The organism is Pseudomonas sp. Larv2_ips (assembly GCF_963879675.1).
In the GTDB taxonomy this organism is placed as follows: domain Bacteria; phylum Pseudomonadota; class Gammaproteobacteria; order Pseudomonadales; family Pseudomonadaceae; genus Aquipseudomonas.
On the sequence record NZ_CAWOAW010000027.1, the window covers coordinates 723898 to 768106 of the forward strand.

Annotated in this window: 33 protein-coding genes and 1 riboswitch; of the genes, 14 read left to right on the forward strand and 19 right to left on the reverse strand. The window is 61.3% G+C overall.

From position 1 onward, the window contains the following. Window positions 1–266 precede the first annotated feature (266 nt). The 7 genes from AACV02_RS20420 to gloB all read right to left on the reverse strand — a co-directional run bounded on the left by AACV02_RS20420 (window position 267) and on the right by gloB (window position 10151). Window positions 267–1880 carry an ABC transporter ATP-binding protein gene (locus tag AACV02_RS20420; protein WP_119741590.1) on the reverse strand — a complete coding sequence of 538 codons (1614 nt, stop codon included), beginning with the start codon at window positions 1878–1880 and terminating at the stop codon, window positions 267–269. A 1-nt stretch (window position 1881) separates the two neighbouring features. Then, window positions 1882–2901, reverse strand: coding sequence for an ABC transporter permease (locus AACV02_RS20425; protein ID WP_106578708.1), 1020 nt, complete (start codon window positions 2899–2901; stop codon window positions 1882–1884). Between the two features lies 1 nt (window position 2902). Further along, window positions 2903–3976 (reverse strand): microcin C ABC transporter permease YejB, encoded by a 1074-nt coding sequence (locus AACV02_RS20430; RefSeq protein WP_119741592.1) that lies wholly within the window; start codon window positions 3974–3976, stop codon window positions 2903–2905. Continuing rightward, the gene (locus tag AACV02_RS20435; protein ID WP_119741594.1) at window positions 3977–5809 is read right to left on the reverse strand and encodes an extracellular solute-binding protein; all 1833 of its coding nucleotides are present in this window, start codon (window positions 5807–5809) and stop codon (window positions 3977–3979) included. It abuts the gene before it with no gap. Beyond that, the gene (locus AACV02_RS20440) at window positions 5806–7635 is read right to left on the reverse strand and encodes an extracellular solute-binding protein (RefSeq protein WP_119741596.1); all 1830 of its coding nucleotides are present in this window, start codon (window positions 7633–7635) and stop codon (window positions 5806–5808) included. Before AACV02_RS20440 ends, AACV02_RS20435 begins: the two co-directional genes overlap by 4 nt. Window positions 7636–7872: 237 nt before the next feature. Continuing rightward, window positions 7873–9285, reverse strand: a complete 1413-nt coding sequence (locus AACV02_RS20445; RefSeq protein WP_119741598.1) for a transglycosylase SLT domain-containing protein — start codon at window positions 9283–9285, stop codon at window positions 7873–7875. Window positions 9286–9383: 98 nt separating this feature from the next. Continuing rightward, window positions 9384–10151: a hydroxyacylglutathione hydrolase gene (gene gloB, locus AACV02_RS20450; RefSeq protein WP_119741600.1), complete on the reverse strand. Its 768-nt coding sequence runs from the start codon at window positions 10149–10151 to the stop codon at window positions 9384–9386. A 65-nt stretch (window positions 10152–10216) separates the two neighbouring features. Between gloB and AACV02_RS20455 the strand changes: the two genes are divergently transcribed. From AACV02_RS20455 to AACV02_RS20475, 5 genes are all read left to right on the forward strand, one after another. Next, a complete protein-coding gene (locus AACV02_RS20455; RefSeq protein WP_106578714.1) occupies window positions 10217–10975 on the forward strand; it encodes a class I SAM-dependent methyltransferase in 759 nt (252 codons plus the stop codon). Window positions 10976–11060: 85 nt separating this feature from the next. Continuing rightward, window positions 11061–11513: a ribonuclease HI gene (gene rnhA, locus AACV02_RS20460; protein ID WP_029291380.1), complete on the forward strand. Its 453-nt coding sequence runs from the start codon at window positions 11061–11063 to the stop codon at window positions 11511–11513. A 79-nt stretch (window positions 11514–11592) separates the two neighbouring features. Beyond that, window positions 11593–12333, forward strand: a complete 741-nt coding sequence (gene dnaQ / locus AACV02_RS20465) for a DNA polymerase III subunit epsilon (protein WP_164487980.1) — start codon at window positions 11593–11595, stop codon at window positions 12331–12333. Between the two features lie 203 nt (window positions 12334–12536). After that, entirely contained in the window at window positions 12537–14792 is a 2256-nt protein-coding gene (locus tag AACV02_RS20470; RefSeq protein WP_119741602.1) for an Orn/Lys/Arg decarboxylase N-terminal domain-containing protein, read from the forward strand. A 9-nt stretch (window positions 14793–14801) separates the two neighbouring features. Next, window positions 14802–15383: a GNAT family N-acetyltransferase gene (locus AACV02_RS20475; RefSeq protein WP_119741603.1), complete on the forward strand. Its 582-nt coding sequence runs from the start codon at window positions 14802–14804 to the stop codon at window positions 15381–15383. Here the strand turns inward: AACV02_RS20475 and AACV02_RS20480 are convergent. Beyond that, the gene (locus AACV02_RS20480; RefSeq protein WP_119741604.1) at window positions 15380–16273 is read right to left on the reverse strand and encodes a LysR substrate-binding domain-containing protein; all 894 of its coding nucleotides are present in this window, start codon (window positions 16271–16273) and stop codon (window positions 15380–15382) included. The genes AACV02_RS20475 and AACV02_RS20480 overlap by 4 nt on opposite strands. A gap of 156 nt (window positions 16274–16429) precedes the next feature. Between AACV02_RS20480 and gspG the strand changes: the two genes are divergently transcribed. Both gspG and AACV02_RS20490 read left to right on the forward strand, forming a co-directional pair. Next, on the forward strand, window positions 16430–16879 hold the full coding sequence (gene gspG, locus AACV02_RS20485; protein WP_119741605.1) for a type II secretion system major pseudopilin GspG: 450 nt from the start codon (window positions 16430–16432) through the stop codon (window positions 16877–16879). Window positions 16880–16964: 85 nt separating this feature from the next. Further along, window positions 16965–17309 carry a hypothetical protein gene (locus tag AACV02_RS20490; RefSeq protein WP_119741606.1) on the forward strand — a complete coding sequence of 115 codons (345 nt, stop codon included), beginning with the start codon at window positions 16965–16967 and terminating at the stop codon, window positions 17307–17309. A gap of 60 nt (window positions 17310–17369) precedes the next feature. Here the strand turns inward: AACV02_RS20490 and AACV02_RS20495 are convergent, their stop codons facing one another. Beyond that, window positions 17370–17606, reverse strand: a complete 237-nt coding sequence (locus AACV02_RS20495) for a hypothetical protein (RefSeq protein ID WP_106578721.1) — start codon at window positions 17604–17606, stop codon at window positions 17370–17372. A gap of 227 nt (window positions 17607–17833) precedes the next feature. Here AACV02_RS20495 and AACV02_RS20500 point away from each other — a divergent pair, with 227 nt between their 5' ends. Then, on the forward strand, window positions 17834–18391 hold the full coding sequence (locus AACV02_RS20500; protein ID WP_119741607.1) for an NADPH-dependent FMN reductase: 558 nt from the start codon (window positions 17834–17836) through the stop codon (window positions 18389–18391). A 106-nt stretch (window positions 18392–18497) separates the two neighbouring features. Here AACV02_RS20500 and AACV02_RS20505 read toward each other — a convergent pair whose 3' ends face one another. Further along, complete coding sequence (locus AACV02_RS20505) at window positions 18498–19127, reverse strand: FMN-dependent NADH-azoreductase (RefSeq protein ID WP_119741608.1); 630 nt, start codon at window positions 19125–19127, stop codon at window positions 18498–18500. 94 nt (window positions 19128–19221) lie between these two features. Here AACV02_RS20505 and AACV02_RS20510 point away from each other — a divergent pair, with 94 nt between their 5' ends. Further along, complete coding sequence (locus AACV02_RS20510; RefSeq protein ID WP_106578742.1) at window positions 19222–20076, forward strand: LysR substrate-binding domain-containing protein; 855 nt, start codon at window positions 19222–19224, stop codon at window positions 20074–20076. A 19-nt stretch (window positions 20077–20095) separates the two neighbouring features. Here the strand turns inward: AACV02_RS20510 and poxB are convergent, their stop codons facing one another. The 3 genes from poxB to AACV02_RS20525 form a co-directional block, all read right to left on the reverse strand. Beyond that, a complete protein-coding gene (gene poxB / locus AACV02_RS20515; RefSeq protein WP_119741609.1) occupies window positions 20096–21820 on the reverse strand; it encodes a ubiquinone-dependent pyruvate dehydrogenase in 1725 nt (574 codons plus the stop codon). 215 nt (window positions 21821–22035) lie between these two features. Further along, window positions 22036–22530: a DUF934 domain-containing protein gene (locus tag AACV02_RS20520; protein WP_106578725.1), complete on the reverse strand. Its 495-nt coding sequence runs from the start codon at window positions 22528–22530 to the stop codon at window positions 22036–22038. Continuing rightward, on the reverse strand, window positions 22514–24172 hold the full coding sequence (locus tag AACV02_RS20525) for a nitrite/sulfite reductase (RefSeq protein WP_119741610.1): 1659 nt from the start codon (window positions 24170–24172) through the stop codon (window positions 22514–22516). The genes AACV02_RS20520 and AACV02_RS20525 overlap by 17 nt, the downstream gene beginning before the upstream one ends. Window positions 24173–24595: 423 nt before the next feature. Here AACV02_RS20525 and AACV02_RS20530 point away from each other — a divergent pair, with 423 nt between their 5' ends. Continuing rightward, a complete protein-coding gene (locus tag AACV02_RS20530; protein ID WP_119741611.1) occupies window positions 24596–25675 on the forward strand; it encodes an ABC transporter substrate-binding protein in 1080 nt (359 codons plus the stop codon). A gap of 6 nt (window positions 25676–25681) precedes the next feature. Here AACV02_RS20530 and AACV02_RS20535 read toward each other — a convergent pair whose 3' ends face one another. Next, entirely contained in the window at window positions 25682–25897 is a 216-nt protein-coding gene (locus tag AACV02_RS20535) for a DUF2970 domain-containing protein (protein WP_106578727.1), read from the reverse strand. Window positions 25898–26038: 141 nt separating this feature from the next. On the opposite strand from AACV02_RS20535, the gene AACV02_RS20540 reads away from it, so the two are divergent. Continuing rightward, on the forward strand, window positions 26039–33025 hold the full coding sequence (locus AACV02_RS20540; protein WP_119741613.1) for an NEL-type E3 ubiquitin ligase domain-containing protein: 6987 nt from the start codon (window positions 26039–26041) through the stop codon (window positions 33023–33025). Between the two features lie 4 nt (window positions 33026–33029). On the opposite strand, the gene metH is transcribed toward AACV02_RS20540, so the two are convergent. Beyond that, a complete protein-coding gene (gene metH / locus AACV02_RS20545; protein ID WP_119741615.1) occupies window positions 33030–36740 on the reverse strand; it encodes a methionine synthase in 3711 nt (1236 codons plus the stop codon). A 165-nt stretch (window positions 36741–36905) separates the two neighbouring features. Here metH and AACV02_RS20550 point away from each other — a divergent pair, with 165 nt between their 5' ends. The 3 genes from AACV02_RS20550 (at window position 36906) to nfuA (ending at window position 40943) form a co-directional block, all read left to right on the forward strand. After that, a complete protein-coding gene (locus AACV02_RS20550; protein ID WP_119741620.1) occupies window positions 36906–39212 on the forward strand; it encodes a fatty acid cis/trans isomerase in 2307 nt (768 codons plus the stop codon). Window positions 39213–39276: 64 nt separating this feature from the next. Continuing rightward, the gene (locus AACV02_RS20555) at window positions 39277–40299 is read left to right on the forward strand and encodes an acyltransferase family protein (protein ID WP_106578732.1); all 1023 of its coding nucleotides are present in this window, start codon (window positions 39277–39279) and stop codon (window positions 40297–40299) included. Between the two features lie 59 nt (window positions 40300–40358). Next, the gene (gene nfuA / locus AACV02_RS20560; protein ID WP_017136914.1) at window positions 40359–40943 is read left to right on the forward strand and encodes a Fe-S biogenesis protein NfuA; all 585 of its coding nucleotides are present in this window, start codon (window positions 40359–40361) and stop codon (window positions 40941–40943) included. A 210-nt stretch (window positions 40944–41153) separates the two neighbouring features. Here the strand turns inward: nfuA and cobM are convergent, their stop codons facing one another. The 4 genes from cobM to AACV02_RS20580 all read right to left on the reverse strand — a co-directional run bounded on the left by cobM (window position 41154) and on the right by AACV02_RS20580 (window position 43266). Beyond that, window positions 41154–41900 carry a precorrin-4 C(11)-methyltransferase gene (gene cobM / locus AACV02_RS20565; RefSeq protein WP_106578733.1) on the reverse strand — a complete coding sequence of 249 codons (747 nt, stop codon included), beginning with the start codon at window positions 41898–41900 and terminating at the stop codon, window positions 41154–41156. A 69-nt stretch (window positions 41901–41969) separates the two neighbouring features. Continuing rightward, window positions 41970–42362 (reverse strand): cobalamin biosynthesis protein, encoded by a 393-nt coding sequence (locus AACV02_RS20570; RefSeq protein ID WP_119741622.1) that lies wholly within the window; start codon window positions 42360–42362, stop codon window positions 41970–41972. Further along, window positions 42359–43066: a CbtA family protein gene (locus tag AACV02_RS20575; protein ID WP_119741624.1), complete on the reverse strand. Its 708-nt coding sequence runs from the start codon at window positions 43064–43066 to the stop codon at window positions 42359–42361. The genes AACV02_RS20570 and AACV02_RS20575 overlap by 4 nt, the downstream gene beginning before the upstream one ends. 11 nt (window positions 43067–43077) lie before the next feature. Further along, complete coding sequence (locus tag AACV02_RS20580) at window positions 43078–43266, reverse strand: CbtB domain-containing protein (RefSeq protein WP_032875937.1); 189 nt, start codon at window positions 43264–43266, stop codon at window positions 43078–43080. A gap of 98 nt (window positions 43267–43364) precedes the next feature. After that, window positions 43365–43571, reverse strand: a riboswitch (cobalamin riboswitch). Window positions 43572–44209 lie beyond the last annotated feature (638 nt).

Consider the following 44209-nt stretch of genomic DNA (forward strand, 5'->3'; position numbering starts at 1 on the left):
CTTAGGCGCCCCGTTAAACCACGCTGGCCGAACGCAGGCTTGAATTCGTGGGTAACCCGGCAGGACGCCGGGTTAGCCGTGTTGGGCCATGGATGGCCCGTCACGGCGGCCCACGGATTCAAGCCTGCGTGAGGGCACACCGAGCCCAGGCGAGGTGCCGAGTGGTGGGGCAAGAGCCCTTTGGTTACTTTGGGGCTTTTCCAAAGTGACCCGCCGTAAGGGCGGAACCCATCTCAGCCATCACCCAATAACGGATATACACCCCGTCACGCCCGTACCCCAGCCGGCACCAAAAACGCCGCCTCCAACAACTGCCGCGTATAAACATGCTGCGGCTCAGCAAAAATCGCCGAAGCCTCCCCCTGTTCCACCACCTGCCCATGCTTGACCACCATCAACTGGTGACTCAACGCCTTCACCACCGCCAAATCATGGCTGATAAACAGGTAAGTGAGGTTGTACTTGGCCTGCAAACTGCGCAACAACTCCACCACCTGCCGCTGCACCGTACGGTCCAGCGCCGACGTCGGCTCATCCAGCAAAATCAGGCGTGGCTTGAGCACCAGCGCGCGGGCGATAGCAATCCGCTGCCGCTGCCCCCCGGAAAACTCATGCGGATAACGATGCCGCGACTCCGGATCCAGCCCAACCTCACGCAGCGCCGCAATAATCGCGGCCTCCTGCTCAACAGCCGTGCCCATCTTGTGAATCCGCAACCCCTCGCCAACAATCTCGCTGACACTCATCCTCGGGCTCAAGCTGCCAAACGGGTCCTGAAACACCACCTGCATTTCTCGCCGCAACGGGCGCACCTGCTGCTGAGTCAGCCGGTCCAGCTGCTGGCCCTCAAAACGAATCCCACCTTTGCTGGCAATCAAACGCAGAATTGCCAGGCCCAAGGTGGATTTGCCCGAACCGCTCTCGCCGACAATGCCCAGGGTTTGCCCTTGGGGCAGGCTGAAATTGATACCGTCCACCGCCTTGACGTAATCCACGGTGTTACGCAAAAAGCCCTTCTTGATCGGAAACCACACCCTCAGGTCATCAACCTCCAGCAAGGGCGGCCCGACGTCATTGGTCGCCGGCCCGCCACTGGGTTCCGCCGCCAGCAACTCCTGGGTGTAAGGGTGCTGGGGCGCCTGGAACAGCGTCTCGCAGTCAGCCTGCTCGACGATGCAACCCTTCTGCATCACGCACACGCGGTGGGCGATGCGCCGCACCAGGTTCAAGTCATGGCTGATCAGCAACAACGCCATGCCAAGGCGCGCCTGCAATTCCTTGAGCAGCTCAAGAATCTTCAACTGCACCGTCACGTCGAGGGCCGTGGTCGGTTCATCCGCGATCAACAACTCCGGTTCGTTGGCCAGGGCCATCGCGATCATCACCCGCTGCCGCTGGCCGCCGGACAGCTCGTGGGGCAAGGCCTTGAGGCGCTTGTGCGGCTCGGGAATGCCCACCAGCTCGAGCAGTTCCAGGGTGCGCCGGGTGGCGACCTTGCCAGTGAGCCCCTTGTGCAGGCCGAGCACTTCGTTGATCTGCTTTTCAATCGAATGCAGCGGGTTCAACGAGGTCATCGGCTCCTGGAAGATCATCGCAATACGGTTGCCGCGAATATGCCGGATGGTTTTTTCTTTGAGCGTCAGCAGGTCCTGCCCGGAATAGGTGATGGTGCCGGCCGGGTGGCGGGCCAGCGGGTAGGGCAGCAGGCGCAGGATCGAGTGGGCAGTGACCGATTTGCCCGAGCCGCTTTCGCCGACCAGGGCGAGGGTCTCGCCGCGTTTGATATCGAAATTGACGTTATTGACCACCCGGTGGTGATGGTCGCCGGTGACGAACTCGACACACAGGTCGCGGACTTCGATCAGATTGTCCTGATTCATCTCATTTCCTCGGGTCGAAGGCATCGCGAGCGGACTCGCCGATAAACACCAGCAAACTCAACATGATCGCCAGCACGGCAAAGGCACTGATGCCCAGCCACGGCGCTTGCAGGTTGGATTTGCCCTGGGCCACCAGTTCGCCCAGCGACGGCGAGCCGGCTGGCAGGCCGAAGCCGAGAAAATCCAGCGCGGTGAGAGTGCCGATGGCGCCGGTGAGGATGAACGGCATGAAGGTCATGGTCGACACCATGGCATTGGGCAGGATGTGCCGGAACATGATCGCGCCGTTCTGCATCCCCAGCGCGCGGGCCGCGCGCACGTATTCGAGGTTGCGCCCGCGCAGGAATTCGGCACGCACCACATCGACCAGGCTCATCCACGAAAACAGCAGCATGATCCCCAGCAGCCACCAGAAGTTGGGCTGCACAAAGCTGGCGAGGATGATCAACAAGTACAGCACCGGCAAGCCGGACCAGATCTCCAGAAAGCGCTGCCCGGCGAGGTCGACCCAGCCACCGTAGAACCCCTGCAAGGCGCCGGCGATCACGCCGATGATCGAGCTGAGCACGGTGAGGGTCAGGGCGAACAGCACCGACACGCGGAACCCGTAGATCACTCGCGCCAAAACATCGCGGCCCTGGTCATCGGTGCCCAGCAGGTTGACCGAAGAGGGCGGGGCGGGGGCCGGCACTTTCAGGTCGTAGTTGATGCTCTGGTAGCTGAACGGGATCGGCGCCCACAGCGTCCAGGCGTCCTTGGCCTTGAGCAGTTCCTGGATGTACGGGCTCTTGTAGTTGGCCTCCAGCGGGAATTCGCCGCCAAAGGCGGTTTCCGGATAGCGCTTGAGTGCCGGGAAGTACCAGTCACCGTCGAAGTGCACGGCCAATGGCTTGTCGTTGGCGATCAACTCCGCGCCCAGGCTCAGTACGAAGAGGATCAGGAACAGCCACAGCGACCACCAGCCACGCTTGTTGGCCTTGAAACGCTCGAACCGACGGCGATTGAGGGGGGACAGGTTCATCTCAATGCTCCCGGCTGGCAAAGTCGATACGCGGATCGACCAGGGTGTAAGTGAGGTCGCCGATCAGTTTCACCACCAGCCCCAGCAAGGTGAAGATAAACAGCGTGCCGAACACCACCGGGTAGTCGCGGTTGATCGCTGCTTCAAAGCTCATCAGGCCCAGGCCGTCGAGGGAGAAGATCACTTCCACCAGCAACGAGCCGGTGAAGAAGATACCGATAAAGGCAGACGGGAAGCCGGCAATCACCAACAGCATCGCGTTGCGAAACACGTGGCCGTAGAGCACGCGGTGGTGGGTCAGGCCCTTGGCCTTGGCGGTGACCACGTACTGTTTGTTGATCTCGTCAAGGAAGCTGTTTTTGGTCAGCAGCGTCATGGTCGCAAAGTTGCCGATCACCAGCGCCGTGACGGGCAGGGCCAAATGCCAGAAGTAATCGAGGATCTTGCCGCTCCAGCTCAGTTCGTCGAAATTGTTCGAGGTGAGCCCGCGCAGGGGGAACCAATCCAGGTAGCTGCCGCCGGCAAACACCACGATCAGCAGGATCGCAAACAGGAACGCCGGGATCGCATAACCGACGATGATTGCCGAACTGGTCCACACGTCGAAGTGACTGCCGTGGCGCGTGGCCTTGGCGATCCCCAGCGGAATCGACACCAGGTACATGATCAGCGTGCTCCATAACCCGAGGGAAATGGACACCGGCATCTTTTCCTTGATCAGGTCGATGACTTTGGCGTCACGAAAGAAGCTGTCGCCGAAATCCAGTCGGGCGTAGTTCTTGACCATGATCCACAACCGTTCCGGCGCCGATTTGTCGAAGCCGTACATCTTCTCGATTTCCTTGATCAGCGCCGGGTCCAGGCCCTGGGCACCGCGGTAGCTGGAACCGGCCACCGACACTTCGGCACCGCCGCCGGCGATGCGGCTGGTGGCGCCTTCAAACCCTTCGAGTTTGGCGATCATCTGTTCCACCGGCCCCCCGGGAGCGGCCTGGATGATGATGAAGTTGATCAGCAAAATCCCGAACAGCGTGGGGATAATCAGCAACAGACGGCGAACAATATAAGCCAGCATTTAATCGCCTCCGCTCGCCGGATCGGCGCTTGTGTCCGGGGTTACGGCTGGTTTTACGTCAGGTTTGGCCCACCAGGTCGCGGTGCCGACGTCGTAGCGTGGCGAGACTTTGGGGTGGCCCAGGTGATCCCAATAGGCCACACGGAAGGTTTTGATGTGCCAGTTGGGGATCACGTAGTAGCCGAACTGCAATACCCGGTCGAGGGCTTTGGCGTGGGCCACCAGGCTTTTACGCGAGTCTGCATCGATCAGCTCTTCGACGAGTTGGTCGATGACCGGGTCCTTGAGGCCCATGTAATTGCGGCTGCCGGGTTTGTCGGCACTGGAAGACGCCCAGAATTCGCGTTGTTCGTTACCCGGTGAGGTCGACTGCGGGAAACTGCCCACCAGCATGTCGAAGTCGCGTGAGCGCAAGCGGTTGATGTACTGCGAGACGTCAACGCGGCGGATCACCAGATTGATGCCCAGGTCCGCCAGGTTGCGTTTGAACGGCAGCAATACGCGTTCGAAGTCGGTCTGGGTCAGCAGAAACTCGATGGTCACCGGTGTGCCGGTGGTGTCGACCATCTTGTCGTCGACAATCTTCCAGCCGGCTTCTTGCAGCAACTGGTAGGCCTCGCGCTGCTGGGTTCGGATCATGCCGCTGCCGTCGGTTTTGGCAGGCGCGAACGCCTGGGTGAAGACTTCGGCGGGGAGCTTGTCGCGAAACGGTTCCAGGATTGCCGTTTCATCCGGCCCGGGCAGGCCGGTGGCGGCCATTTCCGAGTTTTCAAAGTAACTGCGGGTACGCGTGTAGGCGCCGTTGAACAGCTGTTTGTTGCTCCACTCGAAATCCAGCAGCAGGCTGATCGCCTTGCGCACCCGCACATCCTGAAACATCGGCTTGCGTGTGTTGAACACAAAACCCTGCATGCCGGTGGGGTTGCCGTTGGGGATTTCTTCCTTGATCAGCCTTCCTTCGCTGACGGCCGGGATGTTGTAGGCGTTGGCCCAGTTCTTCGCGCTGAATTCCAGCCAGTAGTCGAATTGCCCGGCTTTCAAGGCTTCGAGCGCCACGGTGCTGTCGCGGTAATAGTCAGTGATGCGGTTATCGAAATTGTAAAAACCCTGGGTGACCGGCAGGTCCTTGGCCCAGTAATCCTTGACGCGTTCATAGCGAACCATGCGCCCGGCCTTGACCTGCGCCACCTTGTACGGCCCGCTGCCCAGCGGTATTTCCAGGTTGCCCTTGGCAAAGTCACGGGTGGCCCAAAAATGCTTGGGCAATACCGGCAACTGGCCGAGGATCAGTGGCAACTCACGGTTATTGGTGCGCTTGAACTTGAACAGCACGCGCAGCGGGTCTTCGGCCACCACTTCATCAACGTCGGCGTAGTAGGTGCGGTAGAGCGGCGAGCCGTCCTTGAGCAAGGTCTGGAAGGTGAAGACGACGTCTTCGGCGCGGATCGGGTGCCCATCGTGAAAGCGCGCTTCGGGGCGCAGGTAGAACCGCACCCAGCTGTTGTCCGGGGCCTTTTCGATCTTGCCGGCCACCAGCCCGTATTCAGTCACAGGCTCGTCCAGGCTTTGCATGGCCAGGGTGTCGTAGATCAACGGCAGGTTGTCTGCGGGCACGCCCTTGCTGATGTAGGGGTTGAGGCTGTCGAAGCCGCCCATGCTCGATTCGCGAAAGGTGCCGCCCTTGGGCGCCTCGGGGTTTACGTAGTCGAAGTGCTTGAAGTCGGCGGGGTACTTGGGAGGCTCGTTGTAGAGGGTCAACGCGTGTTGCGGCGCGGCGTTGACCGCGCTGCACAGCAACAGGCTGCTCAGGAATGCGGTGCGCAATTTCATCATTGGGCTTTCTCCGAAGCTTTCAGCCACCACGCGCTCAGGCCCAGGCTGTAAGGCGGCGTGGTGACAAAGGCGAACCGGTTGCGGTACGCCAAGCGATGATAGTTGAGGTACCAGTTGGGAATGCTGTAGTGCTGCCACAGCAGCACCCGGTCAAGGGCGCGGCCGGCGGCCAGTTGTTCTTCGCGGGTCTGCGCCGCCAGGAGTTGTTCCAGCAGGCGGTCGACCACCGGGTTGGCGATGCCGGCGTAGTTCTTGCTGCCCTTGATACTGGCCTGGCTGGAGTGGAAGTACTGCCACTGCTCAAGGCCTGGGCTCAAGGTCTGGTTGAGGGTGATCAGGATCATGTCGAAGTCGAACTGATCCAGGCGCTGTTTGTATTGCGCCCGGTCAACGGTACGCAGGCGTGCGTCGATGCCGATGCTGATGAGGTTCTCGACATACGGCTGCAGGATGCGCTCCAGGTTCGGGTTGACCAACAGAATCTCGAAGCGCAGCGGCTGCCCGTCACTGTTGAGCAGGCGCTGTCCCGACAGCTTCCAGCCGGCTTCACCCAGCAAGGCCAGGGCGCGGCGCATGGTTTGGCGCGGAATGCCGCGACCGTCGGTCTGCGGCAGGCTGAAGGCTTGTGTAAACAGGTTGGGCGGCAACTGGTCGCGGTACGGCGAGAGCATCAGCCACTCATGGCCCACCGGTACGCCAGTCGCGGAAAACTCGCTGTTGGGGTAGTAACTCAGGGTGCGTTTATAGGCGCTGCTGAACAGGGTGCGGTTGGTCCATTCAAAGTCGAACATCAACCCCAGGGCCTCGCGCACCTTGGTCTGGGCGAAGGTCGGCCGCCGTGTGTTCATGAACAGACCCTGGCTCTGGGTCGGGATCTGGTGGGCGATCTGCGCCTTGATCACGTCGCCGCGGTTGACCGCCGGGAAGTTATAGCCGGTGGCCCAGTTCTTGGCCTGGTGCTCGATATAGATATCGAATTCGCCGGCCTTGAAGGCTTCAAAGGCCACGTCGCTGTCGCGGTAGAACTCCACCTCGACGTTATCGTAGTTGTAGAAACCCTGGTTCACCGGCAGGTCTTTGCCCCAGTAATCCTTGACCCGTTCGAACACCAGCTGCCGGCCAGGTGTGACCTTGGTGATGCGGTAGGGCCCGCTGCCCAACGGTGGCTCGAAGGTCGTGGCCTTGAAGTCGCGGTTTTTCCAGTAGTGCTGGGGCAATACCGGCAGTTCGCCCAGGCGCAGGATCAGCAGCGGGTTGCCGGCGCGCTTGAACACAAAACGAATGCGATGACGGTTGAGGATATCGACCCGCGCCACTTCCTGCAGGTTGGTGCGGTATTGCGGGTGGCCTTCGGTCAGCAGGGTGCGATAGGAAAACGCCACGTCATAGGCGGTGATCGGCTTGCCATCGTGGAAACGTGCTTCGGGACGCAGGTTGAACACCACCCAACTGCGGTCCTCGCTGTACTCCACCGACTGGGCGATCAGCCCGTAGCTGGAGGTGGGCTCATCGCCGGACGGCGCGTACTGGCCGGTGCCAACCATCAACGGCTCGTTCAGCTCATTGACGCCGTATTGCAGGAAATTGGGCGTGGAAACCGGGCTGGAGCCCTTGAAGGTGTAGGGGTTGAGCGTATCGAAGGTGCCAAATGCCATGACCCGCAGTGTCCCGCCTTTTGGCGCTGCAGGGTTTACCCAATCGAAGTGGGTGAATTTGGCCGGGTACTTGAGCGTGCCGAACTGCGTATAACCGTGGCTCTCGGTAATTGTCGCGTTCGCCGCAAAGCTCAAGGCCAGACTTATTAGTAGAAGGAGGGGACGCTTCAAGTCAGAGATCCGATCCAGGCGGCTTGGGCTTTATGATCGGTACAGTAACAGCTTGTTCCGGCTGGAAAAAGGCTGTTGGAAAGCCCCCGGTCAGGGGCCGATAAGGGTTTGAACGCTGTGCAGAACAAATGTGGGAGCGGGCTTGCCCGCGATGCCATCAACGCGGTGCAACGGATGCACCGAGGTGTTTGCATCGCAGGCAAGCCAGCTCCCACACAGGCCAGCGCTTACGCAGGTTTACCTTGGTCCGGAAACCACCAGCATCTGGCCTGGCTTGAGTGCCTGGCCCGTGCGCGGGTTCCAACGCTTGAGATGTTGCATCTCAACGTTGAAGCGCTTGGCGACGATGTACAGCGAGTCGCCTTTTTTGACCTTGTACTGCACCGGCTTCTGGCTGTCAGCCTTGGCCACCAGCTTGCGCGTGTCCTGCATCACCAGGGTCTGGCCGACCTTGAGGGCCTGGCCGTTGAGCTTGTTCCAGCGCTGCAGGTCATGCACATCGACCCTGTTCGCCTTGGCGATCAGCGTGAGGTTGTCGCCAGTGCGCACTTTGTAGCTGCGGCTGCGCCCGGCTACGCGCGCGGTCTCGACTTCGTCGAACACCTGCTTTTTCGGGCGCATGGCCAGCAGTTCTTCGGGCTTCATCGTCGAAAGCGTGCTGGTAAGCAGATGCGCCTTGGAACTCGGCACCAGCAAGTGCTGGGGGCCGTCGAGGGTGGTGCGTTGTTTCAGGGCCGGGTTGAGCTGGAACAGTTCGTCTTCATCGATTTCAGCCAGCGCGGCAACCCGTGACAGGTCCATGCTTTGCTTGACTTCAACCACTTCGAAGTACGGGGTGTTGGCGATCGGGTTCAGGTTGACGCCATAGGCCTCGGGGGCCAGCACCACCTGGGACAATGCCAGGAACTTGGGCACGTAGTCCTTGGTTTCCTGGGGCAAGGGCAGGTTCCAGTAGTCGGCCGGCAGGCCGAGCTTTTCGTTACGCTCGATGGCCCGGCTGACCGTGCCTTCACCGGCGTTGTACGCCGCCAGGGCCAGCAACCAGTCGCCGTTGAACATGTCATGCAGGCGTGTCAGGTAGTCCAGGGCGGCGGTGGTGGAGGCGGTGATGTCGCGGCGCCCGTCGTAGGCGCGGGTCTGGCGCAGGTTGAAGTAGCGCCCGGTGGAGGGAATGAACTGCCACAAGCCGACTGCATCGCTGCGCGAGTAGGCCATTGGGTTGTAGGCACTTTCAATCACTGGCAGCAGCGCCAGCTCCAGGGGCATGTTGCGTTCTTCAAGGCGTTCGACGATGTAATGAATGTAGAGGCTGCCGCGTTCTCCGGCGTTCTCCAAAAAGGACGGGTTGCTGGCGAACCACAAACGCTGTTGCTCGATGCGCGGGTTGACGCCCAGGCCGTCCTGCAATTGAAAGCCCCGTCGCATGCGTTCCCAGACATCCTGGGGGACTTCGGGGCTGGGCTTCTCTGAGAGCCAAATGGGTTTTTGCTTGATCTTGGCGGCAAGATTGGGTTTGGGTTGCACGGTGGATTGTGCAGCGAAATGAGTCGATTGGCAGCCCGCCAGAGTAGCGGACACAGCCACCGCCACGGCTTGAGCCAGGCGGGTCAATGCGTCTGAAGAAATGGATTTACGAATAGATGACGACATTGGCTGGAAGTAAGTTCCGGGCAAAAATGTCGGGCGATTCTAGAAAGCGCTTTGGTTCCGGTCAACCATTCAGAAAATCCGTATCAGATTGCATCCGCTTAGAACTTATCTTTCCACGCCCTCAAGCTAGCAAACACCTCGGCCCCAGCGCGGTTATCGCGCCCATTCCGTTCGTCCGCTTTTTGTTTAACGGATGTTTCGGCGGTACGAAGAAAAGGGTTAGTACGTTTTTCCAGGGCGAGATTGGACGGCAGCGTCATCTCGCCGCGGGCCCGCAATTGCTTGACCTGTTCGACCCGTTCGGCGATATCGCCGTTGTCAGGCTCCACCGCCTGGGCAAATTTGAGGTTACTTTGTGTGTATTCGTGGGTGCAGTACACCAGGGTCTCGGCTGGCAGGGCGGCGAGGCGTTCCAGCGAGGTGTACATCTGTTGCGGCGTGCCTTCGAACAGACGGCCGCAACCGGCGGCAAACAGCGTGTCGCCACAAAACAGCAGGCCTTGATGGTAAAAGGCGATATGGCCGAGGGTATGGCCCGGCACGCTATAAACGTCGAAGTCCAGGCCCAGTACGTTGATGCGGTCGTTGTCCTGCAATGCGACGTCCCGCGCCGGGATGTTCTCGTTTGCCGGGCCGTAGACCTTGGCGTTTGTCACACGTTTGAGTTGCTCGACGCCGCCGACATGATCATGGTGATGGTGGGTGATCAGGATGTCGCTGAGGGCCCACTGCGGATTTTGCTTGAGCCAGGCCAGTACCGGCGTGGCATCGCCGGGGTCGACCACGGCGCAGCGCTGGGTGTGCGGGTCTTGTAACAACCAGATGTAGTTGTCGGTGAAGGCGGGTAGGGCACTGATCTGTATCATTCTTCGATTCGCCAAGCTGAACACATTGGTGCATCTTAGAACGTCTAGGCGAGTTGGAGAATGCAATGACTGATAAAGCGTTCGCCCAGGCCGATCCTGAGTGGCTGGCCCTGATCGGCGCAGCCCGTGAATGGCTGTCCGGGCCGATCGGGCAATTTTTGCTGGATGAAGAACGGCGCATGCTCGAAGACGAGCTGGGCCGGTTCTTTGGTGGCTATCTGGTGCATTACGGCCCGTCTGCGCAGACGCCGCCTTCTGCGCCGCAGGTGCAGCGCAATGTGCGCCTCGGTGCGCCGTTGCCGGGTGTGGAGATCGTCTGCGAGGAGCAGGCCTGGCCCTTGAGCGAGCATGCCGCCGACGTCGTGGTGTTGCAGCATGGCCTGGATTTTTGCCTGTCGCCCCATGGTTTGTTGCGCGAAGCCGCGAGCAGTGTGCGCCCTGGGGGCCATTTGCTGATTGTCGGCATCAACCCCTGGAGCAGTTGGGGCCTTCGCCATGTGTTTGCCCATGATGGCCTGCGCCAGGCACGCTGCATCTCGCCGTCGCGGGTGGGCGACTGGCTGAACCTGCTGGGCTTTGCGCTGGAGAAACGCCGCTTCGGGTGCTATCGTCCGCCGCTTGCGTCGGCCAAGTGGCAAGGCCGTCTGGCGGGCTGGGAGCGCCGGGCGGGCGCCTGGCAATTGTCGGGTGGCGGCTTCTATTTATTGGTCGCGCGCAAGATCGTGGTCGGGCTGCGGCCGGTGCGTCAGGTGCTGCGCCAGCCGATGGGCAAGCTGGTGCCGATGCCGATGGCCAAGGTCAATCGCAAGCAAAGCGAACCGTAAACCTCTTTTTGATGACCCGCCGAATTTTTCGGCCTCGGGATACTGTCGGTCGATGATCGCCAGCCCGTTTTGATGGATGCAACCGATGACCGATAGCGTAGAACTCTTCACCGATGGCGCCTGCAAAGGCAACCCCGGCCCCGGCGGCTGGGGCGCCTTGCTGGTGTGCAAGGGCGTGGAGAAGGAATTGTGGGGCGGCGAAGCCAACACCACCAACAACCGCATGGAGCTGATGGGTGCCATTCGTGGCCTGGAAGAGCTCAAGCGCCGTTGCGACGTGCTGTTGGTGACCGACTCGCAGTACGTGATGAAGGGCATCAACGAGTGGATGGTCAACTGGAAAAAGCGCGGCTGGAAAACCGCGGCCAAGGAACCGGTGAAGAATGCCGACCTCTGGCAGTTGCTCGATGAGCAATGCAATCGCCATAACATCACCTGGAAATGGGTGCGTGGGCACATCGGTCACCCCGGCAACGAGCGCGCCGACCAACTGGCCAACCGGGGTGTGGATGAAGTGCGCGGCTACAAACAGAGCTGAGCCGACTGACGTGTTAACATCGCGCCCTTTGACGCACACCACACTGCATACCACCGTTGAGAGCTGAACCCTGATGGCCATCCGATCTGTTGTACTCGATACCGAAACCACCGGCATGCCGGTGACCGATGGTCACCGGATCATCGAAATCGGCTGTGTCGAATTGATAGGTCGCCGTCTTACCGGGCGTCACTTCCACGTCTACCTGCAACCGGACCGTGACAGTGACGAGGGCGCGATCGGCGTCCACGGCATCACCGATGAGTTCCTCAAGGGCAAGCCGCGCTTCGCCGAAGTGGCCGACGAGTTTTTCGAATTCATCAACGGCGCCCAACTGATCATCCACAACGCGGCGTTCGACGTCGGCTTCATCAATAACGAATTTGCCCTGATGGGGCAGACCGAGCGTGCGGATATTTCCCAGCATTGCTCGATCCTCGACACCTTGATGATGGCGCGCGAGCGTCACCCAGGCCAGCGCAACAGCCTGGATGCCTTGTGCAAACGCTACGGCGTCGACAACTCCGGCCGTGAACTCCACGGCGCCTTGCTCGACTCCGAGATTCTGGCCGACGTTTACCTGACCATGACCGGCGGGCAAACCAGCCTGTCCCTGGCCGGTAATGCCTCCGACGGCACAGGCTCGGCAGAAGGTTCGGGTAATCGCCCTTCAGAAATCCGCCGCCTGCCGGCTGATCGCAAGCCGACCACCATCATCCGTGCCAGTGAGCAGGATCTGGCTGAGCACGCGGCGCGTCTGGAAGCGATTGCCAAGTCGGCGGGTGCGCCGGCGTTGTGGTCGCAGCTGACCCAGCAATAAACGCGGTCGAACACGGTTAAAAAATGTGGGAGCTGGCTTGCCTGCGATAGCGGCAGGCCAGCCAACCTATCTGTGACTGATCCATCGCCATCGCAGGCAAGCCAGCTCCCACGGTTGATTTGCAGCGCCTTGGAAATCTTCATTCGCCACATCCGCTCCCAGCTTCTACCCTGAGTACATAGCCCTGGGGACTGCCCGCACTCATGTACAAAGACCTGAAGTTTCCTGTTCTGATTGTGCACCGTGATATCAAGGCCGACACCGTTGCCGGTGACCGGGTTCGAGGTATCGCCCACGAACTGGAACAAGAAGGCTTCAGTATTTTTTCTGCAGTGGATTACGCCGAAGGCCGCCTGGTGGCTTCTACCCATCACGGGCTGGCGTGTATGTTGATCGCCGCTGAAGGTGCCGGGGAAAATACCCACTTGTTGCAAAACATGGTCGAACTGATCCGCCTGGCGCGGGTGCGGGCGCCCAACCTGCCGATCTTTGCCCTGGGCGAGCAAGTCACGCTGGAAAACGCGCCCGCCGATGCCATGAGTGAGCTCAACCAGTTGCGCGGCATTCTTTATCTGTTTGAAGACACCGTGCCGTTTCTGGCCCGACAAGTGGCTCGCGCGGCGCGCGCTTACCTGGATGGCTTGTTGCCGCCTTTCTTCAAAGCCCTGGTGCAACACACCGCCGACTCCAATTACTCCTGGCACACGCCCGGCCATGGCGGCGGCGTGGCGTATCGTAAAAGCCCGGTGGGTCAGGCGTTTCATCAGTTCTTCGGCGAAAACACGCTGCGCTCGGACTTGTCCGTGTCGGTGCCGGAACTCGGCTCGCTGCTCGATCACACCGGGCCGTTGGCCGAAGCCGAGGCCCGTGCCGCGCGTAACTTTGGCGCCGATCATACGTTCTTTGTGATCAACGGCACCTCCACGGCCAACAAGATCGTCTGGCACTCCATGGTCGGCCGGGACGACCTGGTGCTGGTGGACCGCAACTGCCACAAGTCGGTGCTGCACTCGATCATCATGACCGGTGCGATCCCGCTGTACCTGTGCCCGGAACGCAACGAACTGGGGATCATCGGCCCGATCCCCTTGAGCGAGTTCAGCCCCGAGTCGATCCGCGCCAAAATCGCAGCCAGCCCTTTGACGCGTGGCCGGCCACCGAAAGTGAAGATGGCGGTGGTCACCAACTCCACCTATGACGGCCTGTGCTACAACGCCGAGCTGATCAAGCAACAATTGGGCAACAGTGTCGAGGTGTTGCATTTTGACGAGGCCTGGTACGCCTACGCGGCGTTTCACGAGTTCTTTGCCGGGCGTTACGGCATGGGCACTTCACGCACGCCCGACAGCCCTCTGGTATTTACCACGCACTCAACCCATAAGCTGCTGGCGGCCTTCAGCCAGGCCTCGATGATTCATGTGCAGGACGGCGGCGCGCGGCAGCTGGACCGTGACCGTTTCAACGAAGCGTTCATGATGCATATCTCCACCTCGCCGCAGTACAGCATCATCGCATCGCTGGACGTGGCCTCGGCGATGATGGAGGGCCCCGCCGGGCGTTCGCTGCTGCAGGAAATGTTTGATGAGGCGTTGAGTTTTCGGCGCGCCCTGGCCAACCTGCGCCAGCACATCGCTGCCGAGGACTGGTGGTTCTCCATCTGGCAGCCGCCTTCGGTAGCGGGTATCGACCGGGTTGTCACCGCGGACTGGCTGTTGCATCCGCAGGACGACTGGCACGGTTTTGGCGATGTGGCCGAAGATTATGTGCTGCTTGACCCGATCAAAGTGACCCTGGTGATGCCCGGCCTGAACGCCGGCGGCGCCTTGAGCGACTGCGGGATTCCCGCCGCAGTGGTCAGCAAGTTCCTCTGGGAGCGTGGGCTGGTGGTGGAAAAAACCGGCCTGTATTCCTTCCTTGTGCTGTTTTCCATGGGCATCACCAAAGGCAAATGGAGTACCTTGCTCACCGAACTGCTGGAGTTCAAGCGCAATTACGACGCCAATGTCAGCCTGGCCAGTTGCTTGCCCTCGGTGTTTAAGCAAGGGCCGGCGCGCTATCAGAACCTCGGTTTGCGCGACCTGTGTGACCAGCTGCACGGCTGTTATCGCAGCAATGCCACGGCCAAACACCTCAAGCGCATGTACACGGTGTTGCCGGAAATCGCGATGAAACCGGCTGACGCCTACGACCAGTTGGTCAGGGGTGAAGTGGAGGCGGTGTCGATTGACGCCTTGCCAGGTCGCATCGCAGCCGTGATGCTGGTGCCCTATCCGCCGGGCATTCCGTTGATCATGCCGGGTGAGCGCTTTACCGAGTCGACCCGATCGATCATTGACTACCTGGCGTTCGCGAGGACGTTCGATAGCAGTTTTCCCGGTTTTGTCGCCGATGTTCATGGATTGCAACACGAAGACGACGGCAGTGGTCGTTGTTACACCGTCGATTGCATCAAAGGGTAAAGGATGTTTATGCAAGCTGTAATGAACCCGAAGTACCCGGGGCTCAGCGTACGGGTCGCCGACGAAGGTTTTGATGCCTACGTGTGGGGCAATGATTTCAGTTTTGAAGTCAGTGCCTACGGCGTGCCGGAGATGGGCAAACGCGTCGACCAGTGGGCCGTTGAGCGCATCCTGCCGTACCGCAAATGTTATGGCATCGACCCGGAGGAATTCGCCAGTTTTCGCGATGCGCCCGACAGCGCGATCTTCATGGCGTACCTGGATGACCGTGCGGTGGGTCATATCGTGGTCAGCACCAACTGGAACGGCTTTGCCCACGTCGATGAGCTGGCGGTGGCCTTGCCTGCGCGCCGTCATGGGGTGGCCAAGGCCTTGCTGGACGTGGCGCAGTTCTGGAGTCGCAAGAAAAACCTGCCGGGCATGATGCTGGAAACCCAGAACAACAACCTCGGCGCCTGCCGACTGTATGAGCGTTGCGGCTATGTGATGGGCGGGATTGATCAGCTGCGTTATCGCGGTATTGACCCGCAGACGCGTGAAGTGGCGATTTTCTGGTACCGGTTGTTCAAGACTGAACTCGAACAGGTTTAACTCGCCAGCAGGCTATCGGCCTTCTGCGTGACAATGTCCAGCAACGCATTGAGTGCCGGTGACGTCTGGGCGTCCCTGAGAGTCAGTGCGTACAGGCTGACCATGATCGGCGGCGACACCGGGCATGCATCCAGCCCAGCCTCGCGTGCACCGGACGCGGTGAACGGGTCGACAATCGCCAGGCCTTCGCCGGCTTCCACCATGCTGCGCATCATCTGGTAGGTCTGCACCCGCGTCTGTACCACCGGCAGCGGGCGCAGGGCCTGCAGCTTGGCGTCCAGCACGCGGCTCAAGGGGTCATGCCCTTCAAGCCCGATCAGCGATTGCCCGGCCAGGTCCTGCAGGGCGATGTACTTTTGTTTGGGTTTCAGCCAGCCATGGGGCGCGAGCAATTGCAACTTGCCCTCGGCCAACACGCTGCTCTGGATTTGCGGGTGCTGCGGGTCATGCAGGCTCAGGCCCACATCGGCTTCGTGCAGCAGCAGGCTTCTGACAATCTCGCGGGTCGGCTGGCTCGACAGGTTGCATGGCGTGTCCTGGAAGCGCCGGCGCAGTACGGCGATGCTTTGCGGCAGCAACTGATTGGCCAGCGGCGGGGTGCACAGCGCGCGCAAGGCCGGAGCATGGTGGAGTTTCAAGCGGCTGGCCAGGCGTTGCACCGGCTCCAGCGCCTCATAGAGGTGACTGATGTGTGCCTGCAGTTCGAGTGTTTCGCGCGTCGCTTGCAAACGCCCGCGCACACTGGCAAACAGCATGAAGCCCAGTTGCTGCTCGGCATCCTTGAGCGTTGCGTCTACATCGCCCACGGGAAGTTGCAACCACTCGGCGGCCGTGCCGAGGTGTCCGGTCTGCAAGATGGCCTGAATCACTTCGATATGACGTAAACGCATCGCCGGAGTCTAGGGTCAGTGGGGCGTGGATTCAATGGCTGGGAAAAAAACAGCGCGGGCCTTGATGCGCGTCGTCTAACGTTCACCTTGCGTGCGCTGCAACGAGCGGGTCATATAAAGAGCGTATCAACCGAGGTTCAACAGGGAGCCCTTCCAATGCCCGGATACACCGCAGTCACAGGCAAACCGCAACCCCAGCAAGGTTTTACACGCTGGGCGGTGCTGGTGGTACTGGTCATCATTGGCTTGCTGGCCCTGGCGGTGGGGCCGCGCTTGTTTGGTGATGTAACGCTGGCGGAGATCGCGACGGCCAAGGCCCAGGTGGCCGAGTTGGGCAAGGCGGTTGAGCAGTTTCACCAAGACACGGGTCGCTACCCCACCGATGAGGAAGGTCTGGAGGCGCTGACCACGCGACCTGCGCAGGACGCCCAGTGGAAAGGGCCCTATGTCAGTGACGAGTTGTTGACCGACCCGTGGGGCGTTGCCTATCAGTACCACTACCCGGCAACCCAGCCCAACACGGCGTTCGACCTGTTTTCGTTCGGCAAGGACCGTACGCTGGGCGGGGTCGGCGATAACAAGGACATTACCTACGGCGACAACTGATTCATCTGGCATTAGCCATCGAGCTGATTAGAATGGCTGCGCTGATCAATAACGACCAATACAACAAAAACAGGTCTGGTCTCGAATGCCTATTCCCTCACGTTTCTTCGGGGTAACGGCCAAGCAACTCCTGGTGCTGGTGACCGTGGGGTGCGTGGCTGCTTATCTCTTCGATAATCACGATGAACACACACCGGAAAGCCGCGCACTCGAGGCGTTTATCCGTTCCCAGGAACAGGTGGATGCGCAGGTGGGGGCAGTGCTGGAGGTGGTGTTGGTCAGGCAGGTGGTGGCCTATCCCGCTAACGGCGCGCCAGGTTACAAGCGTTCGCTGTATGCGGTTGAAGGCGAGCGGGGGCGTTTGATGGTGACGCTCAAGCAGATGGAGGGCGAGCAGGGCGTGGAAGTGACGCAGGTACGCCGGCCGTGATCACCCAGCCCAGTCAATGCCATCAATGGCCAGGACTGAGCAGGTCGATAAGCCGGGATCTTATGACGCGAGGGTCGTTTGCGATTCGCGGACGATAATGGTCCCCGACTGGATCAATTTGAATTCATCGCCTTCCAGTTTCTCTACACGATCGCCAATGGCCAGCTTGTAGGTAGTGGTAGGCGCCGAGCCAGCCAGGTCGCCTTGCACCGGGTTGGATTCCTGGAACTCATGCACCGAATACACGCGTCCTTCCGCGTCTCTGGCATGGAACTGTCCGACAAGTACTGCAGCCATCTGTTTAGAACCTCTGGAGATAAACACTCGATTTGCGGTTCTGTAGACCGTCATGGAGCGGGGTAGTTTACCTATGGAAAAAAAATACTATTCGTTGATATTTTCAGAGTCTTCCTACGCAAGTCACTGCTTGGCAAACGTCTGCGGATTTATCAAAACCTTCTGGTGAACCTGCCGCGAAGACTTTATAACTGCAAGCTCCTTAGTCAAACGTCGGGAAAACCTCAATGAGCAAGGTCTACACGATTGCCGTCCTGGTTGGCAGCTTGAGAAAAGAGTCGATCAACCGCAAGGTCGCCCTGGCACTGGCCGAACTGGCCCCTGCCACTCTCAAATTGAACATTGTGGAAATTGGCGATTTACCGCTCTACAACGAAGACCTCGAGGGAGCATCGCCGCCCGCAGCCTACAGTAGTTTCCGTCAGCAAGTACGTTCATCCGACGCGGTGTTGTTTGTGACGCCCGAATACAACCGTTCCGTGCCCGCACCGTTGAAGAATGCCATTGACGTAGGGTCTCGTCCTTACGGGCAAAGTGTCTGGGGCGGCAAGCCGGGTGCGGTCATCAGCGTGTCGCCCGGAGCGATTGGCGGCTTTGGTGCCAATCACCACCTGCGCCAGTCGCTGGTGTTCCTTGATGTGCCGTGCATGCAGCAACCGGAAGCGTACCTGGGGGGCGCGGGCAGCGTGTTTGATGACGCAGGAAAACTTTCGGAAAAGACCAGGCCGTTCCTGCAGGCGTTTATCGACGCCTACGGCAAGTGGGTAGAAAAGCTGTCCGCCTGATGCGTCTGCCTGTGTAGGAACCTGCCTGCCGGCGAGTGGCCCTCACGCCTGGCGCTGCTCATCACATCGCCTTCGCCGGCAAGCTGGCGCCTGCCGCGGTCCGTAGTCAAGCGAGGCGGTCCGCCAGCGCGAGGGCCTGCTCGGTGGCTGCCTGGCGAGACGCCTGATCCACCTCTGGCCCCAGGATAGTTTTTTCCACAGACAGCGAGTGCACATCGGTCACGCCGATAAAGCCCAGCCAGGCTTCCATGTACGGCTTCTGAAAGTCCATCGCCTGAGCGTCGGGCGCTGAAAAATCCATGCCCCGCGCGTACACATTGACCGCCGTCTTGTCATGCAGCAACCCGCGCAAACCATGCTCCGGGCTGAACTCGAACAGCACGCCCTTCTGCGAGACTACGTCGATAAAGTGCTTGAGCTTGTAGGGCAGCGCGAAATTCCACAGCGGCACCGAGAACACCAGCAGATCAGCCTGGTGCAGATGGGTCGCCAGCGACCTCAGTGAGTCCCAGGCCGCCGCCTGTTCCTCGGTCAATGCCGTGCCGCTGAGGCCGGCGTATTTGGCCTCCATGATCGGGCCATCAAACTCCGGCAGGTCCAGAGCCCAAAGGTCCAGCGTCACCACGCGGGTGTCCGGGGCGTTGTGCTGATAACGCGCGATAAATTGTCGGGCGATTTCCAGCGACGCAGAGCGCTGTTTGCGCGGCGAGCATTCGATGTGCAGAAGAGTGGTCATGACAGGCCTCAGGAATGATGACCTGAACATTGCAACATAGCGCTCGATGAAATATAAATCGTATTTCCATCGCCTATTGATCACCTATCAGAATATGTTTGATGCCTTGCTACTCAAGACCTTCGTCGCGGTCGTGGACGAAGGCGGCTTCAGTCGCGCCGGTGAGCGCCTGCACCTGACGCAATCGGCCGTCAGCGGGCATTTGCGCCGCCTCGAAGAACAGGTCGGCAAGCCACTGCTGACGCGCACCACGCGTTCCCAACAGTTGACGCCGGACGGTCAGCGATTGATCGCCTACGCGCGCGGCATCCTGGCGCTGCATCGTGATGCCTGGGCAGAACTGACGCGTTCGGCGTTTGAAGGAAGCCTACGTGTAGGCGTGTCGGAGGAGTTCGCAGAGGCGCGTTTGCTGCGCGAGCTACAGGACGTTGCCGCGCAGTACCCTGGCCTGCATATCAGCGTGCAAGTGGGCATTCCCGGTTCGTTGCTGAGTTTGATGAAACAAGGCGAGCTGGATGTGGTGGTGGGTTCGTTGTGCGAGTCCAGCGAACCGGGCCTGGCGTTATGGCGCGAGCCGTTGGTGTGGGCCTGGTCGGCGCAACCGCTGGCGGCATTGCCGACGCCGTTGCCACTGGCCTTGTTCCCCGAGCCCTGTCCGTACCGCGAGGCGGCGCTGTCACGGCTTGCCCAAGCTGGCATTGCTCAGCGTACCGCCATGCAGTGCGCCAGCTATGCGGCGTTGCACGCCGCGGCATCGGCCGGTTTTGCCGTGGCCCCGATGGCGCAAAGCCAAGTGGGCCCAGGCTTGGCGGTCCTCGGCGCCGAGCACGGGTTGCCCGCGTTGCCCGATGCCGAGTTTCGCCTGTTCAGCGCGCCGGATGCCGACCCGCGCATGGTCGAGGTCGTCACCCAGGTGGTGGTCCGCTATGGCGCGGCCCGGCGCCACTGAAACACCTTGCGACGGAAGCTCAGCGCAACCAGTTGGTACGCGCCAGCTCGATCACCTCGTCGCCACGCCCGCTCATCACAGCCTTGAGCATGTACAGGCTGAAACCCTTGGCCTGTTCCAGCTTGATGCTCGGCGGCATGACCAGCTCCTGCGTGGCCGTGACCACGTCCACCAGCACCGGGCCGTCATGGGCCAGGGCGCGACGCAAGGCCGGCTCGAGGTCTTCGGACTGCTCCACGCGGATGCCCAGGATGCCCATGGCGTTGGACATGGCCGCAAAGTCCGGGTTTTTCAGCTCGGTGCCGGTGTCGAGGTAGCCTGCGGCTTTCATTTCCATGGCGACGAAACCCAGTGATGAGTTATCGAACACAATGACTTTGACCGGCAGTTTCAGTTGCGCCAACGAGATGAAATCGCCCATCAGCATGGCGAAGCCGCCGTCGCCGGACATCGAAATCACCTGGCGTCCGGGAAAGGCCGCCTGAGCGCCGATGGCCTGAGGCATCGCATTCGCCATCGAGCCGTGATTGAACGAGCCGATCAAGCGGCGTTTGCCGTTCATCTTCAGGTAGCGCGCGGCCCACACGGTGGGCGAGCCGACGTCGGCCGTGAAGATGGCATCGTCGTCGGCCAATTCACTGAGCAAGCGTGCGACGTACTGTGGGTGGATCGGCCGGTCGGCCTTCGAAGGTTCTGCCAGGTCGTCCAGGCCCTGGCGGGCTTTTTCGTAATGCTTCAGCGAAGTCTCGAGGAAACTGGGGTCGGTCTTGCGCGTCAGGCGGGGCAGCAGCGCGTTGATGGTTTCGCTGACGTCGGCGGCAATGCCCAGGTCCAGCGTGGCCCGACGCCCGAGCGCCTGCGGATTGCGGTCGACCTGGATGATTTTTGCGTCGGTCGGGTAGAACTGGCGGTAGGGGAAGTCGGTGCCGAGCATGATCAGCGTGTCGCAGTTGAGCATGGCGTGGTAACCCGAACTGAACCCGATCAGGCCGGTCATGCCCACGTCAAACGGGTTGTCCCATTCCACGTGCTCTTTGCCGCGCAAGGCGTGCACCACCGGCGCGCCAAGGGCATCGGCCAGGGCCACGACCTGGTCATGGGCACCGGCGCAGCCGCTGCCGCACAGCAGGGTGACTTTCTCGCTGCTTTGCAGGATTTCGCTGAGGCGTTGCAGGTCCTGTTCGGCCGGCAAGGTGCGCGGCGCATGCAGGGCTGGCCACGGCTTGAGGGTGTTTTCCACTTCCAGCAACGACACGTCGCCTGGAATGACGACCACCGCCACGCCACGGTTAAGAATCGCCGAGCGCATGGCGCGGTGCAGCACTTGAGGCATTTGCGCAGGGTTGGTCACCAACTCGATAAAGTGGCTGCACTCCTTGAACAGTTCCTGGGGATGGGTTTCCTGAAAGTAGTTCAAGCCGATTTCGGAGGAGGGGATTTGCGCAGCAATGGCCAGCACTGGCACGTGGTTGCGATGGCAGTCGAACAGGCCATTGATCAAGTGCAGGTTGCCCGGCCCGCAGCTGCCGGCGCACACCGTCAATTCGCCGGTGGCGGCGGCTTCGGCACCGGCAGCAAACGCAGCCACCTCTTCGTGGCGCACGTGCATCCACTCGATGCTGTCCATGGTGCGCAAGGCGTCGGTCAAGCCATTGAGGCTGTCGCCGGTCAGGCCCCAGATGCGCTTGATGCCCGCCTGTTCAAGGGTGGTCGCCAATTGCTGGGCCAGGTTGATTTTCGCCATGAAGAACTCCAATCGTCAGTGAGTTAAAAGCTGCTGATCAGTAGAGGACAGCTCGATCACGGCGGATGTTCACCTGCGAGTGTGAAGATTACGTCATCGGCACTGGCAAAATCCGCCCTGGCGTGGCTCGGCGTCATAGCGGCGGTGCGGGCACCGATCAAACTCAAGCCATAAAAAAAGCCCTGGCAGGCCAGGGCTTTTTCAGTCGCGAAGACTTAACGGCGACGAAACAGCGGCAACGGCTCATCCGTGGCAGCCTGGTACGTCACCGAGAAATCCTTGAGGCTTTCCAGCGCTTCGTACGGGTCTTTGTCGGCACGCAAGGCAAAGGCGTCGAACCCGCAACGGTGCAGATAAAACAGCTGGTCGCGCAGCACGTCGCCAATCGCGCGCAGCTCGCCTTTGAAACCGTAACGGTCACGCAGAAGGCGTGCGTTGGAGTAGTTGCGCCCGTCGGTGAAGGCCGGGAAGTTCAGGGCGATGACCTGGAAGTGCTCCACGTCGTCGCCGATCTCTTCGGCTTCTTCATCGGCGTCCAGCCACACACCCAGGCCGCCGTCGCGGGCCTTGAGGGCATGGCCGTGCTCGCGCCACAGGGCCAGCGGCACGATCAGGTCGTCGCAGTTGGAAATGCCGTCGAAGCTCGCGTCCTTGGGCAGCAGGTGCCAGGTTTCGTCGAGGACTTCGTTGTTCTTAATGATTCGCTGCATAGACGCGCTCCTTGAACAGGTCGATGCCGATGCGCTGGTAGGTGTCGATGAAACGCTCATCTTCGGTGCGCTGTTCGATGTACACATCGATCAGTTTGCCGATCACCTCGGGCATGGCTTCCTGGGCGAAGGACGGGCCGAGGATCTTGCCCAGGCTCGCATCGCGGCTGGCGCTGCCACCCAGGGACACTTGGTAGAATTCTTCGCCTTTCTTGTCCACGCCCAGGATGCCGATGTGGCCGACGTGGTGGTGACCACAGGCGTTCATGCAACCGGAGATGTTCAGGTCCAGCTCGCCGATGTCGAACAGGTAGTCCAGGTCGTCGAAACGGCGCTGGATCGATTCGGCAATCGGGATCGATTTGGCGTTGGCCAGGGAGCAGAAATCGCCGCCCGGGCAGCAGATGATGTCGGTCAGCAAGCCGATGTTCGGCGTGGCGAAACCGCCTTCGCGCAGCTCGCCCCACAGGGTGAACAGTTGGCTTTGCTCGACGTCCGCGAGAATGATGTTTTGCTCGTGGGAGGTGCGCAGTTGGCCAAAGCTGTAACGCTCGGCCAGGTCGGCGACGGCGTCCAGCTGCTTGTCGGTGATGTCACCCGGCGCCACGCCGGTGGGTTTGAGCGACAGGGTCACGGCGACATAGCCCGGCTTTTTATGCGCCAGGGTGTTGCGGGTGCGCCAGCGGGCGAAACCTGGGTGCTGCTGATCGAGTGCAGCCAACTCGGCGTCCTGATTGCTCAGGGCCTTGTACTCCGGATCGACGAAGTGCTTGGCCACGCGGTGTACTTCGGCTTCGGTCAGCGTGGTCTGGCCACCGCGCAGGTGTTCCATTTCGGCGCCGACTTTCTGCGCAAATACCTCAGGGGTCAGCGCCTTGACCAGAATCTTGATCCGGGCCTTGTATTTGTTGTCACGACGGCCGTAGCGGTTGTAGACCCGCAGGATGGCGTCGAGGTAGCTCAACAGGTCTTGCCAGGGCAGGAACTCATTGATGAACGCGCCAACGACCGGCGTACGGCCCAGGCCACCACCGACCAGCACGCGGAAACCCAGCTCGCCGGCCGCGTTGTGCACCGGCTCAAGGCCGATATCGTGCACTTCGATGGCTGCGCGGTCCGAGGTCGAGCCATTGATGGCGATCTTGAACTTGCGCGGCAGGTAGGCGAACTCCGGGTGGAAGGTGGTCCACTGACGGACGATTTCGCACCACGGACGAGGGTCGATCAGCTCATCGGCGGCCACGCCAGCGAATTGGTCAGTGGTCACGTTGCGCAGGCAGTTACCGCTGGTCTGAATGGCGTGCATCTGCACCGTGGCCAGCTCGGCCAGGATGTCCGGCACGTCTTCCAGCGCCGGCCAGTTGAACTGGACGTTCTGGCGGGTACTGATGTGGGCGTAGCCCTTGTCGAAGTCGCGGGCAATCTTGGCCATCATGCGCGTCTGACGGGAAGTCAGTTGGCCATAAGGCACGGCAACCCGCAGCATCGGCGCAAAGCGCTGAACATAAAGGCCATTTTGCAGGCGCAGAGGGCGGAACTCTTCTTCGCTCAGTTCACCTGCTAGGTAGCGTCGGGTCTGATCACGGAACTGCTTGACGCGGTCCTCGATGATGCGCTGATCGTATTCGTCGTATACGTACATATAGGTCCTGTTCTCGGCAAATCTGCGCGCACGGCCGCGCACTCCCAACGGAGCCGGCGCACGATACCAGTTTGCGTTTATGCGCAAAAGTGATGTTTGAGTATATGTAAATAACCAAATTGACTAATGAGAACGGTTATCGCGATACCCACATTTGTCATGCGGGCAATCATCAACTTTACTGTGATCGTGTTTGAGTGCAATCACCTATAAAACCGATAAGAGGCGATGCAATGAGCAATCCGACCAAAGCCCGTAAACCCGACAGTACCGTTGATGCCTGGGCGATTTTGTTTCTGATAATCCTGGTGGTAGGAACCGCCGTATTCTGGGTCAGCCACCAATAAACTCGCGTTGATTGGACCTCGATTGACTGTCGTATTGCCACTATCATGGCCGTCAACGTTCAAGGTTCAGACAACTATGTTGAAGGTTCTTATTACGTGTGCGTGGTTGCTGGGATCGACGTACGGGGCCATGGCCCACGCCGCGTCGGTGGTGTTTCTCAACCCTGGCACGTCCACGGAAACCTTCTGGGTCAACTACGCGCAATTCATGCAGGCCGCCGCCAAGGACCTCGGCCTGGATTTGCGCGTGCGTTATTCCGAGCGCGATCCTCGTAACACCCTGGCCCAGGCCCGGGAAGCGCTGCAAGGCAGCGAGCGGCCTGATTACCTGGTGCTGGTGAATGAGCAATACGTCGCCCCGCAGATTCTGCGCATGGCTCAGGGCAGCCGGGTCAAGTTGCTGATCGTGAATAACGCCCTGACCAGCGACCAGGTGCAACTGCTGGATGCCCACAGCTATCCCAACTGGCTCGGCAGTCTTATCGCCAATGATGAGGAGGCCGGTTACCTCATGCTCACAGAGCTGCTGCGTCAGCATGGCCCCGTCGCACCCGGCCAAACCCTCGATCTGCTGGCGTTTTCCGGGGTCAAGACCACGCCGGCGGCTCAGCTACGCGAGCAGGGTTTACGGCGGGCCCTGGTCGATTTCCCCTACGTGCGTATGCGCCAGCTGGTGTATGGCGAGTGGAGCCGCCAGCGCGCGTTCGAACAGGCCACGCAACTGTTCAAACGTTATCCGCAAACCGCCTTGGTGTGGTCGGCCAATGATGAAATGGCGCTGGGCGCGATGGCGGCGCTGCAAGCCACTGGGCGTACGCCGGGCAAGGACGTGCTGTTCAGCGCCGTCAACAGTTCGCCCGAGGTAGTGCGGGCTCGCCTTGATGGGCGCTTGAGCGTTTTGGTGGCAGGGCACTTCACCCTTGGCGGCTGGGCGATGGTGTTGCTGCATGACGATGCGCTGGGGCTGGACATCCGCCAGAACGGCGTGAATGAACGCAAGCTCGATCTGTTTGAGTTGATCGGCCCGGACCTTGCCCAGCGGCTGCTGGACATCAACGCGGCGCAGGTCTACGGCGTGAATTTTCGGGCGTTGTCGGCCCAGGGCAAACCGGCCGGTTACGTTTACCCGTTCGGCTTGCAGCTGTTAACGCCTTGAGCGCACTCAAACGCCTGCCAGGTGCAGCACCAGCTTGACGATGGCGAACAGGGTCAATGCAAACACCGCCGTGAACACAATTCCCAGGATCACGAAGTGGCTGGGCTTGCCGTGCGTGAAATCGCGCGCGCGGTTCTTCCCGCTTTGCACCCCGAAGGCCGCGGCCATCACGCTGTGCAGCATTTGCCAGAAAGTAGGGGGCTTATTGGGTGAGTCGTTCATAAAACCCTCGTCATGCGGATCCGGTCGATCCTGAGCAAGCATAGTCAATTCCCCGGAGCAGGCCATAAAAGTGCACCGCTTCGGGGGGCCGCCAGCGTGATTTTCTGATGCTTCTTCAAGACGCATCAGGAATCGTCAAACATGCCCACCTCTTCACTTCATGCTCCGTTCATCAAGGCCCGTCTGCCCGGGTGGATCAAACACCTGACGGCGGCGGATATCGAGGCCCTCAACCGCGCGCGCGACCCGGTGCAGCGCTTCAAACGCGGCTATCCCGAGGCGATTGCCGCCGCCAGCCCAGCAGTGCGCCAAGCCCTGGAAGACAGCGGCCGCCGGCGCCAGGCCTCCAGCCAGGCCCTGGCCGAAACGCTGAAAGACTTCAAAGGCCTCACTGAATTTGCCGAGCCGTTGCTGGCCGAGGCATTGCACAAGACATTCGCCCAAACACCCGACGTCAACACCACCGCGCTGTTCCACCTGCGCGCGCCCAACCGGCTCGAACAGCATTCGCTGTTGCAAGCCGCGCTGCGCAACTTCGAAGACGGTGAGCGGTTTGATGAAACCGCGCTGCAGGAAACCAGTGCGCTGGCGCCGGCGGGGTCGCTGGACATCCTGGCGTACGATGAAAGCAACCGTTATCCGTTTGCGAAATGGCGTTACCGCCTGCGCGACAAGCTGTCGATCAAGCCTGCGGATTTCGCCAACCTGTGCCGCGAGCTGGACCTGGGTCAGCAATACCAGCAACACCTGAGCCGCGTGTTTGAGACGCCAGCCACTGCGGCGCAGGTGCGTCGGCAGATGATCGAGGCAAACAAGGACACGCTGCGGGTGCACGCCCACATCGCTCGCTTGCGCAACACCCTCAGCGCCACGGCCCACGCCACGTTGCTGGCGATACTCGATGCCCATCCCGCACCGACCCTGGATGGCAAGCCGGTGGCTTACAGCCAGTTGAACCTGTTGGGGGCGCAGGTGAGCGAGGTGCTGATCATCGGCGCCAGCACACGCAAGCCGTTGCCGGGCATGGCGACGCTCATCGACGTTATCCTGCCGGCGGCCGAGCTGCTCAAACTCCGGGCTGGCGACAGTCGAGTCATCGTGTGGATCCCCGGTGATCCGCGCAACCCAGTCAGGGAATACGCATCGCTCAAGGCGTTCACCACACAGTTGGCGCTCAACTTGCGCTCGGTGGGTTACCAGCGGTTTTTTACCGGCTTCTTGTCCCAGGATGAAGCGCAGACGTTCCTTCGGCGGCTTAAAAGCCAACTGAAAACGATGCGCTGGAACCCGAACCCGGTGCCACCAGGGCCCCATTACAACCCTGCGGCCTATGCTCACGGGATGTACGAGGAAGTCTGGAACGACAGCGTCAAGCTGCAGCCCGAGGAGACGTTCATCAGCGCCGAGGTGTTCGGTCACCTGTACGAATGCCACCTTGCGCGCCTCAGGTCCAACGCGAAGTTGCTGGCGGTACCCACCGCGCAAGTCGATCACGACGCCTGGGTCAATCGCCTCAAGCACTGGGCCGAATGGGGCCTGAACCTGGTCAATGTCGCGGCGTTTTTGGTGCCGGGGCTGGGCGAAGTGATGATGGCCGTGACCGCCGTACAGCTCGGCTATGAGGTTTATCAAGGCGTGCAAGCGTGGAACGCTGGCGACGGGGAAGAGGCCTGGGCGCATCTGGCCTCGGTGATGCAGAACGTCGCGTTCATGGCCGCGCTGGGTGCCGTGGCGGGCAGGGCGCCGCCGATTATGCCGTCGCGCTTTGTCAACGGCATGAGCCGGGTGGTCACGCCGTTCGGCAAACTGCGCTTGTGGCATCCCGACCTTGCGGCCTACAAAAGCAGCGTCTCGCTCAGGGGGCTTGAACCCAACGCATTGGGGCAATACCCGGTAGCAGGCAAAACCTACATTGCGCTGGAGGGCAATGTTTACGAAAAGACTTTCGACCCGGTGCGCAAGCAATGGCGGATCAAGCACCCGACTGAAATCGACGCCTATCAGCCGGTTGTGCAACACAACGGGCACGGTGCCTGGCGGCACACGCTGGAGCGGCCGTTGGCATGGCGTCGCAGCACGTTGCTGCGCCGCTGCGGACTGCACATGGAGCCATTTTCCGATGCACAACTGGAACAGATCGCCGACGTCTGCGGGATCAGTGATGATCAATTGCGCAAGCTGCACATGGATCAACAGGCGCCGCCGCCAGAGTTGTTGGAGGTGGCCCGGTTATTCGAGGCAGACCGTCAGGCGGACGAGGTAATTAAACAAATCCGCGAAGGCGCCTGCCTGGAGGGCCTCTGCCAGTTCATGGTGCCGCTGGCAGTGGACATGCCGGGCTGGCCGGTCGAGGAGGTGGTGGAGGTGTTCAGCGGCCCCGAACCCTGGGGCGCTTCCCAGCGGTTCGGCGCAGAGTCGCCGGGCAGCGCAAGGCCCACGATCAAGATGACCCAGGCGCAAGTCGATGCCGGGCAATTGCCGGTGCACGTGCTGGCCGCCCTCAATGAGGCGCAAATCAGCCGTTTGCTCGGCCGCGAAAGCATGCCGGCCGGCGCCGATCCGGTGCAGGTGTTCAGAGAGCGTCTGGCCGATCAGGCGCAGGCTCGCAAGAAGGCCCTGTTCGACAGCCTCCTGAGCCGACGAGCGCCGCCAGAGGCGGATATTCGCGCGCTGCAGCGCAGTTTTACGTCGCTGTCGCCAGAAGCCGCGCAGCGGGTGCTGGCCAGTGCCGGCGCTGCCGAGTTGAGCCAACTGCGCAGCAGCGGCCGGGTGTCCCTGCGCCTGGCCAAAGTCATTCGCGAGCACCTGCATCGGGGCAGTGTGAGCCGCGCCTTGGCAGGCGTGTACCGCGACAACCTGGCCTCTGCGGCCAGTGACCGTGTGGCGCTGCACAGCCTCGAGCAACTGCCCGGTTGGTCGCCGGCTATACGCATAGAAGAACGGTCGCTGGGCATCAACGGGCCGCTGGTGGACAGCATCGGCACTGAGCAGGCCGCAACGCGTTATTACCTGATCAAGGCGGGGGAGAGTTTTCGCCTGCTGGATGCCGAGGGCAGGGCACTCAATAGCCTTCCCCGGTATGGTCGCAATCTGTTTGAGTCGCTGCTGCACGCGCTGCCCGAGACGCTACGCGCGTCCTTACAGGGCGAGCCGGCTGAGGCGTTGCGCAAACACGTGGCGGACTACGCGTGCAGCCACCGCGAGGCCATGTCGCGCATCCTCAAGCGCGAGCCGCTCACACCCGGCGCCGGTCGCCGGGTCCGAAGCCCGACCGGTCAACTGGGTTACGCGGCCAGCGGTGATGCGGTGGGGTTCGCCGACGAGCCGTTGGTTGCCAGGGTGCGGGACATTTATCCCAATCTGGATGATCAGCAGGCGTTGCAGTTCGTCAGGAGTCGACTGCTTGCCGGTGACTCCGACCAGCAGGTGTTTCACCTGTTGGAGAACCGGCGCAGGGAGTTCGAGGGCTTGCGCGCAGCGCTGGACACCTGGGTCGAGGGCGACGTGCCTGCGTATCCTCGCGGAGCCAACTGGCCAACCCGACGCGATATCGCCGAGCGGCTCATTGACGGCTGGAGAAACGGTTTGTACCGCGGGCAAGCCCCGTTGTTCGAGCTCAATCTGTTGGGCACCGAGCCGTTGCCGACCTGGGCTGCCGATTTTTCCCATGTGCGCAAGCTGCGAATCAGCAGTTCACAGCTTGCCGCAGGTGCGCTTTTCGAACAGTTTGGCGCGCTTGAAGCCCTCGATGTTTTCATTGACTCAGCCAACATGGCTGCATTTGCCGACGCGCTGCCGGGCCTCACCCGCATCACTGAGCTCAAGCGCGAACTGCCGACGTTTTTCGGTGAGTATTCACCGGCATTGACCCAGGCCCTTCAAGGCATGAACCAGCTGGAGCAGTTGCACCTGACCGGCAGTCTTCCGGCCCTGGATTACCGTGCGCTGCCACGTTTGCGCACGCTACGGCTGGCCGGCAACCTGCGTGAATGGCCGGCAGGGCTGCTGGCGCTTGAGGCGCTTGAATCGGCGGACCTGACCGGTGTGCAGATCGCCTCACTGCCCGATGAACTGTTCACGGGGCATGAGCGTTTGTGGCGCCGCTTGAGGTTGAACTGGAAGGCGCTGGAACCGCAGGCGTTCCGCAAGGCGTTTGACTACGTGCAGGGCAATCCGGCGCACCTGGTGGACGAGCCCTACATCGTCGCGCAGCACTGTGAGCGGCGCCTTGAGGCGCTGGTGCCGCACGTACCGGCCTTCGCCGCCAATGCACTCGCCGCGTTCAGCGAGGACGGCCTGGCGGGCCGTGCGTTGCTGGATAAAGTCGAGGCGCTGCACGCGGAGTATCGCGCCTGGGATGCGCCACTGGTTGAATGGCAGAGCCGCGATGGCGTGCGCGTCGAGGGCGAGCAGATGCCCTCCCATCATCGCCAGACGCTGGCGGACAGGCTGCGTGTGTGCTGGCGTGACGCTTTGGCTGCCCGGTACGCGGCCCGCGAGCCGCTGGCGGGTCCGTCGCGAGGCCGTGGCGAGCCGATGAGAGAAACGTTGGACTTGCGCGAATACGGCGCGCCGGGCGATTTACCGGCGCTGGGCGATACGGTGTTCCCGCAGATCCGGCGTTTGATCCTGGCCGGCGCAAAGCTCACGGCGGCGCAGGTGAATGCATTCGTGGGCCGGTTTGTGCAGCTGCGCGAACTGGACCTGAGTCACAACCGCCTGACCGAGTTGCCTCAGGCCCTCGAGACGCTGGAGCACCTGAGCGACCTGAATCTTTGTGGCAACGAACTGACGATCACCACGCCTATCCAGACGCGGCTCAACCGCCTCCAGGCACTGCGACGGCTGGACTTGTCGATGAACCGCGTCGGCCGGCTGAGCGTCACGTCGCTGACAGAACTGGTGTCGCTGAACCTGGGGCAGACCGCGATCCTCGACTGGCCCGAGGGCGTGCTGAACCTGCCGCGTCTGGGGTTTCTCGACCTCAGCCACAGTGCGGTCACCGGCATTCCCGAGGCGGCGCTGGCGGGGCACGATGCGCTGCTGGCCGGTACCACCTTGCGTGGTTGCCGCTTGAGCCCGGCGGCGCTGGCCGTGGCGCAGGCCTTTGCCCGCCGCACCAGCGCCGGAAAACCCATGGCGAGCATGTTTGTCAGGCCGTTCGGGATTGATCGAAACGTACTGGCGGCCGGCATGACCGGCGGCGATCCCCTGTTCTTCCCGGTCGAGGTGTCGCAGCAACCGGACCTGATAGTGCCACTGGCATTGGCGCCAAAAGCCACCGAGGCGTCGCTGACCTCGGCCGAGCGCTTGCAGCGCCTGGATCCACAGCTGGATGCCACCCAGGCCGGCAAGCGAATCGACACATGGCTGGCGCAGGACGTCAGTGCCACGCAGATCGAAACGGCGCTGCGCCAATGGCAGGCGCAGCACACCCAGATGATCGAGCGGTTGAACGGCTGGATTGACAGGCCCGCCGTGCGCAACCGTAACGAGTGGGTGAACGCGACCGACCGCCGGCGCGCCGCTGATCGGCTGCTGGCCTGCTGGCGAGAGACGCTGAGCGACGTGCGGGGCATCGAGGTACCCGCCAATGACGCTGCGCTGGACTTGAGCGGCCTGATCCTCGGTGACCTGCCGGCGCTGCCGGTTACCTTCAACCATGTGCGGGCGCTGGATCTGAGCGGTGTACGCCTCACGGCCGCCTCGAACGATTTTTTACGCGCCTTTGCGCGCGTGAACCGCCTGATGCTCAACGGCAACCGCATGGGCACGCTGCCCGAGGCCGTAACGCAGATGGCAGACCTGACAGAGTTGGGCATTAACGACAACGCGCTGGCGGCCAACGTGCCGTTGCAGCGCCAACTGCGTGACTTGCCGCGCCTGCAAGTGTTGGACTTGGGGCGCAACGCCCTGAGTACCTTCGACCTCACCGGTCTCGACCGCCTGCAAAGCCTGGATCTGAGTCGCAACCGGCTGTCTGAATGGCCCACCGGCGCATTGGAAGCTCCCGCGCTGACCCGTCTGGATCTCAGGAGCAACTACCCGATAGCCGTCATCCCTGCCGAGGCATTTGAGCCACAACATGCTGCCTTGATGGCCGGTACCGACCTGTCCGACAACCTGCTGCTTGAGGAAGCGTTCATCCGCCTGCGCGAGTATCAACGCGAAACCGGCCGTGGGCTGGGTTTCAGTGCCGAGGAAATTGACGATCAACTGGCGGGGTATGGGGCCGAGTCCGATGACGAACATCCTGACGCTCACCCAGAGCTTGAGCCGGCAGATGTGCAAAAGGCACGCTGGTTTACCGGCGTGGCCCTCGACTCGGAAAAACACAGGATATGGGACACGGTGATCGCCCGTGACGACAGCGGTGATTTCTCCAACATACTGGCGCAACTGCGTAATACCCGAGACTTCGAACTCGACCGCGCCGACCTGGCCGGGCGGGTTTGGCAAGTGCTGGAGGCGGCCTATGGCGATGCAGCCTTGTGCGAGCGGCTGATGGGCATCGCGCGTGCTTCCAGGCTTGCGGTGACCTGTGGGGATGGTCGCATGCTGTTGTTCAACGCGCTGGAAGTCGAAGTCTATGAGTTCAATGCCCTGCGTGCCATCGACCCCACCGACAAGGGGCGCGCCCTGTTGAACCTGTCCAGAGGCTTATTCCGCCTGGACCAGCTGGAGGAAGTGGCGAGCGTGCGGATTCGCGAAAACCCGGGCACCGACCCGGCCGAAATACGCCTGGCCTATCGCATCGGCCTGGCCCGGCGCCTGGGTTTGCCCAGGCAACCTGCAAGCATGCTCTACGAAGGTCTTTCCGGAGTACGGCCAGTCGACCTGGAGGCGGCCTATACGACGATCATGGCCCGCGAACAGACATCGCTGTTCATCGAGCAACTGACGGCGCGCACGTACTGGGTCGATTATCTGCAGCAACAATACCCGGACGCTTTCGCCCGGGTGCAGCAGACGCTGGCGGACAGCGCGTCGGCGCTGGAGGATCGCTACCCCGACATGAATTCGGCGTACCTCCAGCAGATGGAGGCGTTGCAGAAGGCCAACAAGGTGCAGCGTCAGGCCTTGATAAACGTGCTGTCAGCGCGGGAGATCGCCGCGCTGAGCCAGTAGCCGATCAGTTGTCGTAACCCAGGTTCGGCGCCAGCCAGCGCTCGGTCACGGCCAGGTCCTGGCCTTTGCGCGCGGTGTAGCTCGCGACCTGGTCCTTGTCGACCTTGCCCACGGCAAAGTACTGCGCCTGTGGATGGGCGAAGTACCAGCCACTGACCGCCGCCGCCGGGAACATCGCGTAGTGCTCGGTGAGGAACACGCCGCTGCGCCCGGCGTGCATTTCGCGCGCCTCGGGGTCCAGCAGTTGGAACAGCTGGGCCTTCTCGGTGTGATCAGGGCACGCCGGGTAGCCGGGAGCAGGGCGGATGCCGCTGTATTGCTCCTTGATCAGCGCTTCGTTGTCCAGTTGCTCGTCCTTGGCGTAACCCCAGTGCTCTTTACGCACTTGCTGGTGCAACCACTCGGCGCAGGCTTCGGCCAGGCGGTCGGCCAGGGCCTTGACCATGATTGAGTTGTAGTCGTCGCCCGCGTCCTGATAGGCCTTGGCGACTTCTTCTGCGCCGATGCCGGCGGTGGTGATGAAACCACCGATGTAGTCGGTCACGCCGCTGTCTTTTGGCGCCACGAAGTCGGCCAGGGAGAAGTTCGGCTTGCCGTCGGTCTTGATGATCTGCTGGCGCAGGTGATGCAGCCTTGCAATCGGCTGGCCATCGTCGCCGTAGACTTCCAGGTCATCGTCCTGCACCTGGTTGGTCGGCCAGAAACCGAATACCGCGCGGGCGCTGATGAGTTTTTCGTCGATCAGCTTCTTGAGCATTTCCTGGGCATCGGCGTAGAGCGCGGTGGCCGCTTCACCAACCACTTCGTCTTCGAGGATGCGCGGAAACTTGCCGGCCAGGTCCCAGGAGATAAAGAACGGCGTCCAGTCGATGTACTCGGCCAGCACCTTGAGGTCGATATTGTCCAGCACCTTGGCGCCGGTAAAAGTCGGCTTCACCGGGGTATAGGTGCTCCAGTCGAACTGCGGCTTCTTGGCGATGGCCGCCGGGTAGCTCAGGCGCTCGGTGCGGGCGCTGCGGTTAGACGTACGCTCGCGCACGTCGATGTATTCCAGGCGGGTTTTCTCGACGAAGCCGGCCTTCAGCTCCTTGGACAGCAATTGCGTGGCCACGCCCACTGCGCGCGAAGCGTCGGTGACGTAGATCACCGCGTCGTTGCTGTACTTGGGCTCGATCTTGACCGCCGTGTGGGCCTTGGAGGTGGTGGCGCCACCGATCATCAACGGCAGGTGAAAGTCCTGGCGCTGCATCTCGCGGGCCACGTGAACCATCTCATCCAGCGACGGCGTGATCAGGCCGGACAGGCCGATGATGTCGCACTTCTGTTCCCTGGCCACCTGCAGGATCTTCTCCGCCGGCACCATCACGCCCAGGTCGACAATGTCATAGCCGTTGCAACCGAGCACCACGCCGACAATGTTCTTGCCGATGTCGTGCACGTCGCCCTTCACCGTGGCCATCAGGATCTTGCCCTTGGCTTCCGGTTTGTCGCCTTTTTCCAGCTCGATAAACGGAATCAAGTGGGCCACGGCCTGCTTCATCACCCGGGCCGATTTCACCACCTGGGGCAGGAACATTTTGCCGGCGCCGAACAGGTCGCCGACGATGTTCATGCCGGACATCAGCGGGCCTTCGATCACTTCGATCGGGCGCGCGAACGACTGGCGCGATTCTTCGGTGTCTTCAACGATGTGCGTGGTGATGCCTTTGACCAGCGCGTGTTCCAGGCGCTTGTTGACGTCCCAGCCACGCCATTCTTCGGTCTCGGCCTCTTTGACGCTGCCGTCGCCCTTGTACTTGTCGGCAATGGCCAGCAGGGCGTCAGTGCCTTCCGGCGTGCGGTTGAGCACCACGTCTTCTACCGCATCGCGCAGCTCGGCCGGGATCTGGTCGTAGATCTCCAGTTGGCCGGCGTTGACGATACCCATGCTCAGGCCGTTGCGGATCGCATACAGCAAAAACACCGAGTGAATCGCCTCACGCACCGGGTTGTTGCCGCGGAACGAGAACGACACGTTGGACACGCCACCCGAGGTCAGCGCATACGGCAGCTCGTCGCGGATGTAGGCGCAGGCGTTGATGAAGTCGACGGCGTAGTTGTTGTGCTCCTCGATACCGGTGGCGACCGCGAAGATGTTCGGGTCGAAGATGATGTCTTCCGGCGGGAAGCCGACGTCATTGACCAGGATGTCGTAGGAGCGTTTGCAGATTTCTTTCTTGCGCGCTTCGGTGTCGGCCTGGCCGGCTTCGTCGAAGGCCATCACCACCACCGCCGCGCCATAACGCTTGCACAGTTTGGCGTGGTGAATGAACTGCTCGACGCCTTCCTTCATGCTGATGGAGTTGACGATGCCCTTGCCCTGGATGCATTTGAGGCCGGCTTCGATCACTTCCCACTTGGAGGAGTCGATCATGATCGGTACGCGAGAGATGTCCGGCTCGCCGGCAATCAGATTGAGGAAGGTCACCATGGCCTTCTTCGAATCGAGCATGCCCTCGTCCATGTTGATGTCGATCACCTGGGCGCCGGCTTCAACCTGCTGCAGGGCGACTTCCAGGGCTTCGGTGTAGTTGTCTTCACGAATCAACCGGGCGAAGCGGGCGGAACCGGTGATGTTGGTGCGCTCGCCGACGTTGACGAACAACGAGCTGCGATCAATCGTGAACGGCTCCAGGCCCGACAAGCGGCACGCCTTGGGAATGTCCGGGATCGGGCGCGGCGCGTAGCCGGCCACGGCCTTGGCGATGGCTTCAATGTGGCCTGGCGTGGTACCGCAGCAGCCGCCGACGATGTTCAGGAAGCCGCTCTGGGCGAACTCTTCGATGACCTTGGCGGTTTGCGACGGCAACTCGTCATATTCGCCGAATTCGTTGGGCAGGCCGGCGTTCGGGTGCGCCGAAACGTGGGTATTGGCCTTGTTCGACAGCTCTTCCAGGTACGGACGCAACTCGCTCGCACCCAGTGCGCAGTTGAGGCCCACGGACAGTGGCTTGGCGTGGCTGACGGAGTTCCAGAACGCTTCGGTGGTCTGGCCCGACAGGGTACGGCCGGAAGCGTCGGTGATGGTGCCGGAAATCATGATCGGCAGTTCGACGTTCAGTTCCTCGAACACGCCCTGTACAGCGAAGATCGCGGCCTTGGCGTTGAGGGTGTCGAAAATGGTCTCGATCAGGATCAGGTCGGCGCCGCCCTCGATCAGGCCCTTGGTGGCTTCGGTGTAGTTTTCCACCAGCTCATCGAAGGTCACGTTGCGGTAGCCGGGGTTGTTCACATCGGGCGACAGCGAGCAGGTACGGCTGGTCGGGCCAAGCACGCCGGCGACAAAACGCGGCTTGGCCGGGTTTTCCAGGGTCTTGGCGTCGGCGATTTTGCGTGCCAGTCGCGCGCCTTCTACGTTTAATTCGTAGGCCAGTTCTTCCATGCCGTAATCGGCCATGGAAATACGCGTGGCGTTGAAGGTGTTGGTTTCCAGAATGTCGGCACCGGCATCCAGGTAGGCCTTTTCGATGCCGCCGATCACGTCGGGGCGGGTGAGCACCAGCAGGTCGTTGTTGCCCTTGACGTCACTCGGCCAATCGGCAAAGCGTTTGCCGCGGTAGTCGTTTTCCTCAAGCTTGTAGCTCTGGATCATCGTGCCCATGCCGCCGTCGAGGATCAGGATGCGTTCCTTGAGGGCTTGGTGAAGGGCTTGCAGACGAGCGCTACGATCGGACATGGGACTACTCTGGTCAGGCATTTCGGAGGGCGTGAATCATAACAAACCTGTGCCGATTTAGAGCATGTCCAGGTTTTGCATGAATATCGTTCATGTTGGCGGATGGCATGGCCCGGTAGACTGCTGGCACTTTTATATCGCACGCATTGAATCGGGACCGGATACATGTCACTTCGCCTCATCATCAGCGCCGTTCTGGCCTTGATAGCCAGCTGCGCTCAGGCACAGGCTTTACCGGTCAACAGTCCCGCCCCGGCGATCTCCTATACCCGCGACGTCCAACCGATCTTCACCGAGAAGTGCGTGGCCTGCCACGCCTGTTACGACTCAGCCTGCCAGCTCAACCTGGGCAGTGCTGAGGGCGTTGCGCGCGGCGCGACCAAAATGCCGGTCTACGACGGCGAACGCAGCCAGGCCGCACCGACCACCCGTTTGTTCTCAGACGCCTTCGGCAAGCAGGCCTGGCAGCAGAAGGGCTTTTACTCGGTGCTGGACGCCCAGGGCAGCCAGGCCGCATTGATGGCGCGCATGCTGGAGCTGGGTCATAACGCGCCACTTGAACCCAATGCCAAACTGCCCGACGAGATCATGCTGGGCCTGAACCGCCAGAACCTGTGCGCCATGCCCGGCGAGTTCAATGCCTACGCCGGCGCGCATCCCAAGGAAGGCATGCCGCTGGCCGTCACCGGCCTGACCGACCAGCAATACCAGACGCTGCAGCGCTGGCTGGCCTCCGGCGCCCCGATTGATGACCAAGGCCTGGCGCCCAGCGCCAGGGAAGCCTTGCAGGTGCAGCAGTGGGAAAACCTGTTCAACCAGCCCGGCGCCCGCGAAAGCCTGGTGGCGCGCTGGTTGTATGAGCATTTGTTCCTGGCGCACATTTACTTCGAGAACGGCGAGCCGGGGCATTTCTTCCAGTGGGTGCGCTCACGCACGCCGAGCGGCCAGCCGATTGATCTGATCGCCACCCGTCGCCCCAACGATGATCCAGGCACCAATGTTTATTACCGTCTCTGGCCGATGCAGGGCGTGATCGTGCACAAAACGCACATCACTTACCCGTTCAGCGCGGCGAAAATGGCGCGCATCAAGGCGCTGTTCTACGCCGGTGACTGGCAGGTCAACGCCTTGCCAGGCTATGGTCCGGGGCGCCGGGCCAACCCGTTCGAGACCTTTGAGGCAATTCCAGCCAAGGCGCGTTACCAGTTCATGCTCGATAACGCCGAATACTTCGTGCGCACCTTTATTCGCGGGCCGGTGTGCCGTGGGCAGATCGCCACGGACGTGATTCGCGATAATTTCTGGGCCCTGTTCCAGGACCCGGACCACGACCTGTACATCACCGATGCGCGTTATCGCGGCCAGGCCACGCCATTGCTGGCGATGCCGGGGCAGAACGACGACGTGGGCAGCGTGCTCGGCCTGTGGCTGGCCTATCGCGACAAGCGTAACCAGTACGAGGCCTTGCGCCGTGACAGCTACGCAGACTTGCCGCCGCCGAGTTGGTCGACCCTGTGGACGGGTAACGACAATGCCTTGTTGAGCATTTTCCGCCATTTTGACAGTGCCTCGGTGACCAAGGGCCTGATCGGCGAGGTGCCGCAAACGATGTGGTTGTTCGATTACCCGTTGCTGGAACGCACTTATTACCAGTTGGCGGTGAACTTCGATGTGTTCGGCAACGTGTCGCACCAGGCCCAGACCCGGCTGTACTTCGACCTGATCCGCAATGGCGCCGAGCAGAACTTCCTGCGTCTGATGCCGGCGGATACCCGCGATGATTTTATGGACGATTGGTACCAGAACAGCGGCAAGCTCAAACTGTGGCTGGACTATGAAGCGATTGATGATGACAAGCCGAGCGGCTTGCACCTGGATGAAAAGGACCCGAAGCGCGATTTTGCCAAGCAGTTGCTGACGCGTTATGGCTATTTGAATGCCAGCCCGGATCCGATCAACCGCTGCACCAGTGCCTATTGCTCGCGCGACGGCATTGAGCCGGCGTTGCAGGCTGCGGAGCAGGCGCTCAGTCGCCTCACGTCGAGGCCGGCAGCGGGGCTCAAGGTGATTGATCAATTGCCCGAGGCGAGCCTGCTGCGGATCGAAACGGCCAGTGGCAAACGCGAGTTCTACAGCATGCTGCGCAACCGGGCGCACAGTAATGTGGCGTTCCTGTTGGGTGAGGCTTATCGCTATCAACCGGGCCTGGACACTGTGACCATCTACCCCGGTGTGCTCAGCAGCTACCCGAATTTCATCTTCAATATCCCCGCGCAGGAAGTGCCGGAGTTTGTGGCGGCAATGGAAAATGCCAGGGACGCCAAGCGCTTCGAGAAGATCGTCGATCGCTGGGGCGTGCGCCGCAGCCATCCGCTGTTCTGGCAGTATTTCCATGACGCGTCGCGGTACATCCGCGAAACCACGCCGGTGGAAGAAGGCGTGCTGGACATGAACCGCTACGAGAATCTTTGATCGACCTTTGGCCGTCCGCCATGGTCCCAACTTCATCTAGATGAGTTGGGAAGGGCGGCAAACAATGTTGATCTCGGTACAGGCGTTGCGCGCGCTGGCGGCCTGGACGGTGGTAGGGCACCACTTCATGCAGATTTTCTTCGGTTTCAAGGCGGACACGGCCTTGGGAAGGTTATTTGTCGAAAAGGGCGCCGCGGGCGTGGACGTGTTTTTTGTCATCAGCGGCCTGGTGATTTTCCTGTCTACCCAGGACAAGGACCTGCCGCCCTGGCGTTTCCTGTTGTACCGTTTGCTGCGCATCGTGCCGGCCTACTGGTTCTACACGCTGCTGATGGCATTACTGGTGGTGGTCGCCCGGCCAATGCTGCCGGACCAGAGCGTCGATGCCGCCCATGTGTTGATGTCGCTGTTGTTTATTCCTTCGCAAAACCCCGGCGGTTATGGCGTGTACCCGACCCTTAACGTCGGTTGGACGCTGAACTACGAGATGCTTTTTTACCTGCTGTTTGCCTGGGCCTTGCTGTTCCGTCGGCAATGGCGACTGCTGGTGGTGGCGGCGTTGTTGTTTGCGGTCTGCGAGGCCTGGACCTCGTTTGGCTGGATCAGTGAGTTCTATCGCTCGGACATTGTCGTCGAATTTCTGATGGGCATCGGCATCGGCATGCTCTACCGCAAGGGCTGGATTCGCCCGGGGTTATGGCTGCCGCTGCTGGGAATCGTCGCAGCGCTGCTGGCGATCTATCATTGGCCGGCCTCGCCCCGCGCCTTGACCTGGGGCCTGCCCAGCGCGGTGTTGGTGGTGGCGTGCGTGGCGCTTGAGCGATTCTTCGTCAACTATCGTCTGTTTAAAGTACTCGGGGACTGCTCCTATTCGGTGTATTTGCTGCACGTGCTGGTGCTTTCGGCCGGCGGTTATCTGGCCCAGCGTTACGCCCTGAACCCTTATGCCGTGCTGGCCGTGTGCGTGGTGATCATCGGCCTGAGCGCCATGGGCAGCTACCGATGGCTGGAGCAGGGCAGTTATCGCGTGCTCAAAGGCTGGTTTGATGGCGACGAGCGGTCGAATTTATCCCGACAAAAACACTAGGACTTTGTACCTCTGTAATGATTTGGCGTAAACTGCCCGCAAGCCTGTGAGGAGTTTCCATGACTGCCATAACCATTACCGACGCCGCCCACGATTACCTGGCCGACCTGCTGTCCAAGCAGAACACCCCAGGTATCGGCATCCGCGTCTTTATCACCCAGCCCGGCACCCAATACGCCGAGACTTGCATTGCCTACTGCAAGCCCGGAGAAGAGAAACCTGAAGACACCGCCCTGGGGCTGAAAAGCTTCACCGCGTACATCGACAACTTCAGCGAAGCCTTCCTCGATGACGCCGTGGTCGACTACGCTACCGACCGCATGGGCGGCCAGTTGACCATCAAGGCGCCCAACGCCAAGGTGCCGAATGTCAACGCTGACAGCCCGGTCAACGAGCGCATCAACTACTACCTGCAAACCGAGATCAACCCGGGGCTGGCCAGCCACGGCGGTCAGGTCAGCCTGATTGATGTCGTCGAAGACGGCATTGCCGTACTCAAGTTCGGCGGCGGTTGCCAGGGCTGCGGCCAGGCAGACGTGACCTTGCGTGAAGGCATCGAGCGCACCTTGCTCGAGCGCATCCCCGAGCTCAAGGGCGTACGCGACGTCACCGACCACACGCAGAAGGAAAACGCCTACTACTGAGTAAGGTGTTCGCTGCGAACAAAAAAACGGCGCCCCGTGAGCGCCGTTTTTTTATGCTTAAAATTCAGTGACTTGCGCGGTATTCCTACCAAAGAAGATTAACTGTGGGAGCAGGCGTGCTCGCGAATGCGGTGTATCAGTCACTACATCTGCAACTGACCCACCGTCTTCGCGAGCAAGCCCGCTCCCGCATTGTTTGAGCGCATTGCTTCAAGGGCGATAAAGGTGGGCGTGGCCTGCACGGTACAGCGAGGACTCACTGAAGCTGTCATTCGCCAGCACCCGCCCGACCACAATCAGTGCCGTACGCCGAAAGCCTTTAGCCGCCACTTTCTCGGCAATATCACTCAGCGTACCCACCACCCAATCCTGATCTGGCCACGTCGCCCGGTGCACCACGGCAATTGGGCAGTCTGCGCCGTAATGCGGCAGCAGCTCGGCGACGATCTTGGCCAGATGATTAACCCCCAAGTGAATCGCCATGGTCGTGCCGTGGCGCGCCAGGCTGTCGAAGTCTTCACCGGCCGGCATGCTGGTTTTATCCGCATAGCGCGTCAGGATCACGCTTTGCGCGATATCCGGCAGGGTCAGCTCGGTCTCCAGCAACGCCGCACACGCCGCCACCGCCGTAACGCCCGGGATGATCTGGAACGGTATGCCCAACTCGCGCAAGCAGCGAATCTGCTCGCCAATCGCTCCGTACAGGCTGGGGTCGCCGGAGTGCACGCGCGCCACATCCTGGCCCTTGGCATGGGCAGCCTTGATCAGGTCGATGATCTGTTCCAGGTGCAATTCGGCGCTGTTGACCACCTGCTCCGCCTGATGACCTTCCAATACCGCCGCTGGCACCAATGAGCCGGCATAGATGATCACCGGGCAACTGCGGATCAACCGTTGGCCTTTGACGGTAATCAATTCCGGGTCGCCGGGGCCTGCGCCGATGAAGTAGACGGTCATGGGAATTCCTGTTGAAAAACGGGCGAGCATGAAGATTGCTCATGATCGAGAAGGGCAATTATCGGGTTTTTAGTCAGCGCCGGCCAATGCAAAGGTGGCCTGGGCGACTTTTTTGCGCGTGATCAGCAGGTGGGCGGGGCGGTGGGAGAGCTGTTCAGCCAGGGCCAGGGCGGCACTTTCGGCGATGCCGTAACAGCCGGTATGGGCAAACGCGACTGCCGATCTGTGACTGAGGCGCGGTTCAAACACCGCCAATTGCGTTGCGCTGAAACACCGCAACGGCAGGTTCAACATGTGCGCCAGGGCAAGCAGCCCCGGTTCATCCCGTTTGCGGTCGATACTGGCCAGCGCGGTGATGCGCTGGCGCTCGATACCGCCCTCGGCCAGGGCGGCGTCAAACAGGCCGAGCAGGGTGTGAACATCGCACCCGCGCTGGCAACCCAGCCCGACCACCAGCGTCATGCCGAGTATTGATCGTCGCGGTTGCGGCGAAACAGCCAGGCGCTGATCAGACCCAGTGCCAGCCAGAACGCGACGTTGGTCAGTTGCGAGGCGATCTTGAACTGGGCTTCCAACGCTTCTGGAGCCAGCATCGAATGCACTTCAGGTTGCGGCGCGCCGATCACATGCGGCACGGCCAGGATCGCCACGCCCAGCACTTTGAGCAGCCAATTGCGACCAAATACCAGCAGCGCGATACCCGCAGCCGTGGACGCCGCCGTGCCGATCCACCAGATCTGCCGCTGCGCCAAGTCGGCGGCAGCGGTGCCCGGCAACTCCGGTGGCAGGCCCAGGGTGGGCGCCAGTACAAACGTCGCGTAACCGGCCAAGCCCCACAGCAGCCCTTGAGCGGTGCGGGTTGGCGCGCGCAAGGTGTAAAGGCCGGCCAGCATCAATGCGAAACCGACCGCAACCACCAAGTTACCGCCAGTGGTGGACAGCACGCGCTGCCAGCCGTTTTCCGGCTCCCAGGCTTCGGCGTCGTGGGTGTGAGCGGCGGCGCCTTCAGCGTGCACATGGGGCACGACTTCGGCAGCGGCCGGGGCGTTTTCAAAGGTTTCCGCCTGCAGAATCAGCGGGGCGACCCAGAAGCTTTGCAGCAGAGTCAGCAGCAGGGCGGCGAGCAAGCCGGTGAAGCCTGCGGTTTGGGCGATGCGCTTGATCATGTCGGCAGGTCTCAGTGGCACGGGAACGCGGCGCTGTGGCGGGTATCGTGGGCAGCGTTGTGCACCGCCTCGATATGCGAGAAACCGGCGAAATACACCAGGCACGCGCCGAGGATCGACGCACCGATGGCGGCGGTCAGGCGTTGGCTCAGGGTGGCGGTGCTACTGGCGGAGTGCGAGGTGCTGCTGATGATCGACATGGGCGCGTCCCTTCGGGTTTCGGGGTGAAACGAGCGCATGAAAACCCTGCGAGCCGGGCACGCAGGGTTCTGAACAGCGCCCGCCCACCGCGGGTTTGTTATCTGAAATTTTTCGGGCCGGTCTCCGGGCTTGCGAGGGACGCTGGGTCTAAAAAGCATCGCCTTCCCATGCCGTACAGGCACAGTGGTTATGATACTTCGCTCGCTTACCGTTGCGGGGGCAGCACCGGACTTCTCATGCGCAGGCATAAGTCACCGGTTTCCCGTTTCACCCTGTGAAGGGCACCCGAAACAAGGTGTGTAGGAGAGCATGGGGGTGGGAGGGGAGTCAAATGGGATGTTTGGTGTACATATCCGTTGCTGCGGTCACGGCCACTTAGGGTTCCGCTCTTACAGCGGGTCACTTTTGGCAAACGCCCCAAAAGTAACCAAAAGGTCTTTGCCCCACCACTCGGCCCCTCGCTTGGGCTCGGTGTGCCCTCACTCCGGCTTGAATCCGTGGGCCGCCGCGACGGGCCATCCATGGCCCAACACGGCTAACCCGGCGTCCTGCCGGGTTACCCACGGATTCAAGCCTGCGTTCGGCCAGCGTGGTTTAACGGGGCCTGTCAGATCAAAGTCAAAAGCAGATCAAAAGCAGAGCACGGCGGCCTGAAAGCCGACCTGAGTGGTTGAAGCAAAAGCGGATCAAAAGCGGAGAAACACATCTCATATCTGATGCACTGAGCTCCAAATGTGGGAGCGGGCTTGCTCGCGAATGCGGTGGGTCAGTTAGCTCATGTGTAGCTGACACACCGCCTTCGCGAGCAAGCCCGCTCCCACAGTTTGACCGAGTACAGACCGCCAGCACCGCACTGCCTTTGCTTTTTCTGTGGGAGCTGGCTTGCCTGCGATGCAGGCACCTCGGTGTATCAGGCACAACCAGTTGATGCCATCGCAGGCA

Excerpts from the sequence above, each read along its gene's own strand:
- AACV02_RS20420 (WP_119741590.1), bottom strand. The coding sequence starts at position 1,880 with ATGAATCAGGACAATCTGATCGAAGTCCGCGACCTGTGTGTCGAGTTC.
- AACV02_RS20425 (WP_106578708.1), bottom strand. The coding sequence starts at position 2,901 with ATGAACCTGTCCCCCCTCAATCGCCGTCGGTTCGAGCGTTTCAAGGCC.
- AACV02_RS20430 (WP_119741592.1), bottom strand. The coding sequence starts at position 3,976 with ATGCTGGCTTATATTGTTCGCCGTCTGTTGCTGATTATCCCCACGCTG.
- AACV02_RS20435 (WP_119741594.1), bottom strand. The coding sequence starts at position 5,809 with ATGATGAAATTGCGCACCGCATTCCTGAGCAGCCTGTTGCTGTGCAGC.
- AACV02_RS20445 (WP_119741598.1), bottom strand. The coding sequence starts at position 9,285 with ATGTCGTCATCTATTCGTAAATCCATTTCTTCAGACGCATTGACCCGC.
- gloB (WP_119741600.1), bottom strand. The coding sequence starts at position 10,151 with ATGATACAGATCAGTGCCCTACCCGCCTTCACCGACAACTACATCTGG.
- AACV02_RS20455 (WP_106578714.1), top strand. The coding sequence starts at position 10,217 with ATGACTGATAAAGCGTTCGCCCAGGCCGATCCTGAGTGGCTGGCCCTG.
- rnhA (WP_029291380.1), top strand. The coding sequence starts at position 11,061 with ATGACCGATAGCGTAGAACTCTTCACCGATGGCGCCTGCAAAGGCAAC.
- AACV02_RS20470 (WP_119741602.1), top strand. The coding sequence starts at position 12,537 with ATGTACAAAGACCTGAAGTTTCCTGTTCTGATTGTGCACCGTGATATC.
- AACV02_RS20475 (WP_119741603.1), top strand. The coding sequence starts at position 14,802 with ATGCAAGCTGTAATGAACCCGAAGTACCCGGGGCTCAGCGTACGGGTC.
- AACV02_RS20480 (WP_119741604.1), bottom strand. The coding sequence starts at position 16,273 with ATGCGTTTACGTCATATCGAAGTGATTCAGGCCATCTTGCAGACCGGA.
- gspG (WP_119741605.1), top strand. The coding sequence starts at position 16,430 with ATGCCCGGATACACCGCAGTCACAGGCAAACCGCAACCCCAGCAAGGT.
- AACV02_RS20490 (WP_119741606.1), top strand. The coding sequence starts at position 16,965 with ATGCCTATTCCCTCACGTTTCTTCGGGGTAACGGCCAAGCAACTCCTG.
- AACV02_RS20495 (WP_106578721.1), bottom strand. The coding sequence starts at position 17,606 with ATGGCTGCAGTACTTGTCGGACAGTTCCATGCCAGAGACGCGGAAGGA.
- AACV02_RS20500 (WP_119741607.1), top strand. The coding sequence starts at position 17,834 with ATGAGCAAGGTCTACACGATTGCCGTCCTGGTTGGCAGCTTGAGAAAA.
- AACV02_RS20505 (WP_119741608.1), bottom strand. The coding sequence starts at position 19,127 with ATGACCACTCTTCTGCACATCGAATGCTCGCCGCGCAAACAGCGCTCT.
- AACV02_RS20510 (WP_106578742.1), top strand. The coding sequence starts at position 19,222 with ATGTTTGATGCCTTGCTACTCAAGACCTTCGTCGCGGTCGTGGACGAA.
- poxB (WP_119741609.1), bottom strand. The coding sequence starts at position 21,820 with ATGGCGAAAATCAACCTGGCCCAGCAATTGGCGACCACCCTTGAACAG.
- AACV02_RS20520 (WP_106578725.1), bottom strand. The coding sequence starts at position 22,530 with ATGCAGCGAATCATTAAGAACAACGAAGTCCTCGACGAAACCTGGCAC.
- AACV02_RS20525 (WP_119741610.1), bottom strand. The coding sequence starts at position 24,172 with ATGTACGTATACGACGAATACGATCAGCGCATCATCGAGGACCGCGTC.
- AACV02_RS20530 (WP_119741611.1), top strand. The coding sequence starts at position 24,596 with ATGTTGAAGGTTCTTATTACGTGTGCGTGGTTGCTGGGATCGACGTAC.
- AACV02_RS20535 (WP_106578727.1), bottom strand. The coding sequence starts at position 25,897 with ATGAACGACTCACCCAATAAGCCCCCTACTTTCTGGCAAATGCTGCAC.
- AACV02_RS20540 (WP_119741613.1), top strand. The coding sequence starts at position 26,039 with ATGCCCACCTCTTCACTTCATGCTCCGTTCATCAAGGCCCGTCTGCCC.
- metH (WP_119741615.1), bottom strand. The coding sequence starts at position 36,740 with ATGTCCGATCGTAGCGCTCGTCTGCAAGCCCTTCACCAAGCCCTCAAG.
- AACV02_RS20550 (WP_119741620.1), top strand. The coding sequence starts at position 36,906 with ATGTCACTTCGCCTCATCATCAGCGCCGTTCTGGCCTTGATAGCCAGC.
- AACV02_RS20555 (WP_106578732.1), top strand. The coding sequence starts at position 39,277 with ATGTTGATCTCGGTACAGGCGTTGCGCGCGCTGGCGGCCTGGACGGTG.
- nfuA (WP_017136914.1), top strand. The coding sequence starts at position 40,359 with ATGACTGCCATAACCATTACCGACGCCGCCCACGATTACCTGGCCGAC.
- cobM (WP_106578733.1), bottom strand. The coding sequence starts at position 41,900 with ATGACCGTCTACTTCATCGGCGCAGGCCCCGGCGACCCGGAATTGATT.
- AACV02_RS20570 (WP_119741622.1), bottom strand. The coding sequence starts at position 42,362 with ATGACGCTGGTGGTCGGGCTGGGTTGCCAGCGCGGGTGCGATGTTCAC.
- AACV02_RS20575 (WP_119741624.1), bottom strand. The coding sequence starts at position 43,066 with ATGATCAAGCGCATCGCCCAAACCGCAGGCTTCACCGGCTTGCTCGCC.
- AACV02_RS20580 (WP_032875937.1), bottom strand. The coding sequence starts at position 43,266 with ATGTCGATCATCAGCAGCACCTCGCACTCCGCCAGTAGCACCGCCACC.